General features: G+C 37.1%; 53 protein-coding genes, 1 pseudogene and 1 riboswitch (1 of these 55 running past the window's edge). Of the genes and pseudogenes, 36 read left to right on the top strand and 18 right to left on the bottom strand.

Annotated features, from left to right (window positions below; translation table 11 throughout):
* The 17 genes from MN204_RS18920 to MN204_RS18835 form a co-directional block, all read left to right on the top strand.
* Positions 1-221 carry the 3' portion of a hypothetical protein gene (locus tag MN204_RS18920; protein WP_249872652.1) on the top strand. The gene continues 160 nt to the left of window position 1, outside the view, so only the last 221 of its 381 coding nucleotides appear in the window; its start codon lies beyond the left edge, outside the window; its stop codon occupies positions 219-221.
* 534 nt (positions 222-755) lie between these two features.
* The gene (locus tag MN204_RS18915; RefSeq protein WP_249872651.1) at positions 756-1,193 is read left to right on the top strand and encodes a hypothetical protein; all 438 of its coding nucleotides are present in this window, start codon (positions 756-758) and stop codon (positions 1,191-1,193) included.
* Between the two features lie 159 nt (positions 1,194-1,352).
* Positions 1,353-2,180 (top strand): dihydrodipicolinate synthase family protein, encoded by an 828-nt coding sequence (locus tag MN204_RS18910; RefSeq protein WP_249872650.1) that lies wholly within the window; start codon positions 1,353-1,355, stop codon positions 2,178-2,180.
* A 113-nt stretch (positions 2,181-2,293) separates the two neighbouring features.
* A complete protein-coding gene (locus MN204_RS18905) occupies positions 2,294-2,518 on the top strand; it encodes an isochorismatase family protein (protein WP_368858684.1) in 225 nt (74 codons plus the stop codon).
* A 130-nt stretch (positions 2,519-2,648) separates the two neighbouring features.
* On the top strand, positions 2,649-3,161 hold the full coding sequence (locus MN204_RS18900; RefSeq protein ID WP_249872649.1) for an AAA family ATPase: 513 nt from the start codon (positions 2,649-2,651) through the stop codon (positions 3,159-3,161).
* A 55-nt stretch (positions 3,162-3,216) separates the two neighbouring features.
* On the top strand, positions 3,217-3,729 hold the full coding sequence (locus MN204_RS18895) for a GNAT family N-acetyltransferase (RefSeq protein ID WP_249872648.1): 513 nt from the start codon (positions 3,217-3,219) through the stop codon (positions 3,727-3,729).
* A 103-nt stretch (positions 3,730-3,832) separates the two neighbouring features.
* Positions 3,833-4,369 (top strand): ClbS/DfsB family four-helix bundle protein, encoded by a 537-nt coding sequence (locus MN204_RS18890; protein WP_249872683.1) that lies wholly within the window; start codon positions 3,833-3,835, stop codon positions 4,367-4,369.
* Between the two features lie 38 nt (positions 4,370-4,407).
* A complete protein-coding gene (locus MN204_RS18885) occupies positions 4,408-4,947 on the top strand; it encodes a GNAT family N-acetyltransferase (RefSeq protein WP_249872647.1) in 540 nt (179 codons plus the stop codon).
* Positions 4,948-5,085: 138 nt separating this feature from the next.
* Complete coding sequence (locus MN204_RS18880) at positions 5,086-5,793, top strand: hypothetical protein (protein ID WP_249872646.1); 708 nt, start codon at positions 5,086-5,088, stop codon at positions 5,791-5,793.
* Positions 5,794-5,822: 29 nt separating this feature from the next.
* Positions 5,823-6,368, top strand: a complete 546-nt coding sequence (locus MN204_RS18875; RefSeq protein ID WP_249872682.1) for a helicase — start codon at positions 5,823-5,825, stop codon at positions 6,366-6,368.
* 101 nt (positions 6,369-6,469) lie between these two features.
* Positions 6,470-7,291, top strand: a complete 822-nt coding sequence (locus MN204_RS18870; RefSeq protein ID WP_249872645.1) for a TIM barrel protein — start codon at positions 6,470-6,472, stop codon at positions 7,289-7,291.
* 153 nt (positions 7,292-7,444) lie between these two features.
* Positions 7,445-7,903, top strand: a complete 459-nt coding sequence (locus MN204_RS18865; RefSeq protein WP_249872644.1) for a DinB family protein — start codon at positions 7,445-7,447, stop codon at positions 7,901-7,903.
* A 223-nt stretch (positions 7,904-8,126) separates the two neighbouring features.
* Positions 8,127-8,540, top strand: a complete 414-nt coding sequence (locus tag MN204_RS18860; RefSeq protein WP_249872643.1) for an HIT family protein — start codon at positions 8,127-8,129, stop codon at positions 8,538-8,540.
* A 156-nt stretch (positions 8,541-8,696) separates the two neighbouring features.
* On the top strand, positions 8,697-9,158 hold the full coding sequence (locus MN204_RS18855; protein WP_249872642.1) for an NUDIX hydrolase: 462 nt from the start codon (positions 8,697-8,699) through the stop codon (positions 9,156-9,158).
* Positions 9,159-9,270: 112 nt separating this feature from the next.
* Entirely contained in the window at positions 9,271-9,822 is a 552-nt protein-coding gene (locus MN204_RS18850; protein ID WP_249872641.1) for a GNAT family N-acetyltransferase, read from the top strand.
* Positions 9,823-10,683: 861 nt separating this feature from the next.
* Complete coding sequence (locus MN204_RS21370; protein ID WP_306798787.1) at positions 10,684-11,679, top strand: TAXI family TRAP transporter solute-binding subunit; 996 nt, start codon at positions 10,684-10,686, stop codon at positions 11,677-11,679.
* Positions 11,680-11,914: 235 nt separating this feature from the next.
* Positions 11,915-13,873, top strand: coding sequence for a TRAP transporter permease (locus tag MN204_RS18835; protein ID WP_249872640.1), 1,959 nt, complete (start codon positions 11,915-11,917; stop codon positions 13,871-13,873).
* 540 nt (positions 13,874-14,413) lie between these two features.
* Here MN204_RS18835 and srtD read toward each other — a convergent pair.
* From srtD to MN204_RS18820, 3 genes are all read right to left on the bottom strand, one after another.
* On the bottom strand, positions 14,414-15,058 hold the full coding sequence (gene srtD, locus MN204_RS18830; protein WP_249872639.1) for a class D sortase, LPxTATN-specific: 645 nt from the start codon (positions 15,056-15,058) through the stop codon (positions 14,414-14,416).
* A 4-nt stretch (positions 15,059-15,062) separates the two neighbouring features.
* Positions 15,063-16,244: a processed acidic surface protein gene (locus MN204_RS18825; RefSeq protein ID WP_249872638.1), complete on the bottom strand. Its 1,182-nt coding sequence runs from the start codon at positions 16,242-16,244 to the stop codon at positions 15,063-15,065.
* Positions 16,245-16,655: 411 nt separating this feature from the next.
* Positions 16,656-17,825, bottom strand: coding sequence for a DUF4317 domain-containing protein (locus tag MN204_RS18820; RefSeq protein WP_249872637.1), 1,170 nt, complete (start codon positions 17,823-17,825; stop codon positions 16,656-16,658).
* Positions 17,826-18,196: 371 nt separating this feature from the next.
* Here MN204_RS18820 and MN204_RS18815 point away from each other — a divergent pair, with 371 nt between their 5' ends.
* Entirely contained in the window at positions 18,197-19,189 is a 993-nt protein-coding gene (locus tag MN204_RS18815) for an N-acetylmuramoyl-L-alanine amidase (RefSeq protein WP_249872636.1), read from the top strand.
* 427 nt (positions 19,190-19,616) lie between these two features.
* Here MN204_RS18815 and MN204_RS18810 read toward each other — a convergent pair whose 3' ends face one another.
* The 4 genes from MN204_RS18810 to MN204_RS18795 form a co-directional block, all read right to left on the bottom strand.
* Positions 19,617-20,873: a TraB/GumN family protein gene (locus tag MN204_RS18810; protein WP_249872635.1), complete on the bottom strand. Its 1,257-nt coding sequence runs from the start codon at positions 20,871-20,873 to the stop codon at positions 19,617-19,619.
* A 171-nt stretch (positions 20,874-21,044) separates the two neighbouring features.
* Positions 21,045-21,677: a response regulator transcription factor gene (locus tag MN204_RS18805; protein ID WP_249872634.1), complete on the bottom strand. Its 633-nt coding sequence runs from the start codon at positions 21,675-21,677 to the stop codon at positions 21,045-21,047.
* A 399-nt stretch (positions 21,678-22,076) separates the two neighbouring features.
* Entirely contained in the window at positions 22,077-22,781 is a 705-nt protein-coding gene (locus tag MN204_RS18800) for a nucleotidyltransferase domain-containing protein (protein WP_249872633.1), read from the bottom strand.
* A gap of 228 nt (positions 22,782-23,009) precedes the next feature.
* Positions 23,010-23,393 (bottom strand): SLAP domain-containing protein, encoded by a 384-nt coding sequence (locus tag MN204_RS18795; protein WP_249872632.1) that lies wholly within the window; start codon positions 23,391-23,393, stop codon positions 23,010-23,012.
* A 322-nt stretch (positions 23,394-23,715) separates the two neighbouring features.
* Between MN204_RS18795 and MN204_RS18790 the strand changes: the two genes are divergently transcribed.
* Positions 23,716-23,931 (top strand): DUF2187 family protein, encoded by a 216-nt coding sequence (locus MN204_RS18790; RefSeq protein ID WP_249872631.1) that lies wholly within the window; start codon positions 23,716-23,718, stop codon positions 23,929-23,931.
* Between the two features lie 462 nt (positions 23,932-24,393).
* On the opposite strand, the gene MN204_RS18785 is transcribed toward MN204_RS18790, so the two are convergent.
* The 3 genes from MN204_RS18785 to MN204_RS18775 are packed head-to-tail and all read right to left on the bottom strand — an operon-like array spanning position 24,394 to position 27,952.
* Positions 24,394-26,256 (bottom strand): PTS fructose transporter subunit IIABC, encoded by a 1,863-nt coding sequence (locus MN204_RS18785; RefSeq protein WP_249872630.1) that lies wholly within the window; start codon positions 26,254-26,256, stop codon positions 24,394-24,396.
* Positions 26,257-26,294: 38 nt separating this feature from the next.
* Positions 26,295-27,206, bottom strand: coding sequence for a 1-phosphofructokinase (pfkB, locus tag MN204_RS18780; RefSeq protein WP_249872629.1), 912 nt, complete (start codon positions 27,204-27,206; stop codon positions 26,295-26,297).
* A gap of 2 nt (positions 27,207-27,208) precedes the next feature.
* Entirely contained in the window at positions 27,209-27,952 is a 744-nt protein-coding gene (locus MN204_RS18775) for a DeoR/GlpR family DNA-binding transcription regulator (protein ID WP_249872628.1), read from the bottom strand.
* A gap of 503 nt (positions 27,953-28,455) precedes the next feature.
* On the opposite strand from MN204_RS18775, the gene MN204_RS18770 reads away from it, so the two are divergent.
* Entirely contained in the window at positions 28,456-29,484 is a 1,029-nt protein-coding gene (locus MN204_RS18770) for a PTS sugar transporter subunit IIC (protein WP_249872627.1), read from the top strand.
* 77 nt (positions 29,485-29,561) lie between these two features.
* Here the strand turns inward: MN204_RS18770 and MN204_RS18765 are convergent, their stop codons facing one another.
* Positions 29,562-31,475, bottom strand: a complete 1,914-nt coding sequence (locus MN204_RS18765; RefSeq protein WP_249872626.1) for a vWA domain-containing protein — start codon at positions 31,473-31,475, stop codon at positions 29,562-29,564.
* 15 nt (positions 31,476-31,490) lie between these two features.
* The gene (locus tag MN204_RS18760; RefSeq protein WP_249872625.1) at positions 31,491-32,363 is read right to left on the bottom strand and encodes an AAA family ATPase; all 873 of its coding nucleotides are present in this window, start codon (positions 32,361-32,363) and stop codon (positions 31,491-31,493) included.
* 925 nt (positions 32,364-33,288) lie between these two features.
* Between MN204_RS18760 and MN204_RS18755 the strand changes: the two genes are divergently transcribed.
* Complete coding sequence (locus MN204_RS18755) at positions 33,289-34,128, top strand: alpha/beta fold hydrolase (protein ID WP_249872624.1); 840 nt, start codon at positions 33,289-33,291, stop codon at positions 34,126-34,128.
* An 84-nt stretch (positions 34,129-34,212) separates the two neighbouring features.
* Here MN204_RS18755 and MN204_RS18750 read toward each other — a convergent pair whose 3' ends face one another.
* Positions 34,213-35,898 (bottom strand): methyl-accepting chemotaxis protein, encoded by a 1,686-nt coding sequence (locus tag MN204_RS18750; RefSeq protein WP_249872623.1) that lies wholly within the window; start codon positions 35,896-35,898, stop codon positions 34,213-34,215.
* Positions 35,899-36,112: 214 nt separating this feature from the next.
* Here MN204_RS18750 and MN204_RS18745 point away from each other — a divergent pair, with 214 nt between their 5' ends.
* The 3 genes from MN204_RS18745 (at position 36,113) to MN204_RS18735 (ending at position 37,681) form a co-directional block, all read left to right on the top strand.
* Positions 36,113-36,391, top strand: a complete 279-nt coding sequence (locus tag MN204_RS18745) for a GNAT family N-acetyltransferase (RefSeq protein WP_249872622.1) — start codon at positions 36,113-36,115, stop codon at positions 36,389-36,391.
* Positions 36,392-36,432: 41 nt separating this feature from the next.
* Positions 36,433-36,663: an excisionase family DNA-binding protein gene (locus tag MN204_RS18740; RefSeq protein ID WP_249872621.1), complete on the top strand. Its 231-nt coding sequence runs from the start codon at positions 36,433-36,435 to the stop codon at positions 36,661-36,663.
* A gap of 109 nt (positions 36,664-36,772) precedes the next feature.
* Entirely contained in the window at positions 36,773-37,681 is a 909-nt protein-coding gene (locus MN204_RS18735) for an RluA family pseudouridine synthase (protein WP_249872620.1), read from the top strand.
* 61 nt (positions 37,682-37,742) lie between these two features.
* Here the strand turns inward: MN204_RS18735 and MN204_RS18730 are convergent, their stop codons facing one another.
* Entirely contained in the window at positions 37,743-38,732 is a 990-nt protein-coding gene (locus MN204_RS18730) for a DmpA family aminopeptidase (RefSeq protein WP_249872619.1), read from the bottom strand.
* Positions 38,733-38,974: 242 nt separating this feature from the next.
* On the opposite strand from MN204_RS18730, the gene MN204_RS18725 reads away from it, so the two are divergent.
* The 6 genes and pseudogenes from MN204_RS18725 to MN204_RS18700 all read left to right on the top strand — a co-directional run bounded on the left by MN204_RS18725 (position 38,975) and on the right by MN204_RS18700 (position 45,198).
* Positions 38,975-39,472 (top strand): peroxiredoxin family protein, encoded by a 498-nt coding sequence (locus MN204_RS18725; RefSeq protein ID WP_249872618.1) that lies wholly within the window; start codon positions 38,975-38,977, stop codon positions 39,470-39,472.
* Positions 39,473-39,583: 111 nt separating this feature from the next.
* A riboswitch (FMN riboswitch) is annotated at positions 39,584-39,731 on the top strand.
* Between the two features lie 172 nt (positions 39,732-39,903).
* On the top strand, positions 39,904-40,554 hold the full coding sequence (ribE, locus tag MN204_RS18720; protein ID WP_249872617.1) for a riboflavin synthase: 651 nt from the start codon (positions 39,904-39,906) through the stop codon (positions 40,552-40,554).
* A gap of 13 nt (positions 40,555-40,567) precedes the next feature.
* Positions 40,568-41,179 (top strand): annotated as a pseudogene (ribB, locus tag MN204_RS18715) (3,4-dihydroxy-2-butanone-4-phosphate synthase); the annotation flags it as partial.
* 22 nt (positions 41,180-41,201) lie between these two features.
* Positions 41,202-41,672: a 6,7-dimethyl-8-ribityllumazine synthase gene (gene ribH / locus MN204_RS18710; protein ID WP_249872681.1), complete on the top strand. Its 471-nt coding sequence runs from the start codon at positions 41,202-41,204 to the stop codon at positions 41,670-41,672.
* Positions 41,673-42,205: 533 nt separating this feature from the next.
* Positions 42,206-44,086, top strand: a complete 1,881-nt coding sequence (locus MN204_RS18705; RefSeq protein ID WP_249872616.1) for an ABC-F family ATP-binding cassette domain-containing protein — start codon at positions 42,206-42,208, stop codon at positions 44,084-44,086.
* Positions 44,087-44,529: 443 nt separating this feature from the next.
* A complete protein-coding gene (locus tag MN204_RS18700) occupies positions 44,530-45,198 on the top strand; it encodes a hypothetical protein (protein ID WP_249872615.1) in 669 nt (222 codons plus the stop codon).
* Between the two features lie 130 nt (positions 45,199-45,328).
* Here MN204_RS18700 and MN204_RS18695 read toward each other — a convergent pair whose 3' ends face one another.
* Complete coding sequence (locus tag MN204_RS18695; RefSeq protein ID WP_249872614.1) at positions 45,329-46,672, bottom strand: CoA-disulfide reductase; 1,344 nt, start codon at positions 46,670-46,672, stop codon at positions 45,329-45,331.
* Positions 46,673-46,763: 91 nt separating this feature from the next.
* Entirely contained in the window at positions 46,764-48,107 is a 1,344-nt protein-coding gene (locus MN204_RS18690; protein WP_249872613.1) for a sodium-dependent transporter, read from the bottom strand.
* A 449-nt stretch (positions 48,108-48,556) separates the two neighbouring features.
* On the opposite strand from MN204_RS18690, the gene MN204_RS18685 reads away from it, so the two are divergent.
* From MN204_RS18685 to MN204_RS18675, 3 genes are read left to right on the top strand one after another with little or no spacing between them, the layout of a single operon-like run.
* The gene (locus tag MN204_RS18685) at positions 48,557-50,056 is read left to right on the top strand and encodes an aldehyde dehydrogenase family protein (RefSeq protein WP_249872612.1); all 1,500 of its coding nucleotides are present in this window, start codon (positions 48,557-48,559) and stop codon (positions 50,054-50,056) included.
* A 27-nt stretch (positions 50,057-50,083) separates the two neighbouring features.
* A complete protein-coding gene (locus tag MN204_RS18680) occupies positions 50,084-51,271 on the top strand; it encodes a saccharopine dehydrogenase family protein (RefSeq protein WP_368858683.1) in 1,188 nt (395 codons plus the stop codon).
* A 42-nt stretch (positions 51,272-51,313) separates the two neighbouring features.
* Entirely contained in the window at positions 51,314-51,646 is a 333-nt protein-coding gene (locus MN204_RS18675) for a DUF3870 domain-containing protein (protein ID WP_249872610.1), read from the top strand.
* Positions 51,647-52,183: 537 nt separating this feature from the next.
* Here the strand turns inward: MN204_RS18675 and MN204_RS18670 are convergent.
* Entirely contained in the window at positions 52,184-52,954 is a 771-nt protein-coding gene (locus MN204_RS18670; protein WP_249872609.1) for an SDR family NAD(P)-dependent oxidoreductase, read from the bottom strand.
* Between the two features lie 903 nt (positions 52,955-53,857).
* On the bottom strand, positions 53,858-54,601 hold the full coding sequence (locus tag MN204_RS18665; RefSeq protein ID WP_249872608.1) for an SDR family NAD(P)-dependent oxidoreductase: 744 nt from the start codon (positions 54,599-54,601) through the stop codon (positions 53,858-53,860).
* 163 nt (positions 54,602-54,764) lie between these two features.
* Between MN204_RS18665 and MN204_RS18660 the strand changes: the two genes are divergently transcribed.
* The 3 genes from MN204_RS18660 (at position 54,765) to MN204_RS18650 (ending at position 57,472) form a co-directional block, all read left to right on the top strand.
* Complete coding sequence (locus tag MN204_RS18660) at positions 54,765-55,574, top strand: SDR family NAD(P)-dependent oxidoreductase (RefSeq protein WP_249872607.1); 810 nt, start codon at positions 54,765-54,767, stop codon at positions 55,572-55,574.
* An 89-nt stretch (positions 55,575-55,663) separates the two neighbouring features.
* On the top strand, positions 55,664-56,266 hold the full coding sequence (locus MN204_RS18655; RefSeq protein ID WP_249872606.1) for a TetR/AcrR family transcriptional regulator: 603 nt from the start codon (positions 55,664-55,666) through the stop codon (positions 56,264-56,266).
* A 987-nt stretch (positions 56,267-57,253) separates the two neighbouring features.
* Positions 57,254-57,472 (top strand): hypothetical protein, encoded by a 219-nt coding sequence (locus tag MN204_RS18650; RefSeq protein WP_249872605.1) that lies wholly within the window; start codon positions 57,254-57,256, stop codon positions 57,470-57,472.
* The last annotated feature ends 199 nt before the right edge of the window (positions 57,473-57,671 follow it).

Raw genomic sequence — 57,671 nt, 5'->3', positions numbered from 1 at the left:
AAAAACTAATCTTAGATGGTTACGAAGACAATTTTACAGAAGAAGACTTCAACTATATTCAAGCTAACTCAGCAAATATAGTAGGACAATTTACTCTTTTTGATTACAATAGTAAGTCTTATGTAATTATGACTTCTCCAGGAACAGAAAGGTTAAAGATTCTAGCAGTAGAAGAATTACCAGATGATATCAGGGAATTCTTTTCAGTACTAGCAAAATAAGCCTTTTCTAAAAAAAATCGTCCCTTATTGCACTATAGGGTTCGATTCGAAAAGAGGGGGAACGCCATTTTTGTAGAACTTAGACAAATAGGTACAGGGCTGTTGGGTTTAAAGTAATCATACAGAGTAGCAACAATAAATCATGTAGGGAGAGAATTTGAATGAGAACCCTCTTAGAATTACTCCGTATAGTAATTCTTTTAGGGTGCATTAGGTTGGTTAGTTACAGGAAATATTTATAGAATCAATGAAGCAACTGAATCTTACTCTTGGCTTGGTGCAATTGCTAATTTTAATTCTTGAAATAAGTTGCAATTCTCAGGATGGTATAAAGGAGAAGGAAGAGTGAAATTGCCAAAGGCTGTAACAGTGACACTAATTTTAAGCTCTATATTGTTAATCACTTACCCATTTGTATTAGGTCCTTTGTTAAGCTAAACGGGTGCTTTACTTAAATAAGGAAATGCACCTGCTCAATTATCGTAGGAGAAAGGTTTACTAGATTGATCTTAATCTTACGAGGAGGTGCTTTCAATGTTGTATAATATAATTCCGCAAAGGCTAACATTTTTTATTGGTTTCTCAATAGTAATAATTTGGAACACTTTAAAGGATTACTTTGGGCTGTCTTCTTTTCTGTTTTTATTTGTTGTTCTTCTATGGGTTGTTGTACTGGCTTCTATTCGTCTTAAATTTAAAATTAACGATGACCATTTAGTATATCAAATAGTATTATTCAATAAATCCATTATCAAGAAGGAAATTTATCCTAACCAAATAAATCAACTGAAATTTATACGAGTCGGTTGGGCTAAAAAAGCTGCAATTATAAAAGTAAATAAAGGAGTCAACATTAGATTATCTGTGCTTGAACCTCCAAAAGCGTATGAACATTTAATCGGGTTTGCAGAGGAATACGATATTACAATATTAAAAACAAAGGACTATTTAATTTTGGAAAGGATGAAATAAAAAGGTTATTCAACTAAATGATGCAAGAGTTAAACAAGGCAATCATTAAAAACGATTGCCTTTTATTTGAATTATATGCTTGAATATTGTGTTAATATTATATGGAGTTATTGAACTAAGGGCGGTTTAAGTACATAAAAAAGGAAAGGGGATAATATAATGCTAGAAGAAAAATTACATATTGCCGTGCCAACAGCATTTTTTGACGATGAATCACTTAATATTCAAGGGACAATAAGCCATATAAGAAACCTGTATAAACAAGGCGTAAAATCTGTTCTTGTCTCTGGAACTACTGGAGAGCAGCACAGTCTAAATCTTCAAGAGAAAATTGAAATAATAAACGGTTTAGAACTGGAAGAAGAACTCATTAGTAATATGGAAATAATATTTGGTGTGTCTTCAATTAGACAGAAAGAAGCGGAGGAACTAGCTAAAAAGATTCGTAATACAAGATTATCTGGCATTATGCTGGGGTATCCACCTTATGTTATTCCGACACAAGAAGAAGTATTAGTTTACTCAAAAAGAATAATACATCTTAGTAATAAGCCAACTATCTTATATAACAATCCAAAAAGAACCGGATTTGATTTATCAGTAAAAAGTATTATTCAGTTAAGTAAGATAGACTTAGTGGTTGGTATAAAAGATGCTGGCAATAAAGAAAAAGTTGAAAGAATAAAAAACGGTATGCATAAGAACGATTTATATTTTTATGCTGGTGGAGAAGTAGGGTTAGAAGAAAAAGTATCATATGGATATGATCGTCTCTCTTCCATAGCTGGGAATGTTTCCCCGATGGAAATTAGTCAATGGTTTCAAAAAATGTTTATGAAGCAAAAAATAAGTAAACAAGAAAGCGAAAAAATAGGATATATTATGGAACAAGTTTACCAAGGAAATGCTATTGTGAATGTGAAAAAAATCATTAATGATAAGAGTATTCCGATGGGGATTTGCAGAACTCCAATAGGAAATACTTAGAGAGATAGTGAAATATTTCTAAACTAATTACCAAAATGTTCATCTCATCAAGTAATATGTAAGTTTCGATTTCTGTATATTTTTAATTTTCCTTACCCAATGTTTTTCAACTAATAGGTGCACCTGCTAGTAAACCTTTAGAATATGGCACAATCGGTTGTGAAATTCATCCTGAAATTGCTCCAAACAATCAAGAGGTAATCATTCAAAAAACTACTCCTGATTCATTTATTAATACTACTTTAGATAATGATGAACTGAAAAAACGTGGGATTCTCAAGAAATTACTGCCCAACAAATTATTAACCATCATAACGGAGTACTACGTTGGTTTGTAGATGTTTACCCAAGTAAAGATATTACATTTGATAGCAAATTTTGAAGTTACGTACTTAAACTATTGGGTTCAAAGTTGAAGATTCAATCGGATTAGTAACATCTTTTCTAACTGAGCAAAGGGGCGGGTATATGGAAAGGAAGATTCCTAAAAGAATACATATTATAGGTTCGGTTGGAAGTGGAAAAACAACCTTGGCCAAGATGCTTTCTACTCAGTTACACATTCCCTGTTATGAATTAGATAATGTCGTTTGGGAAAGGTTTAAAACTGGAGATATTAAACGCACTGACGAAAAAAGAGACGAGTATTTGAATACAATCATTAACTCTGATAACTGGATTGTGGAAGGGGTTCATCATAAATGGGTTTTTCCGTGCTTTCAAAATGCTGACGTTATTTTATTTTTAGATACTAGATTGTCAACAAGGCGACTTAGGATAATTAAGAGATTTTTTATGCAGAAAGTAGGTTTAGAAAAAGCAAATTATAAACCAACTTTAAAAATTTTAAACGATCTATATAATTACAATACTGTTTTTGAGTATAAAAGTAAGCCAGAAATTTTTGATATGTTAAGCCCTTATGATAGCAAGCTGATCGTCTTGAAAAGTAACGCTGAAATTATAAACTACTTCAAGTAAATGGGTAAATTTTGAAGAAGGTACAGCATATTAATTCATTGAATTGGTGGTAATTATGATGAATATTGCAATTAAGAAATTACAAGAAGAAGAATTTGAGAAGTTATTTGAATTTGAACTTGAAAACAGAGCTTATTTTGAGGAAATGGTTCCAAGTCGTGGGGATGATTACTATAACCTTGAGACATTTAAACAAAGAAACAAAGCCTTGATGGATGAACAAAATCAAGGGGTATCTTATTTTTATTTAATTAATAATCAAGAAGGCATAATTCTTGGAAGAATGAACTTAGTTGATATCGAAAAGTCACAGGGTCTTGGTCACATCGGTTATAGAGTAGGAAAAGCATATACTGGAAAAGGTATTGCTAACATAGCATTGAATCTATTATTAGAAACTACAACTGTGCTAGGCATAAGACAGATATCAGCGAAAACAACAACAAATAACATAGCATCTCAAAAGGTCTTGGAGAAAAATGGATTTCAGTATATAGCAACAGCTGATGAAGAATTTAAAATGAATGGACAATTATTATCTTTTGTTTATTATGTTTGGGATAAATAAAAAAAGATAGCTTCTTCAACTATTGGATGCAATCCATAAAGAAGGAGGAGCATCTTTTTTGTTGAATTTAAAATAGGGCAGGTTAATGCAGGAAGGAATGATTATAGTGGCAATTAGTGAAAAAGAAATTCTATTACTAGATAGCGAACGAAACTTTAAATTATTGCTTGAAATAATTGATTCTGTACCTAGTAGAAAAAGGAGTATTTCAATTGAGACTCAAGATAGAGATAAGAATTTCCGTGATGTAGTAATGCATCTGTATGAATGGCATGCCATGCTTGAAAGATGGTATAGAGAGGGTATGAACGGGGATACTCCCTTTATTCCAGCACCTGGCTTTAAGTGGAGTACTCTCAAGTCACTTAATATGGGGATTTGGGAAAGCTATCAAGATGTAACATTAAACCAAGCTATGAAAAAATTAAAGTTGAGCCATGAAAGAGTCATGGATCTTATAAAGTCACATACCAACCAAGAAATTATGATAAAAAAATACTACAAGTGGACAAAAACTAGTAACTTATACAGCTATTTTGCAGCAAATACTTCTAAGCATTATATTTGGGCTATAAAAAAATGTGAAGTCATTGCCAAGTCTATAAAAGAAGGAGAAAAGGACAAGTTCAACATAATATAATTCCATTAATGGGTGATAGAATCTGGGGGAGAGGTTTAATGAAGTTTCCTGAATTGAAAACAAGTCGGCTGAAATTAGTTCAAGTAAATGAGGAACATGTCCGAAGCTATTTTGAAATTATGTCAAAATATGAAGTAACCAAGTATTATGGGATGGATAGTTTAAGAAATATGGATGAAGCATTAAAAATGGTAGATTCTTTTCAGAAGACATATGAAAGCAAAAAGGGCATAAGATGGGGAATTGTAATAAAGGATACAGATGATTTTGTTGGTACGTTAGGGTTAAACAACCTTAGCACCTGGAGTAAAAAGGCTGAGATTGGTTATGAATTACATCCTTCTCATTGGAATCAAGGAATTACGACTGAAGCGGTAAAAGAAGTGTTACGTTATTCATTTGAAGATTTAGAGTTATTTAGAATGGGAGCTGTAACATATCCTCAAAATGAGGTGTCTATTCAATTATTAAGTCGATTAGGTTTCTCTAAGGAAGGACTATTAAGAGGGTATCTTTATCAAAATAACCAGTCTCATGATGCCTTGATTTTTTCATTGTTAAGAACAGAATGGACATAAATCTAATGAAGCTAAATGGGCCAATGTTCTAAATTGAATCGTGAAAAATTACACTTAAACTATATGGCAGGATTGTGGAAAAAGAAATTTGACATGGTTAAAAGTACAATTTCTGTTCGGCAGAGGGAAGGAAGTCGCTTGCATCGAAGTATATTATTTTTAGTAATTTTCTTATTTACCATGTCATTTATTTCTGCGTGTGGTAAAAGTGAGGGAGCTCATGAATCGTATCCCTATGGTCATTATGAAGAAGATAAAATGATAGGAACTGTATCGGAAATCAATAAAAGTGAAAGCAGTGTTGTTGTTGACATTTCCGGATGGGAAAAACGTGATAGAAAAGGTCCGGATATGACAGAGGAGGGCTATTCTTATTCAGCTATGATAACCGATAAAACTGTCATTAGACATGAAGAGGAAAAGGAAGCATCTATCGATGAAATAAAAACGGGGCAAAAAGTGTTGGTAAACCCACCAAGAGGGAATGATTTCGAAGGGATTGCAGATGATATTATCCTGTTAGAGATGTCTCACGAAGAAAAATTTTCACGACTTCTATCGCATATAGATGGGTTTAATATTGTCGTCATGTATAAAGATGGGACGTCATTACCAACGGAGATGCAGGAAACGTTATATGAAAATGTAATGAATATATTGGAGGGTACAAAATACAGAGCTTCAGCTGCATGGGGGCCTTATGATGAGAATTATATTGTAGATTATAAAGAAGAATTGGACATCGAACAATTTCCAGCAATGCTAGTGTTTGACAAGAAAGATCTTATTTTTAAAGCTTATAGTGTTGATGAATTCTATGAGTTTTTTAGAAACTTGGGTGAATAAATATTGGAAGGGTTTTGACTGTGAAAAAAATGCGAATATACCCTGATTGCCCAGTAATTACTAGAACAATAGAGGTTGGTGGGCTAACAAAATTACAGCTTATTCAAAAATTGCAACAACACTCTATCTTGATGAATGAGTATGGAGAGAGACTATTATCTGATGAAAAGTTTACTACTTCTGAAACAAAGTACAGTTTGAAGACTGTTGAACTAACCGTTAGCGACCTTGGCTTCCATAATGGGGCTACTATGCCTCAAATTTTTAAACGAGTAAGCGAAACTGATTTAGAATTGTGTCCGCTTGAGCTAGGACCTCACGTAAGACTAGAGTATCTAGATCAGCCTGAAGGTTATACGGGGAATCTTTCACAACAACATCAAGCTCCTTCTGGCTCCATCACAATAGCATCGGAGATAGTAAGTGAAGACGATGATTTTCCGAAAGGCTTTTACCTCAGGAAAATTAACGGCGTGTTGTGGTTACGGGGATACATTGCTGATCATCTGCACGTTTGGAATCCTGGTGATCGCTTAATATTTTGTCAAAAAACGCTTGAAGAGGTGAGAAATTAAGAGAACGTATTATCCATTTTATTTAACTAAACGATGAGTATCTTAATATATAACAACTGTTTTAGTGCTACAATCTTTTTGGAAGGAGAGTAAACTATATTATGGATCATCGTATTGGACTTTCTGGAAGTGTAATTATGTCAGATCCTGAAAAGTTCCCTTTATTATTTAGGAGGAAAAATGTAAATCATATTGAGATTGGCGAGTTTCCAAGCGAAGAATCTTTTCATCATTTCTTAGAGCTATTAAATAAGAATAATGTAACATTTGGTCTACACTCCCCCTTGTACAGAAATCAAAGTAAATATGATTTGTTGGAAAAGATACAATACGAACCTGAAAAGGCTTGGGAACAGTTTGAATCGGAAGTTAAATATATGTCCCAGTTAGAGGCTGCGTATATTTTAGTGCACTTTCCTTATTTTAAAGAAGAAAAAGATGTAGATACTACTGAAATAATTGAAGACGGAATAAAAAGATTACATGTACTACAAGAAAAATATTCTATAACAATTGTATGTGAGCCTAAACTAGGAATTAACAGGTCTGCGTTTGGGATTAGATCTCTTGATAATTTTCCAATTGAAATTTGGGACAAGTATGGAATAAAAATCTGCATTGACATAGGAGATTATTTACTAGCAACTGGCGATAAGGTGATGGATTATATTGAAAAGTGGAAGAAACATATAAAGGTTGTCCATATACACAACGTAGAGTTTCATCATAATAAATACATTTGGGTACCTGTTCATCCGTCACACGAAATAGACAATTCACACTTTAAAGTAAAAGATTTAATCGATAAGCTGTCGACAAGTTCAGGTGTGTTTTTTGTTTTTGAACATACACCACATACAAACCCAACAGAAACATTTGTAGATGAAGGAATGAATTGGGTGAAAGAAATAATAGGAAGTTAACCAGAAATAAGATATAAACCTTTTATTAAGGCTAACTCGTGCTTTCCTTAAATTAGTAATTGTACCCTTGTTCAATCAACGCAGCAGTTTACTTCGTTAAGAAGAGGAATTATGTAAACGCTAACTATTAATTCAATTTTAGGAGTGTTTCCTTTGATAAAGTTCTTTAAGTATAACTGGCAGGTAAGAGATGAATGGTTTGACTGGTGTAACCTACTAACACCTGATGAGTTGTTAAAAGACCGCAGAGGGGGAGTAGGAAATATTTTATATACCCTTTTTCACATTATTGACGTGGAATATAGTTGGATTCGAGGTATTCAAGGGAAAGATGATATAGCATTTCCGTTTGCTGATTATAATACGCTTGAAAAGGTTAAATCGCTATCAGACACATTCCGTAATGAAATTGTTGTTGATTTGAAAACCATTTTAGAGGAATCAAGAGAAGAACTCGTAAATGTCTCTTGGGATGAAGATAAATATACGAAGGATGAAATACTCCACCATATAATTGCTCACGAAATTCATCATATTGGTCAACTTTCTGTTTGGGCAAGAGAATTAGATCTAAGACCTGTTCATACTAATTTTATCAGTAGAAAATTATAATCTGTCTAATCTTATTAAATAGCTAAAAAATTATTGGTTCAAGTTAAATAAGCAAAACGACATGAGAGTCGTTCTCTTTTTTAAACGTTATGTTCTGAATTTTTATAATTAAACTATAGAATATATCGTTAATATTAAATGCATAGACGCTGAAATAAAGCTGCAAGATTGTTGAGGAAGAAAGAAATAATTTACGTTTAGGTATAGGGAGGGAAGTGCAATAGTGTCTTGTATATTTTGTGAGATAGTTGATAAAAAGGCGGATGCTTATACTATATATGAGGATAATTATGTTTGTTGTTTTCTAGATAAATATCCTATTAACAAGGGGCATATTTTGGTTATCCCGAAAAAACATTATCAGGAATTTACTGATGTTGACCAAAATAGTTTGATCCAAGTGATACTTATTTCTCAAAAAATAACTAAAGCTCTAGAAAATATATTAAAAACAGACGGCATTACGATAATGCAAAACAACGGAATATTTAAAGATGTAGATCATTATCATATGCATATTATCCCTCGATATATAAACGACGGATTTTCTTGGGTGGAACCTGACGTTAAGGTATTAGAAGATGATTTTGTTAGTTTAAGTAAAAGTTTAGAACAATTTCTGGCCAGAGGTTATTAAATTCCAAGGAGATAATTGTGTGAGATTCGGCCTTTTATATTATTGAATATATAGGAGGTTGTTCGATAGGTATTATCATTTTAATTATTGGTATATTTAGCAAGGGTACGATGAAACGAGAGAAATCGGGTAATTATATAATCTGGAGGTTGGAATATGGAAGCGATACCTAAACACATTGTTGCTGTATCTGCACTTGTAACAAATGAGGATAGTGAAGTTCTATTAGTAAAAGTTCAATGGAGACAGGATACTTGGGAAATGCCGGGAGGACAAGTAGAAGTAGGAGAAGCACTTGATAAAGCCGTCTCCAGAGAGGTTCTAGAAGAAACAGGGTTGATTATTAAACCAGTTGGCATCACAGGAGTGTATTATAATGCGACGAAACAGATTTTATCAGTTGTTTTTAAAGGGAGATATATTAGTGGAACTATCAAAATTCCACCTGAAGAAATAAGTGAAGCAAGATTTGTAGACATAAATGAAGAAAATATCGACCAATACATAACACGTCCTCATATGAAGTCAAGAACTCTGGATGCTATAAATGCAAAGCATATAACTCCTTATGAAACTTGGGAAGTCAATCCTTATCATCTAGTAGGTAGAATATTCTAATTCGTTAATGGAATACGTTAGTTAAATTAGGGTTTGCACCGTTATTCAATTAACGTAGCGGTGGGGTGTACAGTGCTTTAGCCTATAAAAATATAAAGGGGGGCAAAAGATAATGTATAAAGTAAATATTGATTCAAAAAATCACCTTTCAATTCTAGAACCAAGACACGCAAAGGAATTATATCAAGTAATAGATCGGAGCCGTGAAAATTTAGGGAAGTGGCTTTCTTTTCCAGAGAAAACAAACAAGGTTGAGGATTCAGTAGCATTCATTGAAAAATCTCTAATAAGGCTATCTGAAAACAATGGATATTGGGCTGGTATTTGGCATAATGGCAGTATTGCTGGTTCCATAGGTTTCTTGTATATAGATTGGATTGCAAGAAAGACTGAAATAGGTTACTGGCTAGGAGATAGTTTTACAGGAAAAGGTTTGGTAACAAAAGCAGTAAAACAATTTATTGACCATTCATTTAATGATTTAGACTTGAGGAAAGTTGAAATAAATGTTGCAAGTAAAAATTTAAAGAGCAGGGTAATCCCAGAAAGATTTGGCTTTACTCAGGAAGGCACTATTCGCAATTATGAATACGTAAATGGAGAATATCAAGATAGGGTTATTTATGGTTTATTAAAAGAAGAATGGAAATCGACAGCTATTTAATCAGTTCTTTTATGAAGTAAACTGGAGCTTTAATACCACAATAGTTTTCAGAATTGATTGCTGATAAATAACCTTTGTTAAATGGAGGGGTGAATCTACTACTTCAATTTAACTGGTGCTAAATTTAAAAAACGCAACTGTGGCAGCGACCTTTTTCTTTTTATGCGAAAGGGTGCAAAGAGTTGAATAAGAGTGATAATGAATCGGAATTAAGTTTTGAGGGAATTGTGCTTGGAAAAGGAAAAACTTTTCCTGCTTGCAAGAGCGTCTGCATATACTAAAACAGTTATGATACTTCTACTAAAACCGCCCACATCCTGTGGAAGCCCGCTACGAGGAGATACGCTGCCTCGAACTTCTTAGTCCTTTTTGATCCTCCTTAAAAAATAATCTTTAAGTAATAAATGTTTCAAAACTGAAGTCATTCGAATGACATCGACTCCATTATCCTCCAGTTCTTTCTTCTTTTTTTGGAACTCCCAAAGACAATTCCGATTTATATTTCATTAAATAAAATTGTATTTCATATAATTACAGTAAGTATACGCGCCTACACATTGAATTTAAATAATTAAACTATCCAATTTACAATCAGCAGTGGTGACGGAAAACAATATAACTGAATAGAATATTATATTTTAAAATTCTGATATTTAATTGACTTCTACATACCCTAAATGTATGATTATTTATAATTAGTAATTTTTGAAAATTAAGTCTATTGGTTTAAACACATCGTACCACTATCTACTCAAACATCCATTCCCAGCCAATAAACAGCGGCTCTTTTCTCTATGTAAAGTAATTGCTAATGTTGTATCAACTTAAATATAATATTCAAATGATAAGGGGGCAATTAAAATGAGAAACATGAAAATAGTTGGTTTTGCAGTTTTAGGTTTAATTTTGATCACAGTCCTTTCTGCTTGTAGTGGAGGTGGCAAAAACATTGCAATCGGTCCGCCGGCAAGTGAAACAAATTCTGTTTCAAAATTAATCTTGGAAGCTTATGGTATTGGCGATGATGATTATAATGCATATCAAGAAGGGTTCGGCGATGCGGCCGATGGTGTGCAAGATGGTAATATTGCTATATCTATTGGAATATTGGGACTGCCTGCAGGGAGCATCGAAAGCCTGCATGCTTCAACAGGGGATGTCAAGATGTTAAGCCTTTCCGATGATGCAATTTCCTACATTGAAGAGAATAGTGGCTATTTGCGCTATACCATCTCACAAGATATGTATGACTTCCTGGATTCGGATATAGAAACAGTAACAGCATACGCCATTTTAATGGGGAATACGGATACAATTAGTGAAGAACTAGGATATGAGCTGGCTAAAACCATGGTAGAAAATGCTAATGAAAATACACATGCTCAAGCCGAACATATGACATTGGAAAATGCCCTAAAAGGTTCAGAAGATTTACCGATTCATCCTGGGGCAAAGCGTTATTATGAGGAACAAGGGTTGACTGTTGATAATCCTGTCGCTGAACTAAACATCAATGATATTAAAAATGATTTGATTTTGGGAACCGGCAGTCAAGGCGGTACCTATTATCCGCTTGGTGGCGAGATTGCAACGATTTGGAACAATAATATCGAAGGTTTAAGCGTTACGAATACGGAGACTGGTGCTTCGGTTGAAAACTTAGCTACTATTGGTGATGGCAATATGGATCTCGGAATGACCGTTCATGTGCCTGCCCTTGATGCTGTAAATGGTACGGGTGATTTTGAAGGAAATGAAGTTACAAACGCAGCGTTCATCGGCCATATTTATCCAGAGGTAGTCCAGATCGTTACACGAGAAAATAGTGGTATTGAAAGCTTGGATGATTTGAAATAATTTCGTTGTGCCGGATTGGATTAAGAAAGCTTGGTTGTCACCAAGCTTTCTCGTGGTAGCCTTAGTTGTACGTATGCAGGTTGATAAGTTGATACGTTCCTACCTGCAGAACGATAAAAGAAGGCTCTCCGATGTCAAAAATCGAGAGCCTTTTCCTAAGGTTTTAGCGCATGTATAACGGACAGTAGGAACCAAGCTATTGAATGTATCACTTTTCCGGAAAGGATGTGGTCGGATGAAAGAAAATAAGCATATAGATAGCAATGAAATACTGGAAAAATATGATAGGGAAAGCAATTATCGGACGAAGATAGGAAAATGGGCTTGGGTAGTTACATTTCTAGGAGTTGCTTTAACTATTTTCCATTTATATACGGGTTACTATGGTACACTACCTTCTCAACAACAAGGTGCCATTCATTTAGGTACAGCACTCGGGATTATTTTCCTGCTCTTTCCAGCTAGAAAGGGATGGCAAAAAAGGCAAAAATCAGTTCCATGGTATGATGTCGTATTAGCTTTTACGGCAATGTATGTGACCTATCATAAAATAATATTCTTCGATTCCATTCTTCAAAGCCGAATTTCAGGTTATGGTTCAATAGACATCGTCGTTTCTATTCTCGGTATTCTATTATTATTGGAAGCTACTCGAAGAACAGTTGGATTGCCAATTGTGATTGTAGCAAGCATTGCGATTTTGTATACGATTTACGGCAATCTAATTCCAACCCGAATTCTGTCACACCCTGGTTTTTCTGTAGATCGTGTGGCAACAGATTTATGGTTTAAGGAAAGCGGTGTTTTCGGAACACCTATCCAGATTTCTGCAAAATTTATTTTTCTATTTCTTTTCTTTGGAGTTATTTTAGCAAATACTAATATCGGTAAGTTTTTTAATGATCTAGCCTTTGCATTGACGGGGAGATATACGGGTGGTACTGCTAAGGCAGCAGTTGCGGCCAGTGCATTGCAAGGTATGGTCTCAGGGAGTTCTGTTGGGAATACGGTTGCATCAGGATCTTTTACCATTCCTATGATGAAGAAAGCAGGATTTAAACCTGAGGTTGCTGCTGCAACCGAAGCTTCTGCATCAACGGGGGGACAAGTTATGCCTCCACTAATGGGAGCGGCAGCATTCATTATGATGGAGTATTTAGGTGTATCGTACAGTACGATTATGTTAGCTGCATTAATTCCAGCCATACTGTATTTTACAGGAATCTTCATTGGTACCCACTTTGAAGCAAAAAGGCTGGGGATATTTGGTTTACCAGCTTCTGAACTTCCGAGTTTCCCTAAATTGATGATTAAAAATGGGTATATGCTATTACCGATGTTTATCATTATAGGAACGATTATGGTTGGATATACACCGCAAAGAGCTGCATTGATGGGGATTATAGCTGCTTTCCTCGTGAGTTTAATCCGGAAAGATACACGAATGAATTTCAAACAACTTATCCACATACTGGAGCAAGGTGCTCGTGTTGCCCTTCCAATAATCGCAGCAGTTGGTACTGCCGGAATTATTGCAGGTGTGATCAGTATTACAGGGCTTGGCTCAAAATTTGCTGCAGGTATTATGGCTTTATCAAGTGGATACTTGATTTTTGCATTAATTTTTACAATGATTGCTTGTATTATTCTAGGCATGGGATTACCGACAACAGCCAATTATGTAGTAACAGCAACGGTCGCTGCACCGATTCTTATAAACGAATTTGGAGTTGCGCCAATTGCTGCACATATGTTTGTTTTCTATTTTGGAATCGTAGCTGATATTACACCACCCGTTTGTTTAGCTGCATATGCTGGAGCGGGTATTGCCAGAGCCAATCCATTTAAAACTGGTGTAACAGCAGTAAAACTGGCTATCGCAGCGTTTATCATTCCATATATATTTATTTATAATCCGATTCTAGTGCTTGTAGATGTTACGGTTGTCAATCTAATTATTTCCTTAGTAACAGCTATATTGGGGATGACTGCCGTCAGTAGTTCCGTTATGGGATTCTTCATTAGAAATTCCTACATTTGGGAACGGATGCTATTATTTATAGCAGGGATCATGTTGATTATTCCAAACCTAATCACGAGCTCTGCGGGATTGCTAGTAATGGCAGTGATTTGGTATATCCAAAGACAGAGGAAAGATGATTCAGGAGAATTGAAGGTAGAAGCTAGTATCTGAATTAATATATAGGAGATGTAGAAGAAGCTATGAAACAAAATAAATAGGATGATGCCAATTTCTTTTCTGCGTATGAAAAAATGCCATGTTCGGTCAAAGGTTCTGAAGAAATATGAGAATAACCTTTAAAACCAGCTTTACGATTTCGGGAACTGGGTTTCTGGTCCATGCTGATTTCTGAGCATCAACATTCTCGTAAATCTATTATTCTACATGGTCGGGGTAATAGGACTATTTGACGGAAAAGAATGGATTGCCCAGGCCGGAAAAAAATCGTATATACATTCACATTTGCACTGTTCATGTTTATCTATATACCCATTTCGATTTTAGCCCTGTTTTCAGATGTGGAATGGACACCAATTGCCCATACTGTCGTGAAGTCGATTGATGAAGTTCGGAAAAAGGCTTTTGGATGCTGCTGGTAAGTCTAAGGTTAAACAGAGTATTTAACGCAGTAAATGTGATAAAGCTTTCAAGAAATAAATATGGCTGTCGAGGGTTTCTCGACAGCCTAAGGAGGGATTCATTTTCCTCCTATTATTTAGTGGAAACCAGATCTGCCACCAGTATATAACGTTCAGGAGCATTGCCGATAAAATCAAATGGATAACAGGTGGAGAGGGTTAAGGTTGCCTTTGGCTTTGGAACAATTACAGTCCGGTCATCTGCATCTACAATGCGAACATTCCTAACCTTGTAGGTAAATTCTCCAGCAGCTGTTATCACTACCAGAAGATCTCCTTTTCCAACTTCACCGAGTTTACGGAAAACCGTATCGCGATGTCCGGATAAAATCGAATTATCATTTTCCCCGGGCAAAACACTACCGGCATAATGCCCAACACCTTTTGCTAGCTCGTCTTCATCTGTCCCATGATAAATCGGCAGTTTTGCTTCCAGTTTAGGGATAATTAAGTCACCGATATTTTCGCCCTCTTCAGGCCTTACCGGATAGAGAGGGGCGTCCTGAACTTCTTCAACCTGCTCTCCTTTGCTTTGAATCTCAGCAATATTACTTTCTTCGTAGGCTTCTGCTTCCACCTGTCCCGTTTTGAAAAGCAGATAGCCCTTCAAAAAGGTGTAGGCATTTGAACTGGCAAACCATAATCCAAATACTGTCAGAAGAGTCACCAGTGAAAGCAAAAAAATCGGTTTACCGGCTCCAGGTTTTGATTGTTTCATTGATCTAGCCATTTGTTTTTAAACGGCGGAACAGGAATAGACCAGCCAACAGCAGAGCAAGCCCTATCATCGTGTTTTCTGCATAATTGGAAGCTGTATCAGGAAGTTTCCCGCCTTTAACAGTTTGAACTGTCTGTTCTGATTTTCTGGGTTTTTCCGCTAATTTCTGCTTTGTTACAATAATCTCTTCCGTTTTCTTCAGATCTTTCCCCGTTTCTTGAATCAGCTCGGATCCAAACATATCAGCTGTCAAAAGAATATCTGCGAGAAATTTATTATTCAAGTCATAGATTTCGATTAGTAGATCATAACCATTTGTAGTATACATCGTCAACAGCGATTCTATCGATAAACTGTTTTTCTCTTCACCCTTTACAAGGTAAAATTTGGTTTTTATCTGAAATAGATTCTGCAGTTCATTAAAAATTGCAAGCAGTTCTGCAATTTGTGCAGCTGAGAGCTCTTCCGCTGCATCAAAGTATTCAAATGCAATCATTCTGTCACTAAGCTCAAACAGTTTATCCAGGAAAGTAGGGTCATCGTAATTAAGGGTTTCAAAATGGGAGATGAGGTTCCCGATTTCTTCCTCTGTAAGACCAATCTCGCCAAAAAGAGCATACATCTCATCCATATATACCTCATCCATATAAAGATAGATGGCCCAATCCAAATCCTCGATAAATTGATAGTTTTCAATGGAGTCACCATATTCATTCAGAAAGCTTTCCAAAGCTTCTTTGGATTGAAAGCCATAGAGATCGAGTATCTCTTGTATGGAGTTGTCGTCAATTGGAGTACCGGTCCATCCATTTATATAAAAATCAACATAATCCCGGACCTCTTCAGCGAAGATATACCATTCACTTACAAGAACATCCTGGCCTGCTTCCAAATCCCCGTTTTCTATAAGCAGTTCATTCAGTTCTTTCCGGCTAAGTTCAAATTCATTAAGTACAGGCTGAATTGACTCATCCGTGATAGGGGTTCCCAGTTCATCTATATACCAGAAATCCTCCAATGGCCAATCTTTACTCTTCAAATAATCAATATATGCCTGTTTTTCCCAGTTGATATTTTTTAAAAAGTTTTCAAAATCCGGGTCTTTTGAATCAATTGCAAAAGTAGTAACAGGTAAAAATCCAACAACAACAAAGACAGCCAATAACAGAGAAACAAAACTTTTCATTTCCTACCCCCTCGTTTTTTATAGTATGATTTCAAAATTATTATAATTGTAAAACTCTATTAAATATATAGGTATAATTACCCGAATATATGACTATGACTCATCAAGGAGATATTAACAAAGATTTAGCCTTGATTTTGTGGAATTGGAAGTTGAGCGGTGAGTGAAAAGAAAAGACTCCATACATACCTTGGAAATTAATCTATAATAAAAAATAGGAGTTTTACTAACGTGTGTATTCTCCATAAAAGAAGTCCAAAGAGTTCCTAATTCTGCGGAAATTGTTAATAAACAGGAGATACAAGGGCAGGGCAGAAGAACCTCCAGCAACAACAAAAAAGTTGGTCCACGCCTCAGCGGAGGAACCAACTTAAATAACTTGGAATGAATCAAGAATTCTGGTTTTGGAAACTATTGGAATGTCGCCGTTTCTAGTTGAAATCCTTCAAGGGACACATCTTCATCAATTTCCAATAATAAGCAGCGTTTCCCATTGAATGTAATATATTTTATATTTTTCAGGTCTTTTGGACTAAGGGCTATCGATGCCATTTCTGTATTGATCTTAATCGTTTTTGGAACGAGACTGCTAGCTTTGAATTCATGTTTTTCATCGTCTACGACAGTTTGAAAGGCATTTATCACTTTTTCGGTATCTACGTCTTCAACCCCGCTTACGGTTAAGATTTTTTCAACGTCCCGATAATCCAAAATAGGAGATTCCATTTCTTCTTCATCATCTTCATCATTTTCCTGAACGATTTTACCGATTTCCTCATAGATATTGGAAATGACCTTGGAATCGACCTTATCTCCAATGACATTACTTACAATCAGTTCGAAGCAGTCTTTATCTTCTGCAGCGGTAATAATATCTTCACAATTTAAGACATCTTCAATAAATGAGCCGTCTGGTTGGTTGACTTTACCGGCGCTATAGAGAATATGATTCACATCTGCAGTATTATCGTTAAAGGCAGGAAATAGAAATCCTGTTAAAGGCTGTGTCAAATTAATAATGGGATCAACGTCACTGTTCGCTTTGAATTCTTTTTCAATATAATCAAATACTAAGTTTTTTTTCGGCTGGTTGGTTTTATTGAGGCTGCAAAGAATAAACTTGCTGGAATAGACTTCATCATTTCCGCCTTCTCCAGATTCTAAATCTCGTTTCCTGGTCGCTTTTTGGTAGTGTCCAGAGATAAACGTCACAACCGTATCAAAATCATAAACCGTATTCGCGTACATTTTTTCAACGATTTGCAGCATGTGTTCTTTCCAGTCTTCTGTTGTGTCCGAGCGCAAACCTTCAAAAAGCGTGGCTTGTGTGCTGTCTTCCACATCTTGACTGAATTTCAGATTAAACAATTTGGAATCAAGCTGGCCTGTCAAAACCTTTTTAAAGTTTACCAAAAATAATTCCTGTGACTCCCGATCCAACAGCTGAAACGGTTGGCTGACATGATGGTAAATGTCACCTGATTCTTTTTGAACATATACATTGAAGATTTCCCGAATATTCAGGAGCTCATTATCTAATTTAAATTGCTTTTTAATATTAGCGATGTCTTTTTTATTCATATGTCTCAACTCCCCTTTCCGATTATACCTGTTTAAGAAATAAATTGTAATACTAGATTACCCCGGCTGACTAAAACGAGTAGGATTAGGATGGAAAGCTTCCCTTTATTCCTATCGTTTTTTTTCAAAAAATTGGTCGTAACAAGAACGATTGTTAATACAGAATACGTTTCATACCGACTAACATAAGGAAACGGAAGATTAGTTGAACTGATTTTATAGCAATGTAAAAATTGTATTATGATGGTCGATTCACATTCCATTGTTTAATTATAGGAAAAAGTTCCTGATTATTTTTAAAAAGTAGTAATAAAGACCAGTCCCCTTGCCGATATAAGAAGTGAAAAATTTATCGGCAGGGAAGGGTTAGGATGAAAAAAGCATATTTGGTAATGCTATTACTTTTAATAACACTCCTTATGGCATGTGGCACAAAAGGGATTGCGATATCTCAGGATGAGGCTATGTCCATTGGTTCAGAAGCGGATGAGAATAGTAGAATTACAGAAATAAAACTCAAAGTAGTTCCAATTGTAGGGAACGTACTGACTGAAGATAATGAGACACTGGGAGGAAATGAAAGAGACGCTGCAAAAGAACAAGAGCAACCGGTTGCTGTCGAGAAGAATCAATCTGCGAAACAAGAGATGGAAGAACAAATACATAATGAAGCGGAAAAAGTAAGCCATGCCAGTGAAAAAGAAACTAGCATAAAAAGCGAATCCGTAGATAGCAAAGTAGTAGAGAACGAGATTGATAAAGAGAATAAAGAGGAGGATACTTATCCACAGCAGAAAGTATTAACAGGGATAGCCTCAACAGATGCCCTGCTTCCCGAGGAAAACTCACGGGAAAGAACGACTCCAATTACACACGTGATGATGCATTTTACAAGCAATGTAATTGGAAACCCTCAAAGCCCTTATGAGCTGGAGGATACACGCACTATTTTTATAGATTATGGGGTATCAGCACATTATTTAATAGGTAGAAATGGAGAAATATATAATTTAGTCCCTGAAGACAGGGTAGCCTTTCATGCCGGGAAAGGCGATTTACCGGATTACCCACATTATCAAGATCAATTAAACGACTACTCCATAGGAATTGAAGTAATGGCAATTGGCACGAAAGAAGAAATGCAGACCATGATGTCGGATTCTTTTTATGATTCTATAGATCCCGCACATATCGGTTATACGGATGCACAATACGCATCACTTAAACGATTGTTGGACGACATATTATTGCGTAACCCATCCATAAAAAAAGATAGGAACCATGTAGTGGGGCATGACGAGTATGCACCAGGCAGAAAAACCGATCCAGGTTCATTATTTGATTGGTCAAGAATTGGTTTTTAAAGGACATAGCGGGCAGTTACGCTGTCCGGCCCCAGGCCTAGTCTGCTTATAAAATTAGGTCGTAGCTATCGGCCAGAAGAAAATGCTTGCTGGCAGTTGCTCGGCAGTCCAATAGGGCTTGTCTATCAGCCAGAAGATGTTGCTGGAAATAGCTCGACTGTCCAATACCGGGTGTCTATCGGACAAAAACACCGAGGAAAGTGGTTCAACTGTCCGTTATGGGGCTCCTATCAAAAAGGGCAAGTAGGACAGATACAACGTCCGCTCTGTCCTAGCCCAATTATAAAATGAAGAAACGGTTTCTACACATCTGCTAATCTCATTTAAACTTGTGAATCCTTCTCCCATACGAGCAATACAATTTTAAAGCGCTCCATATATATCTTTGCTACTAGTTCTATCCGGATAAGAATCTTGCCCTCTTGTCCTAATGCACATGTTCTGCTGGATAGCCTTGTTCTTCAAGGATGGAGATGACATGTGGTTCAAGGATGAGGTGCAGGCTGCCGACAATGACGAAATAAGTTTGGCCGCTGTCTTCCTCGAGAAATTCGATGATTGTGTCTGCCATATCGTAGTTACGATTATCATTTAAAGCTTCCATAAACGCCTGATCTTCCTCTGTCGCTTCGGCGTCCTCTGCCATTAATGCAGTTAACAGGTTATCCGCATCCCCTTCTAAATAAAGGGTGAACAACTCCTGCATTTCCTGATCGTATTCCTCAATATCTATTAAAGACTCTTCCAGCATTTTAATTTGATAATCTGGAGATGTGTCAGCAAAAATACCCAGCTGATCTTCGGCAGTTTCCAAAGCTATGATTTCCTTGCCATCTTCAGCTGCTCTGCTTAAAAAATATTCATCGACACCATAAACATAGCCAAGTTGTTCCGTCATAAGCTGTTGGATAGTTGAAGATAGGATCCATGGTTTATAGCTTTTCAATAATTGCATAGGTAAACCTAACTCCTCCAACGTACTATCAAGTTCTGCGTAAAGCTCGTCGCTGATATGATTTTTAATTGTGCTGCCATCATGATAGACACCAATTTCCATTAATATGTTTTGCATTTCAAAAGGGTTCACTTGTGTAATATCAATCTCTGGTACAACAACATCAGATTCTCTGTATGCTTGTTCAATCTTTTCATGTAATGGATAGAAATCCTGGGTTCCCGCGTGGACGGTACCTTGCAAATATACAGTGGTGTTGCCATTTTCAACCTTCCATAAAAAACCACCAGGTCCATCAGGGCTTCCGACAATTTCTGTTTGAGCTTCTTCTGTAAAGACAACAACAATTCCCAGCTCTCTTAATTCCTCTAATACTGCCTGCTGCTCCTCATCATTTTCAATTGGGTTACCAGTTACATTAACTTCCTCCATACTGTCTAATTCTTTTAAGATAGAGAAGTCGGAAATATTATTATCCTGTAGCAATAATATCTCTAAATCGTCGAGCGCTTCCATGCCGTCAAGTTTGTTTATTCCTGACCCAGACAGATTAAGCATCGTGACTTCCGTAAAATCTTTTGAATACAGTTCTCCTTCCGTTTTACCAATCTCTTCCCGGATGGCCATCTCCAAATGTTTATCAGAAAAGGCAATTGTTTCGTCTGATTGGCAGGCACTGAAAATAAAAATCATCGTCATCATTAATAAATTCATCCATCGTCGTGACATAATACAGCAGCTCCTTATTTATGTACAATATTCAAAATCAATTCATAGTATATTATGAATTATTTTTTTCTTATTCACAATAGTGATCATAATATGAAAAAAAAGATGATTGTTTACATTTAAAGTAAGCAATCATCTTCAACAATAGGATCATTTGTAGGTTTGGTTTACCTATAACCATCCATTTTTTACTGCTACTAACATAGCATTTGTTCTATCTTTAACGTTTAATTTTCTTAAGACTGATGTTACATGGTTTTTGACGGTTTTATCTGAAATAGAGAGGTTCGCGGCAATAATTTCATTACTATGGCCTTTGGATATTTCCGCAAGCACATGCCACTCCCTAGGTGTTAGCAACCCTTCAGGTCGATGACGGATTGTATTGTAAAGTCTTAGATATTCTTGGTGAAGCATGATCGTCAATTCAGGATGTACATATGTATAGCCTTTTTCAATAAGATCGATTCCTGAAACAATTTCATTGACATCCATATCGGCATGGAAATATCCATCTATATCCAATCTTAGCAGTGGAGCCAAATGAACTACCTCATCATCAGAAATGATGACACCGATCTTAACTTTCGAATTTGAGTAAAAGGTAATCAGCTTTTCCAAATCGATATTACTTGTGATATCTAAAAGGATAAGGTCATTATCAGCCGTATATTTTTCTTTATATAAAAAACTGATATTGGCAGGACCTAAAAGTGTTATATTGTAATTTGTTTTGTTGATTAGCGAATGATTAAAATTATTCGGTAGTATTTTTTTTCCATTTAAGATTGTTATTGTACTCAATTTACTCATCTCCTATCCCATAATTGAGTTAACAATAGACTTCGGCTGTAAGAAACAGCAAGCATATAATTATTAATGATAATTTTATCTTTAAAAAATACGATTCTCAAGGCTTTACGGCATTTCCCTTCAAATTAACACAATTATGTAATCTAAATATAATATATCTATTATTTCAAAAAGTTAGAAGGGTGAATTAAATGTCATAATGAATTGACCTTTGGATTATTTATGCAGGTAGAAAAGTATAAAATTACTACCTGCATAAGTGAACTTAGGTATTCCCTCAGAAGACTTTGGGGAATATTTTAATTTTCTAATTGATTTGTTATGGATAATCTGTATGCAGTAAAAATAAAAAAAGCAAAACCGTCGGGTGGCTTGCTAAAAAGAGGTATACTATAAGAATTCTTTATATCCTCCAAAAAGCCTTCCTCCTTGAGGCTCCAATACTGTATCAACCAAGGTGCTAAATGGCTTGCTGTCACCTGTTTTCATGAATATATGGAACACGTCTAAAAGTTGATCGGAGAAGGTTTGATCACATTTGCGTAAAGATCGATACATCCATTTACCATGTCCAAGCCAGTGGCCGTTTATTTTCAGTACATATTCAGAGACCAATTCAAAAAGATTAATTGCGGTAAATATCTTTTCTTCCGGACGGATGGAGCTGTCTAAATCATTCAGTAAATCGGTAATGGTGTATCGTAAATAGTTTTCCTTTTCCATATTCATTTTTACAGGGCCGTCCTCCAAGTATTCGTTAGCTTCATTTCGGATATCCACTGCAGATCCATCGTCTTTTAGAATAGTACCTTCCACACACATATGGGGAATCGTTGGTAGTCCTTCTGTGCGACAAATGTCAAAAAAGAACGATAGGGATGTTCTATTGAAAACAAACAGTTCCATGTCCCAATCGAAACAATGAAGACATTGAAGGAAGGGAGAACTCTGTGTATTGTCAATAATAACGATGTCTATATCGGAATGCTCTGTTAGCTCTTCTCGGGCACTGCTCCCGGCTAAGAAAGCAACTTCGCAATCAGGAAAATATTGATCAAGGCATTTTTTTGCAGCCGCTGCTGGAGACATTTTCATCCTGCACGTTCCTCCTGTAAATCATACTAAACCAGACCTATCACATTGTATTCACTACATCAAAAAAAGTGACATGCGGCAGGAAAGAAACAATATCCATTGGGTGCATGACTAAGAATATCCATGATACATATATGGATTACAGGAATCTTATGGAGAGTGGAAATAACGGATTAACTCATGGAATAGTAGTTATATGGCGAAGGAACAGCGTTGTACATGTATATACTATGGATGAATGAATTCCAGCTTTCCATTTTCCAAATTTGCTTTTTTCACGATACTTTCGACTGGAAATATAAAAGCCCAGGGCATACTTATTTCCGGATTTAACGTTAATGCTGGTATCGTAAACGTATGTTGGGCAATAATTTCTTCATTTTCGATATAACATAGCTTCGTGTTGTTAAAGGAAAACACGTCATGACTGAAATTATGAACAAGAACAGTAATTAATAATTCACCTCGGTAATTCCGTGCCTGCCATAATGGAGTAAGTTCGATAATTGGCTCATTTGCTATATTGTGATTTTGAAAAGCTTCTTCAATAATTTGCCGGTCTTTAGCTGGTAAGGCTTTATCCCAGGATGGTTCAAACGCTAGCTTTTGCATGTTTTTCACCTCTACTATAATTCTTCTGCATATCCTTTATACCATGAATTAGCAGAAATGTTTATGATAAGGAATTAAGTAAGACAGGCTAAATCGGTAAATGAACCAATTTAAAGTGGAGAAATTTTCGAAAAGAGTTTAGAGAAGAAAAATTTTCCAACTATAAAAACGGCGCGTGAAGTGTCACTTTATCGGGAGTAGTATGTAAAGTTATGTTAATATTATTAGTGGATGAATTAGTAATCGTTCGTTGTGGAAGATTAATATATAATTTGAAATCATCATCAACGTTATCACAACTAAGTAGCAAGGAGGATTTAAAATGGAAGAAGAAAAAGTAGTAGAAGCGAAGGCGATTACGAAACAAGCAGATGTAGGAGATGCGATTCAGGTAGTTAAGGGTGAACAAAAAGGCAAAAAAGGAACGGTGCTAACTGTAAGGGAGAACTCTGTAATCATTAAAATAGGATCACATCCTGTGACCGGCGAGCCAATAAAGACAGTTGTTCATCATAAAAATTATAAGAAGCAAAAGTAAGTGTTAGAAAACGTGGTTGTCATCAGGCCTTTCTTACTTGCATAAGTCCAACTAAGGCATTTGCCCAAAAACGCTTAGGTTGATTCCAAGTTTTCTAAAATTCTAAACAGCCTTCGTTACGCTTATGCAGATAGAAAAGTACTCTACTTTCCCTAACAGCCAAAAATAAAGGAGCATTTCTGCAAAAATTAATGCAGAGATGCTCCTTTACTTATTGGATAAGTATAAATTTTATTCAGCAGCTCACAGCTCATTGACTTACAAAAACTGCTAGGTCTAGCGAGAACACTAAAGCTATAGCGAGACTTACTTCACATCATAATCTGACTAAGTAGACTTACCAACTGGCTTTGCTAAAGGTATAGTCGCACTTAAACTCCTCTGGTGCAAGTCAACGTCCGAACCAGCTGTGCGGCACAGGCAGTCCATACATCGCAAAACGGGCTCTTAAGCTCTTGTTCATTAAGCGGGCTTTCTCCAAAAACCAAGTATAATTGCGGCAACGACAGTTCCTATTGCGAGTGAAAGGAGGAAGAAGAGTGCATTCTCAGCTAAAGGAATAACAAATATACCACCATGAGGAGCTGGAATTGCGCTGTTCCATAGCTGTGTCAATCCTCCAGCAATTGCTGCGCCGATTACGGATGAACCAATAACTCTTAATGGATCAGCTGCTGCAAATGGAATAGCACCTTCTGTAATAAATGAAAGTCCCATAACATAGTTGGTGGCACCTGATTTGCGTTCATCTTCGTTAAATTTTTCTTTGAAGATTGTAGATGATAATGCGATAGCCAGTGGTGGAACCATACCGCCAGCCATTACAGCTGCCATTAAACTGCCGTCACCAGTGTCTGTGAAAATTCCAATTGAAAAGGCATATGCTGCTTTATTGAATGGGCCCCCCATATCAATTGCCATCATTCCTCCAAGAAGTGCGCCAACAATTACAGCGTTTCTAGTTCCAAGTCCTTGTAAAAAGTCTACCATTACAGTGTTTATACCAGCAAAAATCGGTCCAAATATAAAATACATTAGAATACCTGTTAATAAAAGTCCCAACACAGGATATATAAGAATTGACTTTAAACCGTCCAGTGACCTTGGTAAACCATGTAATAGTCTTTTTAATAGAATAATGATATATCCAGCAAGGAAACCGGCAACCAAACCACCTATAAATCCTGCGTCACTATTAACAGCTATCAAGCCACCAACCATACCAGGCATTAAACCAGGTCTATCTGCAATACTCATTGCAATAAATCCTGCAAAGATAGGTATTAGAAAGTTAAATGCATTACTGCCAAGTTCGTTCAAAAAAGTAAAAGTCTCACTGTCGCTTCCTAATACACTTTCGAACAAGAATGAAATAGCCATTAGAATACCGCCACCAATTACAAAGGGCAGCATATGAGATATACCATTCATTAAGTCTTTATAGATGGTACCTAAGATCGTTTTTGATTTCGGTTTACTACTTGCTCTCTCTTTATATTGCTCTGCATGATAAGTCGGGGCATCCTGATTAATTGCCTTTGTAATTAATTCCTCTGTTTTTTTAATACCTTCACTTACTGGTCTGTTCAGAAGTTTCTTCCCATTAAATCGATGCAATTCAACTTTCTTACTGGCTGCAACTATAACTGCATCAGCTCTTTTAATTTCATCTGCAGTTAATTCATTTTTTACTCCATCAGACCCATTTGTTTCCACGCGAATGTCTACATTCATTTCAACGGCTTTCTTTTTTAAAGCGTCCTCTGCCATATAGGTATGAGCAATGCCGGTAGGACAGGCAGTTACAGCAACGATAAAGGGTCTTTTTGATGAAGAATTCTCTGATGTTTCAACAGTTATTTCTTCTGGATTTTCCCTCGTTTTATTAAAAAGTACATGAACGTCCTCATGAGTTTCCGCTTGCTTTAGTTGATTAACGAAATCCGCATCGATTAACATTTTTGACAATGCTGCCAACGTTTGCAGATGTGTATCATTAGCTGCTTCGGGGACTGCTATCATGAAAAACAAATATGCAGGCTGACCATCCAGTGAATCATAGTTAATACCCTTATTGCTTTTTGCAAAAAGTACTGTTGGTTTTTTGACTGCTTTCGATTTAGCATGTGGCATAGCAATTCCATCGCCAAGACCTGTCGATGATTGAGATTCCCTATTTAGAATGGCTTCCTTGAATATTTCTTTATTATTAATAATATGATTTTTATAAAGGCTGCCTATCATTTCATCAATTGCCTGCTCTTTTTCAGTAGATTGCATGTCCATAATCATAATATCCTTTAAAAGTAAATCAGTAATTTTCATATCTATCAGTCCTTTTTTGTATTTTCAGACTTTAAAATTTAGAGACGGGAAACTTTTACTTCTGGAATTAACGATAAGATTAGCTCCTTATTGGCCAAGTCGTTTGAAAAAGCGGTAGCACTGCCCGATGCTATTCCCATCTTAAAAGCTTCCAGAGGATCGAAACTATGTGAAAATTCCCCTATAAATCCAGCAATCATGGAGTCGCCAGCACCCACAGAGTTTTTCACAGTACCTTTTGGACTTGTTCCTTTATAGATTCCATCCTTAGTAACAAGTAAAGCTCCATCACCTGCGAGAGAGACAATGACATGTTTAGCGCCCGCTTCAAGTAGTTTTTTTCCGTAATGAATAATATCTCTCTGATTTTTAAGTTTAACTTCAAATAGTTGTTCCAGTTCATGCAGATTTGGTTTTACAAGTAAAGGTCCATATGGTAAGGCAGATTTTAATGCTTCGCCAGTTGTATCGATTACGAATTGGGCTTTGTTTGCTTTTACTATTTCAATGATTTTCGTATAAAAATTACCCGGTAAAAATGGTGGTTTGCTACCAGATAGGATAACGGTATCATTACTTGTGGTGGTTTTAATTTGGTTCAGTAGTAGCTCTGCTTCTTCTTTTTTAATGTTAGGACCAAGTCCATTAATTTCTGTCTCGTAATCTGATTTAATTTTGAGATTAATTCGCGTTTCTCCCTCTATACGAATGAAGTCAGACTTAACACTATCTTTTTCCAGCCACTTTGAGATGAACTCTCCTGTAAATCCACCTAAAAATCCAAGAGCTATTGAATCTATATTAAGCTCTGCTAATATACGGGAAACATTAATTCCTTTTCCACCAGGTAGTTTTAGATCGCTCTCCATATAATTTAGCTCACCAATTTTTAGATTCTTAATAGGGATTACGTAATCAATGGAAGGATTAAGAGTAATCGTAAAAATCATTGTTAAGCCTCCAGTATTGTTGTTTTTTCCTGATAGTATTTCAGGTTTTTTAGTGGGGAGTCAGTAATAATTTTAACTTCTTCCAGTCTACAAACTTTTGCGAAGCTGACTTTATCCCATTTACTTTCATCTGCCAAAACATAGGTTACCGCTGAATGCTCATGAGCCAGCTTCTTTAAAGCTGCTTCCTCCGGGTCGGGAGTTGTGCAACCATAGGAGACATCTATACCATTAATTCCTAAAAATGCTTTTGTAAAGCGGTAATTTTTCAGTTCTTCTATACTGGTCGCACCGATTATTGCCTTCGTTGTATTTTTTACCTTTCCCCCAAGCTGGATAGTATTGATATTTTTATCCGCCAACAGGGAAGCGTGAAGTATTCCATTTGTTACCACAGTAATATAATCAGCCTTTATATTACTGATCATAGCCATGGTTGTCGTCCCGGCATCCATATATATGACATCATTGTTGATTATGAGAGAAGCAGCATATTTACCAATTGAATTTTTCCCCTGAATGTTTTTGATCGTTTTCTCGTTGTAGGACATTTCTTTATCCAGTTGATAGTTTTTCTTGGCTCCACCATGAATCCTTACGAGTGCACCCGATTTCTCCAGTTGTGCAAGGTCTCTTCGGATTGTAGACTCAGAGCAATTAAGCGACACCATAAGTTCATTTGCTTTCACTATACCGCTTTCATTTAGCTGTTCTAAAATGAAAGAATATCGTTCTTCCGTTATCATTTTATCCCTCCTATAATAGTAATAATACCACCAAAAACAACCAATAACAATCAAAAACATTCATAAGATCGGTAGAAAAGAGCTATTGAGAATCAAAATTCCATCTTAAGTGACATTTTAAACAATGGGTTAATGCTTATGAGCGGCTCGACTATCATTTTTTGACACTCCATTTTATGAATTCCATTTTGATAACGCTTTAATTTATCAGAATAAAAAATTTATTGACTCTAATTATAAATAGGTTTATTATAATAACAATTTACAATTAAGAGAGGGGCATTCACCATGAAGTCGAAAGAGCAATCATCTATATTAACTATTAACTTATTATTATGCTGATAGGACTGAAACGCCATGAAAATGGAATCTGTTTGAGTCCACTTTATTGTTTATTAAATAAGGCGCTCAGACGTTAATAATTTGCAGGAGTGCCCATCCGTATCGGAAGGGTTTTTTTATTGCCCAAAAAAAGAAATAGGAAAATTAGGGGGAAACCGAGAATGAAACAGTCAACGAAACAATATATTATTGATCGTACGTATAAAGCCTCGCAAGGACTTGCGAATGCAGTATTAGTAACACTAGGAATCGGCCTTCTAATTGAGACGTTCGGGACATTTACAGGTTGGGAAGGTTTTCTTACGGTAGGTAAGGCAGCACAATTAATGCTTGCACCTGCTATTGGAGCTGGTATTGCTTATCAGCTTGGTGGGAATACATTGATTATTTTCAGTGCAATGGCTTCGAGTACTGTGGGGGCGAATGCATTGACAATGAATGCTGATGGTGCATGGGTGTTGACGACAGGTCAGCCGATTAGTGCGGTTTTCGCTGCAGTAATTGCAATATGGGTAGGAAAGCGTGTGGCTGGAAAAACAAAACTGGACATGCTTTCGATTCCATTTTCAGCAACATTTGCTGGAGGGGTTTCCGGTGTCGGACTGGCAGCTGTGACCACGCCTTTATTGGAACAATTGAGTATGTATATTGCAAATTCAGTTGATGGTTCACCTTTTGTTGGATCGATTGTTATTGCACTTGTGTGGAGCATTTTCCTTATGTCGCCTGCATCTTCTGCGGCAATTGCGATTGCCTTGCAGCTTGATCCGGTATCAAGTGCTGCAGCATTAATTGGTTGTACGGCACAATTTGCAGGTTGGACTGCTATGTCATTGAAACAAAATGATGCAGGTGCAAATATTGCCCAATCATTCCTTACACCGAAAGTTCAAGTTCCAAATCTCGTTAAGAATCCGCGTCTGGTGGCAGGTCCATTTCTTTCATCCATCATTTGTGCGCCAATTGCTATCCTAATCTTTGATTTCCAAGTACCCTATGAATTAGCAGGGCTTGGTCTAAATTCCTTTATTGCGCCTATTAATATTCTGGCAAATCAAGGACCTGGTGTTATGTTAATGTATCTTGTAGTCGGTGTTATTGCCCCGGCAATTATTTCTGTAGTCGTCTATCAAGCGTTGAAACTAAAAGGTTGGGCAAAAACAGGGGATTTGCATATGGAAATCCAATAACGAGTATTATTCAAAAAGGTACAGCATCCGATGCTGTACCTTTTCTAATGTCACAGAACTAAAATTTACGATTTTTTCTAAATTGCTTTTAGGAGCAGTTTTTTCAACAGCGGTGTAAATTGCTCCGGAAGTTCCGAAACAGTTGGAACCATAACTCGTTCTTTACCGTATATATTTTTCATCGTATCATCTTCTCTTTCACCGATTTCCCCATCTGCCAAAAACATTCCAATCACATCGATTTTCTTTTTTCGGGCCTCAGACACTGCCAGATGTGTATCGACAATCCCATTTTGGTCGTATCCGGATGCTGCCGGTTCACCGTCAGAAAATACGAGCAGAAACTTATTCTTCTCACGTCTTGCTTCGAGTTCTTTCGTAACAACACGAATACTAAAACCGTCCCGATTGTCCTCCTGGGGCTCGAGTTGCATGATTTTGGCGCCATTATCTTGATAGAGGGAGTCTGTATAGGAATGGATAACATGAAAATAATTCGGTTGATAGTTTCCTTTCACCTCGTTGGCGTCCTCCCAGAAACCGATGATCGAGTGGGGGATATTCAAATCTTTTAGGACTTCATGAAATAAAACAATTCCTCTTTTCGTTTCTTCCATTTTACCTTTCATGGAAGCAGAGCAATCGACAAGCAACGTAAATACAGCATCGAATTCCTTTGATTCGTGATTTTTCTTATAAAAGATTCTCGGATTTTCTTCAAGAAAGAGAGGAAGCAACTTCTTCGATAAACGTCCGACAGCTAGATCTTTTCTTGGTGTATTTTTCTTATGCTCGATCGTTTTTTTGATTGTATTTGCAAGCTTTCGTTTATAGGCTTCAATAGATTTAACAAATTCCTGATAGTGGTTCATATCGGCGTTAGAAGGAGTTTCCGCCATTTTAACAAGATGGACTGCATCTTTATTTTCTTCCCCATAAATACTCTCATTCCCTTGCATGGCAGGACTTTCTTCTTGTTTATCCAGAGCTTCCATTTTGGAATAATCCTTCTCCTTGCTTTCACCCGAAGCTCCTTGTATGGAAGCCATTGCCTGGTCCGCATCTTCCGTTTCTCTTGCTCCGCCACCCATCATACTTGTTTTTGTCCCTTGCTCAAGTTCGAATTGCAGGAAGTTTTGCTTGCGGTCGCCATTTTTATTTTCCCGATGCCAAGTGGAGAATTCCTGATCAAAGTATTCACTTTTCTCCTCATCCATTTCTTCCTGGTCATTATTAACTAATTCATCGGTCCGTGTCAGTTCATCAAATAGCGTGTTTTTGGTGTAATTCTCAATATGACCGATTGGAAAAATAAAATATCGATTGACAGAATCGTGATAATTCAAGTTAATTCGGAATGTAATTTGTTCAGCTATGCTTGAGATATCCTCAGTACTTTTTGCCTCAAATACGGAATAAATAAGTGGCTTCAATTGGTCAAGTTGGCGAAGTTGGTTCGTATTCGCCCGCGGGAAAACCGGATCAGGATTATCCGATTGTATTAGTAAATAGATCAGGCAAAATAATTCATCTGTAGGTAACCCTCTCGTGATCGTTGCGGATAATTGGTTTTCAAAGTAATGCTTTAAATGATTTCTGCGGACATTGAACCATTTTTTAGTGCCAGGACGCTCTATTTTTATAATTTCCTCCAGTCTTATATCCTCCAAAAGTGCGAATAATTGACTCGAAAAATTAGGAAGGTTGATTTCACTCATATTTTTCAAATATGCCTTCATAGATGGCACATCGGAATAATGCAACGTTCCGATTGTGCGTAAGATGACATCTGTTTTCAGCCCTGCTTCCTTTACATCCGTACTTAATTTATCCCAGAATCGGCTGCCGGTCACTTTGTTGTCGGACAGATCAATAAATGATCCGTAATTATGTTCAAAATCCAAATCAGGATTGCCGGATAGAACGGTAGCCAAGTCCTGTAATTGCATAAAAAGGTTTGTATCTACTTTTGAGTCATGGAAACGATACATCCAGCATGCTCCTATCTAAAATAAAGTTTCTGTCAAATTCATTACAAATTCTTTTTCCCGTTCTTCTTCCAGCTTATCGATGATAGAGCGGAGAATTGCACGTCTTGGTGGGATGATCGTGCTCAAATCACAAGCATCAAGCAGCGCACGGATGGATGCGGCGTCTTCGGATAGTTTACCTTGATGGACAGCAGTAATAAGATCACCCGACAATGTTACAAAAAGATTAATCATACGATCATCAGTCAAATCTGTACTTGTTTGAATCAACTGTTTCAATTGTTCTCCCTCAATATAAGGCACCTCGATGACGATAAAGCGGTTTTTTAAAGCCTCATTCAGTGGGACTGTTCCGATATAGCCTTCATTAATGGCAGCAATCACTCCAAAACCATCTTTTGCAGTAATGATTTCATTTGTAAATGGATTCGTGATCGTTCTGCGATAGTCAAGCACACCATTGATCAATGGTAACGTTTCCGGCTTAGCCATATTTATCTCATCAATATATAGGAAGTTTCCATCATTCATCGCGTTGATTACAGGACCTGGGATAAATTCGATTACTTGTTTTTCATCCTCATATGCTAATGTTTTAAAGCCAAGTAAGCTCTCAGCATCCAGGTCAACCGAACAGTTGACACTGAACATCGGCTGGTTGAATAAATAAGACAATGTCTCTGCGAACTTCGTCTTACCAGCCCCGGTTGGACCTTTTAGTAAAATATTCTTTCCCATACTTAAAGCCGAAATGGCATCCGTGAGTAAGTCCATTTCAGGAGGAACGTAGCCAGCTTGTCTGATTAATTCCTGGAATGTATCTTTCTTATTTCGTTTGGAATTTAAAAGTTCATTTATATTTGTGGGTAAATTATAGTTATGGATCATTGTAAAACTCCTTTCGTAACTATTGTAGTCCTGATTTGTTATAAAAACAAAAGTCCAATACTAAGAAGTAACTTAATAACGTTGGATTTGATATAAGCTGTGATGCGGGATAAGTATCTTCGGCTATCGCTCTGGGAAATACACTGCGCTTTTCGCGGGCGGCTGGTGAGCCAACTTGCGCTAAAGCGCTGCGCTGTCTCACCGATGCCTTTTCTCCCGCAGAAGTCTCCGTGTATTTCCCAGAGCTGGTTAGAAGATTGCTTCCAATTATTTCACATGCAATAGCGCTAAATAGCTAATTACGAAAAAAAATTGTGTCTTTTTTTATAAAATTATGGGTTTATAGGAAAGTTAAATCATTGATAGTTATTGAAAAACTCCCATACCAGCAACCCGTATACACGGAGACTCCAACGGGAGGAAAGGCATAGGTGAGACACTGAAATGCGTCAGCATGAAGGGGCTCACCAGCCGCCCGTGGAAAGCGAAGTGTATACGGGCTGCGGTTGCATGAAAAACTATTTCCATTACAAGTGTGCTTTACATTTAACATTGAAGTTACGTCTTTATATCAACTGCGATGAAAGCCTAACAGTTAATTAAAGTCAACATAAGCAGTGATTCACCCTCTTCATTCTACCAATACTTATCTGTCAATTTCACCATGCAAAAGTTGAGCTATTGATAAAAGTGATGTTTCATACTTTATCCAAATGCCAGCCTGTAGAAGAACCAGGATAAAGATGAGAAATGTAAAAAAAAATTAATAAAGTGGTTACATATTGAAGAGAGCAGGGTAGATGAAAATAGTGACTGCTATTTTCTAAATAAGAAATTTAACTAGGAAGCCATAATCTCCCTCACATGTTTCCCTGGTTAAAGGAAATAATAGGGGATAGTTGACATGAAATCATGAGGTGACATAATGAATCAAAGCAACTATTCAAGAACAATGCTTCTTTTAGGGAATGTAAAAATATATTGTGAATATATTCTGAACGGGAAACCTCCACTTGTACTTGTTCACGGATTTGTATCCTCCACCTACACATTCAACCGTCTTATCCCATTACTGGCAAAGCATTTTTCAATTATTGCTTTAGACTTGCCTGGCTTTGGGAGGAGCGAAAAATCAATGTCTTTTGTGTATAGTTACGAAAATTATGCCAAAATAGTAGCTGAATGCATTGATTATTTCAGGCTTAAGAATGTTTGTATTATCGGCCATTCCATGGGGGGACAAATTGCTTTATATACTGCAAGATTAATACCTGAACAGATAAACAGACTGATCTTGCTGAGCAGTTCCGGATATTTAAAAAGTGCTAACCGCTTAATGATTTTATGCTCCTATCTGCCATTATTTAATATAGCCGTTAAACGAAGAGTGACCAGAAGGGATGTTAGAGAAAGCCTGCAAAATGTCTTTTACAATCAAGCATTAATTACGGATGATCATATAAGGGAATTTGAAGGTCCGCTCAAGGAAGAAAATTTTTATAAATCACTCGTAAGATTGCTGCGGCATCGGGAAGGTGATTTAAATGCTAATCAACTGAAAGAAGTCAAAACACCAGCATTACTAATTTGGGGTGAAGAAGACAAAGTTGTTCCAGTAGGGGTAGGTAAACGTTTAGAAGCAGACCTGCCAAATGCGAAGTTAATTACTTTTGAAAAAACTGGTCATTTAGTAACAGAAGAGAGAACGAAAGAGATTTATGAACAAATTCTTATTCATACTGATTTAAGAGGTCTCAGTGGATAAAAGGATCTTACAAAATTTAACCATGTCAAAAAGCCGCATGATTTATCAAGCGGCTTTTTGAAGGTAACGAAAACAAAAAAACGGTCAATTCACGGTGAATTGCTTTGTAATCTGAGATAAAGAGTTTGATATATTCATAAGCTTTAAACCAATTTCATGTGTGTTTTCCGTTTGTTTATATTGATGTTCGCTGCTTGCGAGCATTTCTTCCGCACTTGCCAACGTTTCTTGTGAGATAGATGCAAAGTCTTCTGCCGATAGTTCCAATTTAGGGAGTTCCTTTTTAAGCTCCTCCAGTTCTTCCTTCGTATGCTGAAGCTTTCTTGTCGTTTCCTCAATTTCCTTCATCAAATCATCAAAAGAGGATTTTGAATCATTCGCTATCGTTAAATTGGTAATTGTTTTTTTCTGCATTTGTTTAAATTCTTTTGTAGCATCATGTGTAATCTCTTCCATATTAGAGATGGCATTGGTTATTTCATAAGCTGCAGTGGAGGACTGTTCAGCCAACTTTCCAACTTCATTTGCAACAACGGAAAACCCTTTGCCGGCATCACCTGCACGAGCAGCTTCAATCGAGGCATTAAGGGACAATAATTTTGTTTGCTCTGCTATGCCCTGAATCAATCCAACCAGTTTTGAAATAGATAGGGAGTAATCATTTACTTGCTGAATTGTTTCCGTTAAATCACGGAAATCTTTTTCATATGTTTGAAGAGTCGTAATTAATTTTGATATATTTTTTTCGCCATTTACTGCGGACGTATTCATGCTCTCCGCGTTTGCGAACACATTATCCATATTTTGCATCATGATTTCCGTTTTGTTTTTCATTGCCATGGAACTGGATACACTGTTTTCTGAACTACTGGCAGTTTGTTCTGCTCCTTGTTTAACGATATCGATTGATTCTGTAAGGTCGTGGCTTGATTGAAGCGCACTATTGGAAGAATTCTTCAAATCTTCGCCTGTATGGTTCAGTTCAACTGTCGTATTCTTCAGTTCATGAAGCATCGTTCTCATTTGATCAATCATCGCGTCGTAGCTTTTATGCAATGAAACAAATTCCGGCAATGTCGTCTTCGGCTCAGGTGCTTGTATAAGATTACCTTTTCGAACTTCGCGCATCGTATTGCGAAGCACGGTAAGTGGATTCGTTAGCGTCCGTACGAAAAGCGTCAGCAAAATAGTAGTGATCAGGATACTCGCTATAATAATTGTAATGATGTAAGATCCCATACTTGTAACAGGTGTCATAAATGAACTATTTGGTACAAGCAACACGTAAATGCCACCAATCTCGTCCATTTGCTGGAAGGAAATCGTGTATTGTTCACCATCAATCATTCTGCTGAATTGTCCATTTTGTTCTTCTGTAATGTCGGTAATCAATCGATCTGAAATAGCTGGCAAGGAATCTGCACTTACCGTAAAAGGAGCAGCTTCATTATCGACAATATAGAAAAAATGAGATTCAATTCCATCTTCATCAAGCTGATATTGCTGTGTCCGGACATTCACATTGAGCTGCTGCATAAAATAGGACTCATCACTTACATAGAGAAAATGAAGGTTTTCAGCTATGTAGCCCATTAATTGTGTCTCTCTTGTTAGTCTGTCTTCAATGGTGTTCAATGTTATATTTTTTGCTTGTATATATGTAACTGCACCTACGGTAACGATTGAAATCACGAGTAAAGATACAAATAGTATCAACAATCGCATACGTAGGCTTGCTTTTGAAAGTAAATTACTGAAAAATAGTTTCATAATTGAAAGTTTCTCCTTTAATATGTAGTAGTCCATTTGTACCGATCCTTACTAATTATAACAGGAGAATATTAAGACAATGTTAAGTTTTTCCACTTTAAAAGATGCTAGTGGAGACTTTTGGTAATGCTAAATTAGCTAAGTTTCATTTCAATCATCATTTAAATAGAGTATAATATTATGGAAGATTCTCAATTTATTTAGGAGGAATAGTATGGCTACTATCAACAAAGGTGAAAATAAATTCTATGTAGGAGACAACATTAGGAATCCATTGGCAGAAATAACTTTTGTGGAGTCTGGGGAGGAAAGGCTAGTCATAGATCATACCTACGTATCGAATGACCTTCGTGGCCAAGGTATAGCTGGACAGTTAGTTGAAAATGTAGTTCTATATGCTAGAGAACAAGGAAAGAAAATCCTGCCTCTATGTCCATATGCTAAAGATAAAATTGAAAAAAACGAAGAATATCACGATGTTTTAAGCAAATAATGGGTTTTTGTGTTAAAAAATAGGAAAGGTGCTGAAGGTTGATGTACTTGTCTATTCAGGAAACCGCAGAATATTTATCGATGGAAGAAACAAAAGTATCAGCTTTAATACTGCAGGGTCGTATTCGCGCTATCCATGATGGGGAACAGTACCTTATAAATAAAGCACAATTTACCACGCACTTCGAACAGGTTGAAAAATATCGCCACATGATTGAAGAATACCTAAATGAGCCGATACCTGAAGATGTCGATGTGAAGGATGAAGACTAATATAGACTTAAATTTGCATTTCAAATAAATTCCATCTAATGTTAGGATATGAGCTGGATATGTAAATCCGGCTAATCTTAACATTTTTTTATTTAAGGAGCTAGCTAACATGGTTAAGAAAAACTCAAATTATAGAAGAGAAGCAAAGTCACTAAAGTATGTCGTAGAGGAACCTCTAGAACTGTTAACCTTTTTGCTTAATGTCATGTCTAATAGAAGCAGAAATTCGGTCAAATCCATCTTAGCAAGAGGTCAAGTAACGATTGATGATCATATTGAAACAAAATATAATTACATGTTGCGACCTGGTCAGACAGTCACCATTTTAAAAAATAAAGCTGCTATTAAACAAGATGTGCTAATTGGGATGTCCATTATCCATGAAGATGATGACATCATCGTGATCAATAAAGAAGCTGGTTTATTATCGATTGCAACAGAGAAGGAAAAGAACCAGACAGCACTTCACCAATTGATGGATTATGTTAAAAAGGAAAATCCTGAAAATAGAGTTTTCGTCGTTCATCGATTGGATAAGGATACATCTGGCGTCATGATGTTTGCCAAAAGTGAACAGGTTAAACGGAAAATGCAGGACAATTGGAAAGAGATTGTAAAAGAACGTACGTATGTTGCATTGGTTGAAGGGAAGGTTACAAAAGAAAAAGGCTATATTTCTTCATGGCTGAGAGAAAGCAAGACACATTTAATGTATTCTAGCCAAACTCCAAATGATGGCTTGCACGCCATAACACATTACCAATTGATTCAGGCCAATGAAGAATTCTCTTTATTGGAAGTTCAGCTAGAAACAGGACGCAAAAATCAAATTCGCGTGCATATGCAGGATCTTGGCCACCCGGTTGTTGGGGACAAAAAATATGGATCCAAGCAGCACAAAGCGATTGGGCGACTTGGTTTGCATGCAAAAGTACTGTCATTTAACCATCCGACGACAAATGAGCTATTGTTGTTTCAAACAGATGTACCACAGTCTTTTTTGGCTAAATCAAGTTAAATATAAGAAAAAGGTGAGGCGCTTTTTGTGCCTCACCTTTATTTTTATATTAACGGGAAGTTCACTTAAATGGAGCTTTCTCCAGGACTCGCCCTTTTCTGCCTTCTGTTGTTTCGGCATGTTTTAATGAACTGATAATCGCTTCTTCTGTTGATTCAACGACTGCCTGGAATAGCTGATTCATAATCGGGTGGTCATCACGTATAAATGTTACTGACTCAAAAACAGAATTAGCTTTGTGATGATGTTTGTTAGCTGTTGAGAAAGCGATTGCTATATCACCACTGCCATGATCTATATTGCTTCCGGTTCGTGCCAGCCCAGCAGCACAACGTTTTGCAAGTCGGTTTAGCTGCCGATCATAAAGTGGTGCATCGGTAGCGATAATCATCATGATAGAGCCATCGGGCGTGTCCTGATTTTTTCTTTTCCAGTCGGCAAATAATGCATCATCACTTTTACCGAAATTACTTACAACGAGGCAGCCAACTGTATATTCCTCCTGATCAGAAGAAACAATACGGGATGCCGTTCCAATTCCACCTTTATAACCGAAACACTGCATTCCTTTTCCAGCCCCAACCGCGCCTTCTTCTGCAGGGTGGTTCGTCGCATTTTTAATAGCCTCAACAGCATGGTCAGGTGTGATTGCCTGAATCCGTATACTATTTAAAAAACTATCATTGCATTCACCAACAATAATATTAATCGTTCCAGTTGTATCACCAATCTCTTCATTTTGTTCCAGCATATACGTTAATGCACCCTGCTTAACCGAGCCAACACTGAACGTATTGGTTAACATGATAGGTGATTCCAGTAGGCCAAGTTCTTCAATTTGCACAAGTCCGGCAGTTTTTCCGAAGCCATTGATAACCGAACATCCGACATGGAGCTTCTGCCTGAATAAATTGCCTGAATGCGGAAGAATAGCGGTTACACCAGTACATACCGTATTTTCCTCATCAATTTTCTCATGTAAGGTAACATGCCCTACTTTTACTTCATTAACATCCGTAATACAATTGTTTTCACCTTTTTGCAATATCATATTGTTTCTCCTTTGACCTGAAGATGGATTGGATTTGCAGCTTATCGTATCATTCCCTGTTTTCCTTGCCAATTCATTTTAGAAGTAATATTTCCTGTATTCGTGTGTGATTTGATGTTTCCTTATTATTGGGCTTTTTAACATCCTCTATTATAGCAAATCCCATATTTTTGGACTATTTTTGAATGTAACGGAGCAACTATGGGAAACTATACGTACTATTTATTTGAGGAGACTGACGAATGAAAAAATTACTGATGATCGCACTATTTACTGGCATACTTCTTTGTGCCGCTGGAACAATTTCAGCAGAAACGACCGGTACAGAGATTGGAAATAAAGCACCTGACTTTGAATTGATGACGATGGCTGGTGAAACCGTTAAGCTATCTGATTTCGAAGGGCAACGAATCATGCTGAACTTTTGGGCAACCTGGTGTCCACCGTGTAGGGAAGAAATGCCTGATATGCAGAAATTTTATGAGGACAAAGAAGCCATCGTACTGGCAATAAATTTAACGGATATGGAAAGAAATAAAAATCAGGTCACACAATTTGTAGGCGAGAATGGCTTAACTTTTCCGATTTTGATGGATGAACTAGGGAAAGTCTCGACACTGTACAGGATAAGTCCGATTCCTACGACATATATGATCGATTCAAAAGGAATCATACGTCATAAAGCTTATGGTGCGATGAATTATGAACGAATGATTGCCGACTATGAGAAGATGGATTAAGAGAAAGTATACAAGAATAGGTGTTGTTAATTTTTGGTTTTACTTCAATTTCGAGACGATATGATTGTATATCCTAATTGTCAGTGTTATACTAAAAAAAGTTTAATACGTATATTCCTTCGGGGTCGGGTGAAATTCCCAATCGGCGGTAATGAAGCACTTGCTTCTAAGTCCGTGACCCGTGCGGTTTTCGAACCAAGCGGTGGATCTGGTGCAAATCCAGAACCGACAGTTAAAGTCTGGATGAGAGAAGGGATTTTAGGAACGCAGTCCAATAGTAGCGGAGTCTTTTTGCATATTTTTATGATATGCCAAGATTACCAGTGACTATTTTATGCTAAATAAAATTCTAACCTTAAGCCCCTGAAGCTATTTTCAGGGGCTTTTTTAATATCCGAAATGTAAAACGTATTTTAGAAAGGATGACATACATGTTTACAGGAATTATTGAGGAAATGGGCACTGTGGAAAAAATGCAGAACGTTTCCGAACAGGCCGTTCAACTGACGATAGGCTCCAAAAAAATAATTGAAGATATGAACATAGGGGATAGCATTTCCGTTAATGGCATTTGTTTAACCGTAACAAGTTTTTCCAATAATAGCTTTAATGTTGATGCTATGCCGGAAACAATTAAATCGACCTCTTTGAAAATGCTGAAACCAGGTTCAAAAGTAAATCTGGAGCGGGCAATGGCTGCAAATGGAAGATTTGGAGGTCATTTTGTTTCAGGTCATGTGGATGGTACAGGAACTATTATCGACAAGCATAAACAGGAAAACGCAATTTATTATGATATACAAATTCCAGAAGCTTTAGCGAAATACTTACTCCACAAAGGATCGATAACAGTGGATGGTACAAGTTTGACACTGTTCGGCGTAAATAAAAATGTATTTACCATTTCTCTAATTCCCCACACCGTATCAGAAACGGTACTCGGAGGAAAAGATAAGGGTGACATTGTAAATATCGAATGTGACATGCTTGCCAAACATGTTCAGCATATGCTTCGTGGCCAAGGAATGAAGCAAGAAGAAGGAATTGACCAAGATTTTCTAAAAAAGAATGGTTTCATGTAAAGGAGGAAGGAAAATGATTCATGCAATAGAGCTTGCTATAGAAGACCTAAAAGCAGGAAAGCCAATTATCGTAGTTGACGATGAAAATAGAGAAAATGAAGGAGATTTCATTTCTTTATCCGAAAAAACGACACCTGAGGTCATTAATTTTATGATTACACATGGCAAAGGTTTAGTGTGTACGCCAATTCAAGCGGATCTTGCTGAAAAAATCGGCCTTCCGATGATGGTCGATAAAAGCACAGACCCTTTAGGAACCGCATTTACGGTTTCGATTGATCATATAGATACAACTACTGGAATTAGTGCGGAAGAAAGATCAAAAACAATTCAGGCTCTAACAGATCCAAACATAACTAAAACAGATTTTAAGCGACCTGGACACGTATTTCCACTTGTTGCAAAAGATGGTGGTGTCTTGACTCGCCCCGGCCATACCGAAGCGGCTGTGGATTTGGCAATCTTAAGTGGCAGCTTTCCGTCCGGTGTGATTTGTGAAATTATTAAGGAAGATGGCACAATGGCACGGCTTCCTGACTTAGAAGAAATGGCAGAAAAATTTGATCTCAAGTTAATTACGATTGCAGATTTAATTACCTATATAAAAAAACAGAAAAACTTAATTCATAACTAGGGAGATGAACCAAATGGGAAAAACGTATGTGGGAAATGTTGTAGGAACAGATTTGAAAATAGGAATAGTAGTTGCGAGATTTAACGAATTCATTACAGGGAAATTGCTGGACGGTGCATTAGATACGTTGAAGAGACATGGTGTGAATGAAGAAAACATTGATACTGCATGGGTACCGGGTGCATTTGAACTGCCATTGATTGCACATAAAATGGCAAATAACGATACGTACGATGCTGTTATTACATTAGGAACGGTAATTAGAGGGTCTACACCCCATTTTGACTTTGTTTGCAATGAGGCAGCAAAAGGTGTTTCCAATGCATCCTTGCAAACAGGTAAACCAGTCATTTTTGGTGTCTTAACAACAGAAACAATCGAACAGGCAATCGAACGTGCCGGAACAAAGGCAGGGAATAAAGGCGCAGATGCAGCTGTTACTGCCATTGAGATGGCAAACATGGTAAGGGAACTGGAGAATTAAGGATAGATAAGTCGGGTAGGCAAACGTGCTTACCCGACTTTTTAAATGGGTAAGAAGTATAAAATCTGGCAGCAATTAATTCTTACACCTAAACAGCGACGTCCAGCTCCAGCACCCAGGGACTAGCGAGACTTCCTTCACCTCCGTACGATAAGTCAACATCGGTTCCCTCCGGTCGCCGTGTTTCCTTTATCTCCTACGGCTCAGTCCAGTCCGTACGTCCCTTAACGGGCGCTTGCGCTTTTGATAATGGAAAAATAGATGGTGGTAGGATAAACTGTAAGGTAGGAGATTTTCAAGAACGGAGGAGATTAAAATTAAGTTATTGGTAGGACAACTGGTTATAGTAATTATGGTATGGTTAGGAATGGCCTCTTTCTTTTCAGAAATGAATGAACCAAGCAAGATCATTTTTTATCTAGTTACTTCCTGGTTGCTATTTCTAATCGTTATCATTGTTAAGACGCTTATAAAGAATCGGACGGGTAATAAGAATTAGTCGCTAATAATAAAGTGCGAGGAAGGTTTTATTTATGCTTACAATTGAAAATTTACATAAATCCTATGGCGAAAAGATTCTTTTTAATGACATTACCGTTACCATTGCGAACCGGGAAAGAATCGGGCTGATCGGTGTTAATGGAACAGGGAAATCAAGTTTTCTAAAAGTCATAGCTGGATTGGAATCACCTGAAAAAGGTACGATTAAACATGCAAAAGATTATCAGATTGAGTATTTGGCACAGGAACCTGTTTTACATCCAGATTTAACTGTCATCGAGCAAATTTATTATGGGGAAGCGGCAATTATGAAGCTGATGCGTTCTTACGAAGAAGCCCTATTGAAGCTGCAAGAGGATGCGGAAAATAGTGACTATCAAGCCCAGCTCATGCAACTGCAGCAGAAAATGGATGAGGAGGAAGCGTGGGAAGCAAGTACTGCCGCTAAGACCGTGTTGACCAAACTGGGTATTACGGACTTTAGCAGGAAGATTACGGAACTCTCTGGTGGACAGCAGAAAAGGGTAGCCATTGCCAAAGCGCTCATACAGCCTGCAGATTTATTGATTTTGGATGAGCCGACAAACCATCTTGACAATGAGACGGTCGAATGGTTGGAAAAATACTTGCAATCCTATAAAGGATCATTGCTATTAGTAACGCATGACAGATATTTTCTAAACCGGGTTACAAACCGAATTTATGAACTGGACAAAGGTAATCTGTATACGTATGAAGGCAATTATGAAGTCTTTCTGGAGAAAAAAGCAGAAAGGGAAGCATTGGAAATTAGTAGCGAACAAAAGCACAACAATACGCTAAAACGCGAATTGGCTTGGCTCAGACGTGGCGCCAAAGCAAGATCAACAAAGCAAAAGGCACGAATTGAACGCGTTGAAGACATGAAGCAGGAAACGTTTGATACAAAGAAAAGTCATCTTGAGTTTCAAGTAGGATCAAGCCGGTTGGGAAAGAAAGTCATCGAACTTAAACATATTAGCAAATCCTATGAGGGAAAAGTTCTTTTACATGATTTCAGCCATTTAATAATACCTGGGGAGCGTCTTGGAATCATCGGTCCAAATGGTTCCGGAAAAACAACATTACTGAATATAATGGCAAACCGGATTAAGCCTGATGCGGGTGAAATAGAAATAGGAGAAACCGTGAAAATCGGCTATTACACGCAAGGTGATGGAGAACTGGATGGAACCATGCGCATCATTGACTATATAAAAGAAGTGGCAGAAGTCATCCATACAAAAGACAATCAGGTGATTACTGCTGAACAAATGCTGGAGCGTTTTTTGTTTTCACGTGCTGATCAGTGGACGTATATTCGAAAACTTTCCGGTGGAGAGAAAAGAAGACTCTATTTGCTGAAAGTGCTCATGACGGAACCGAATGTACTCTTCCTCGATGAGCCTACAAATGATTTGGATACACAAACATTGAGTGTTCTGGAAGAATATCTGGATTATTTTCCTGGGGTAGTGATTACAGTCTCCCACGATCGCTACTTTTTAGACCGGGTTACAGAGCGTTTGCTTGTCTTCAATGGAAAAGGAAACACGAATCTTTTCCATGGCAATTACAGTGCGTATATGGAGCAACGGCAACAACAAGTCAGCCTAGAGCCAAAACCCGAGAAAGATAGTGTAAGACCAAAGAAACAAAAGAAAAAACTTTCTTATAATGATCAACGTGAATGGGAAACCATTGAAGAACAGATTACGGATTTGGAAGCGAGAGTAGAAGAACTCAAGCAAGGAATAATAGATGCTGGCAGTGACTCGGAACAAGTGCAAAAGCTTTTTGAAAAACAGCAGGAAACCGAGGCGGAGCTTGAAATGAAGATGGAACGCTGGGAAGAGCTTTCACTTCTTGTCGAGGAAACAGAAAACAATAATTAAAAATCTGAATGGACCTAAACTAAAGGCTCAGTGTTTTTAATTAGTTTTAGAGCATCATATCATCTGCTCAATCAGGAAAAAAGGCTGTTATAAGCGATTATAACAGCCTTCTCCCCATTCATTCAGTCCCTCGATTTCGAATACTGGAGCAACAACGCTGCACCATGATCCAATTTTTCGCTTCAAATGGAACTTCATCATCCTGCTGAAAATACGACAGCGAAAATCTATTTTAACCACGCAAGGTTATACTAACCGAAATAGTCATTTTTCGGACAGTTCATGTATGATACATTTCTATGTTTAAAAGACTGCAAACTAAGGGAATATAATTGTGGACTCTATTTAATTTTTTGCAAGTAAGTAAGCAGTTAAGTTACTTTTTTACTTTATTCTTAAAATAGTTATAATGAACACAAGGAGTCATATGAGGAGGAAACAAAATGAAGCTATATCAAGTAAGAAAAGGACAATTTGTATTTTACGAAAATGAACTTCACAAAGTGTATTCGGTAAAACATATGTTCAAGAAATCAGTCCATATGTATCGTTTGAAGGATATGAAACAAGTACTGACGAAAGCCAGTGATATCGAGCACTATAAGCCGAAACATAATGATACATTTATTTTCTACGGCAAGCGCTATACGATTGACCAGTATGCAAAGCCACAACCAGGTGATTATATTCTGATCGTTAAACCTGCACCTGATTTTCTCGACCATTACTCCTTGAACGAGATCGAAAAAGTGGAAAGTGTAGAAGACGGAAATGTGATAACGACACGGGATAATGGTGTCAAACATAATGAATACGTTGTAATGGTGCCTGGGCGACAGGATGCGAGTCAGGAAATAGCATATTATGATAAAAATCTTGTACCTGAAGAACAGCAGCTGCAGGATGAATCCATTAGCTATCTCGCTGAAAATGATGATGCGCTCAAACCCGCTGTTGGGGATATTTATATGGACGTACAGAATAATACGAAAGCAATGATTGTTGCGATGACAGATGATGAAATCGTGTTTGGCCATGGAGTGCGTATTCATGTGGCAGAATTGTTGAATGAGACTAAATACGAACTGATTTATCAATTCGAAGCTGATTGATATGCTCATATTTAATAGAGACATCCCGGTCCTCGATGGCTGGGATGTCTCTATTTGTTATACGTAGCAGTATAAATGTAGTTAGGGCAACTATTGATGAACAAAAAAAGCCATGTCCAGTCCAAGCGGTTTAGTTCGCAAGCATTTCCTGTGCTTTATATCCAATGACATTAATTGGATCTTTGGAGCTGGAATAGGCTGGTGAATAGCCAAGCTCCAGTTCAGGAAGGTCATGAACCGTCAATTTTCCTTTAATAGCGGTAGCAAGGACTGCCATGCGCTTATCAACACCATCAAATCCAACAACATTCGCACCATACAGTAAACCGGTATCTCCATTAAAGAATAGTTTAATCCATAACTTCTCCGATCCTGGATAATATGCAGCATGTGAATAGGTTGCTAGAAATGTATGCTTAAATATTCTTCCTTCCTCTTTTAGGGTTGCACTATTATGACCGGTAGTGGCCACGGTCAAATCAAAAACCTTCAGGATAGCAGAACCGAGATTCCCTTTATATGGTACAGGATTGCCATTTAAATGACTGGAAATAATATATGCTTGTCTGTGCGCTGGCCATGCCAGTGCGATTTTTTTCGGTGAACCTGTCAGGAAATCTCGAACTTCAACAGCATCTCCCAAAGCGTAGATATCCGAGTCACTTGTTTGCATATACGCATTCACTGCGATTGCCCCAGAGTTTCCAAGTTCCAAGGATGCTTCTGTAGCCAGCTTCGTGTTTGGTTTAATACCGATTGCCAATATCGTCATATCGGTATGTATTTTCTTTCCGCTGTTTAATACTAACGTTTTCCCATCTTTCTCAAACGCCTCTAATCCATCATTTACTATTACGTCGATATGTTTATCTTTCAAATAATCCTCGATGATCTCCGCCATATCCGCATCTAAATTTTTGAGTAACTGCGGGGAACGGTCGATAATCGTGCAATGTAATCCTAATGCATGCAGATTTTCAAGCATTTCCAAACCGATAAAGCCGCCTCCAATGATTGTCGTCTTTTTGGGTTTGAAGTTGCTAATAAACTCATTGATACGGTCCATATCCTCGATGGTCCGCAATGTGAAGGTTCGGCTATTAGCAATTCCTTCCGCATTCGGAACAATAGGAGTTGCCCCGGGAGATACGATCAATTTGTCGTAGGATGCTTCATAGTTCGTTCCGTTCACTTCGTATTGAATGGTTTTATGTTCCCTGTTGATGGAGGTGACTTCCGTGTTTGTATGGACATGAACCTGATACTTTTCAGCGAATTTTTCCACTGGATATAATAGGGTGTCCCGTTTTTCTACAGTACCTCCGATATGATAAGGCATCCCGCAATTAGCAAAGGAAATATACCCGCATTTTTCAAACAGCAAAATCTCTGAATCTTTATCGGTTCTGCGTATTTGGGCAGCAACGGTAGCTCCACCACCAACACCACCGACAATAATAATTTTCTGAGGCATTCCATTCTCTCCTTTAGGTAAGTTTTACGTGCCTTTCAGCGTTCAACGATCCAATTGATTTTACAATGAAATGGTGTATAGCTAGTTATTTTTATAATACCCCTAATGAGCTGAGAAAAACGATAATTATCGTGACTGGGACGACCCAACGTATCAACTGATACCACACCTGATACAAACTGTGAGGCAGATGGTGGCCATAGGAAAATTCCTGTTTGACCAAAGTCTTATCCATTCTAAATCCGATAAACAAAGCTATGAACAAACATCCGGCTGGAAGCATAATGTTGCTTACCAAAAAGTCGCTCGCATCAAAAACAGTCAGGCCACCTAGTTTAAAGTCAGAAAGCAGGTTGGAAGACAATGCAGCAGGAATACCTGCTATAAAAACAATCAATCCCGCAATGAACGAAACTTTTTTACGTGATCTTTTCGTATTCTCCGTAAATGCGGACGTAATGATTTCGAGCATGCTGAATGAAGATGTTAAAACTGCAAATAGAAACAACAGTAAAAATAAACTTAGGAAAACCTCACCGAATGGCATCTGGGCAAAAGCCTCAGGAAGTACGATGAAAAGTAGTCCAGGACCTTCCGCCGGTTCCAGTCCAAAAGCAAATACGACCGGAAAAATGGCGAGACCAGCGAGCAAGGATACGAAAATATTCATTATCCCGACAGATCCAGCAGCTGCTGGCAGGCTGACGTCTTTTTTTAGATAGGAGCTGTAAGTAACCATAACAGAAATACCGACCGCTAATGAAAAGAATGCCTGTCCAAGTGCATACAACACGTTTTCACCTGTCAGCTTGGAGAAATCAGGCTGAAGGAAGAAACGGATGCCTTCCATTGCTCCTTCGAATGTAACGGAACGAATAACAATCACAATAAAGAATACAAATAGTAAGGGCATTAAAAGTTTACTCGATTTCTCGATACCATCTTTAATCCCAAATGAAACGACAATCATATTGATGAGCACGAATAATGCCAGTCCAAAAATAGTTAGAAGGGGATTTCCGGTAATTGTCGCAAATAGCTCAGGATAGTTTGCATTGTCTTGAATAACCAATCCTGGTATGGAAAGCGCACTGTAAATTAAAACCCATCCACCTACTACACTGTAAAATGACATAAGTATAAAAGCACCGACAACACCCCAAATTCCGATAAAAGACCACGGAGACTTTGGTGCAAGTGTCTTGTAAGCACTGACAGCTTCCTTCTGTGCACCTCTCCCAATAATAAATTCTGCAATCAATAAGGGGAGGCCGATAATAATCGTAAATGCAATGAACAGGAGGAAAAATGCGCCTCCACCATTCATTCCTGTCATATAAGGAAATTTCCATATAGCTCCAAGGCCAATCGCTGCCCCTGCGGATGATAATATAAAGCCGAGTTTAGTCGACCATTGATCTTTCTTCTTTTCCATAGCTGTCGAAATCCTTTCTGTCCAGATAAATATCTAATCAGTATAACATATACTAGTTATGCTTTAAATTTAGGATAACTAAAACAAATTCTAACCATCTGGAAGTAGGGTGCATCTCCCGGTTTGTCTCGGAGATCTGGTATATCAAATCTAGAGCCTTTTCGTTCATTTTCATTTTTTATTATCGCACTTCTGTGTAGCGCTGGTCTTGCGCTACATGAATGACTTGTTTGAACTTATTTTAATGGGCGAAAGTTAAGTGGTAAATAGTAAAATACAACGTTTCTGAATTAAATTCAGTATTTTAAAAACAGTTGTACAATTCGTTTGTACTCATTTATACTTAAGATGATGGGATTTCTTTATTGGTAAGACAATGCAATACTCCCATTTAACTAGTCTCAACAGTCGGGGGAAGAAACTTCATTTACTTAGAAGGAGGTAAAATTATGACAGCGCTATCATTAGATGTTCGAAAACTTAGAAACTTTATTAATGGGGAATGGGTAGAGGTAAATAACTCGCAGACTGTAACCAATCCGGCGACAGGGGAAGAAATCGTCCAAGTACCTTTATCCGAAGCAGAAAGTGTAGATGCTGCAGTACAGGCAGCAAAGAAAGCACAGAAAGAATGGGCGCTTGTTCCCGCGCCACAACGGGCAGAAGTATTATATCGCGTCGGTTATATAATGAAAGAGCGAAAAGAAAGATTGTCTCAATTGCTTACGATGGAAAATGGCAAGGTGATTGAAGAGGCACGTGGTGAGGTTCAGGAAGGAATCGATATGGCGTTTTATATGGCTGGTGAGGGACGGCGTTTATTCGGCCAGACTACTCCAGCCGAATTGAAGGATAAATTCGCAATGAGTCAACGTTGCCCTGTCGGAGTTGTCGGGATTATTACGCCGTGGAACTTTCCAATTGCGATTGCTACCTGGAAGTCATTCCCAGCAATTGTTTCAGGAAATGCGGTTATTTGGAAGCCTGCAACGGAAACGCCGATCATGGCTTATGAGCTTGCCAAAATCTTTGAAGAGGCTGGACTCCCTAAAGGAATTCTCAATGTAGTATTTGGTTCAGGTTCAGTTGTCGGAGAAGCAATGGTCCATCATGAAGATATTCGCGTTATTTCGTTTACAGGGTCAAATGATACAGGACGAAATATTGCCAGCGAATGTGGGAAGCAATTGAAGAAGGTATCACTGGAAATGGGTGGGAAAAATGCAGTTATCGTAATGGATGATGCTGATTTGGACCTTGCTGTAGAAGGAATTCTATGGAGTGCTTTCGGAACAAGCGGCCAACGCTGTACTGCCTGCAGTCGCGTTATCGTTCATGAAAAAGTAAAGCAGCCCCTTGAGGAAAGATTGCTGGCTGCCATGGATAAGCTGACAATAGGTAATGGGCTGGATGAATCGATTAAGGTTGGGCCAATCATTAATCAATCCGGAATCGATAAAATTAAAAGCTACATGGAGATAGGAAGGGAAGAGGGAGCAACATTACTAGCCGGCGGATATGAACTTAAGGAAGGGTCCCACGAAAAAGGGTACTATTTTGCGCCAACATTATTTACCGATGCCAGTGCCGGAATGAGAATTGCACAGGAAGAAATCTTTGGACCTGTTGTTTCCATCATACCTGTTAAAAGCTTTGAAGAAGCAATCGAAGTAAATAATGGTGTGACATTCGGTCTGTCTAGTTCCATATTCACGAATGATGTTAATCGTGTGTTCAGGGCACAACGAGATCTTGATACAGGAATCGTATATGTAAATGCAGGAACTACCGGAGCGGAAATTCATCTGCCATTTGGAGGCACGAAAGGGACCGGAAATGGCCATAGAGACTCAGGTGTTCAAGCGTTGGATGTGTTTACGGAGTGGAAAGCAATTTATGTGGATTATAGCGGGAAATTGCAACGGGCACAAATCGATGTAGAATCATAAGCTATTCATAGAATTATATATTAAAAACTGCAGGGAGTGAACCATATGAGAATAGGAGTACTTGGTTCCGGATTAATGGGAAAAGAAACAGCACGTGATTTGGCAGCAAGTGAAGACGTTACCTATGTAGGGCTTGCGGATATCGATATCAACCGTGCAAAATCAGTCTGTGATCAACTTCAATCACCCAAGATAAAAGCATACGAGGTGAATGCATCAGACGAAAAAGAACTTGCTGCGTATATGAGACACTTCGATGTCATTATTAATGCTCTGTTTTATTCATTTAACGAGATTGTAGCGAAAACAGCTATAGAAGTTGGAGTCTGTTCCGTAGATCTCGGAGGGCATATCGGCCATATGACCGATAAAGTACTTGCGTTGGATGAGGAAGCAAGAGCTGCAGGTGTTACCCTAATACCTGACCTCGGTGTCGCACCAGGGATGATTAATATTTTATCTGGGTATGGTGCAAGTAAGCTCGATCAAGTCAAATCAATTAAACTGTTTGTTGGCGGTATTCCAGTCAAGCCAGAGCAGCCAATAGAATATAATCACGTATTTTCTATGGAAGGGGTCTTTGATCACTATACAGATCCATCATTAATAATTAGGAATGGCATCAGGCAGGAAATTCCTTCGCTTAGTGAGGTCGAAAAGATTCACTTTGAAAAATTCGGTCCACTCGAAGCATTCCATACATCAGGGGGAACTTCCACGCTTCCTCTTTCTTTTCCGGATGTGGAAACACTGGAATATAAAACGATCCGTTATCCGGGGCATGCAGAAAAATTTAAGTTACTCGTCGATTTAAATCTGACAAGAAATGATTATCATGTCAATGTGGATGGTAGATTGGTCAGGCCTCGGGATGTTTTGTTGAAAGTCCTGGATCCGATAGTTGAACTTGGAGATAAGGATGATGCCGTACTATTGCGGGTGATAGTATCTGGAGAAAAAGAAGGAACAAGTGTCTCTTATGAATATGAAATGACAACCTATAAAGATAGAGAGACAAATGTAACTGCAATGGCAAGGGCGACCGCAAATACAATCTCGGTAGTTGCCCAGATGATTGCAAGCGGAACACTTTCAAAAAAAGGTGTTTACCCACCCGAACGTATAGTACCTGGTGAACAGTATATAAAGGAAATGAGTAAACGGGGCGTACAAATCATCGAGTCCGAACGCATCGAAAAGCCTGCATCTGTTTAAGTAAATGAAGTAATATCTGATGATGAAAGTGGTGGGATAACAGTGAATACAATTTTTATTGCAGGACACGCAAGGCTGCCATCAGGAATGGCTGCAAAAAGCATCTATGAAACGCTGACAATTACTGCTGAAATCGATAAAAAATATGCCGTCATTGTTGCAGCGAATTGCACACTCGCAACAGATCATGGCAAGGAATTCGTCCACCAATTGCTGCGGGGACATAGTTTGCAGGATGGGATAACAAAGCCGATTGAAGAAGTGAAGCAGCATTATTTGGGAAAAGCAGGAAATGCACTTGCTTCAGCATTAAACGATTTGTATAAACAATACGAAAACTATAAACGTAATCAAGAAACCCACCCTTATGAATAGTAATGGGCTTACTTCAGAGGTGCAAACAAGACATTCACAAGCAATATCGCAGTCGTATTCACTGCGATATTTTTATTTTTATATAAATATTTGTCGCTGTTTGATTTCCAATTCGCATAGGAAATCACACTCGTTTTCATATAGACAGAAATAAACATTTCCGTCTTGTGACTTTTCTGTGATTTAACAGGTGAATTACGATGAGAAACAAAGGCATTTGGATATTTATGTTAAGTTGATAATAGAGTAATACAGAGATTGTGAAATTTTCACTTAAACTAACGGGGCAGGTTACTTGAGGAAGGTTAAATACTTTTTGTCAATTTTATAGAAGTAAAATGAGGTAGGCTTATTTAGTTGGATTAAAATGCAGGATAATTTAAGGGATGGTTATAGAAATGAATTTGAAAATTTAAGCGAGTGAAAAACTCTTATAGAGAAATATCGGGCAACTTCCAACAGAAAAAGTAAGAACATGAGGGCTATCATGTCCTTACTTTTTATTTGTTTATTGATAGATATCTGCATTCCTTTGATTTAGGATCTGCTAACCCAACCTCCGTCAACAACTAACTCTAACCCTGTGACATACTTTGATTCATCGGATGCTAAATATAGATAGGCATTAGCAATATCCATCGCCTCTCCAGCATATGGCTTTAAAGCTGCTCTTCCTTCATAAATGGCACCCATTTCTTCTTGGCTATGAATGCCAGCTGCTTCTACCATTCCGGTATAAATTGCACCAGGGTGTACGGAATTGACCCGGATATTATGTTCTCCAAAGTTTTGGGCAGCGTGTTTTGTTAATGAACGGACAGCCCCTTTGGATGCACTGTAAGCCGCTCCATTACCGTCACCAAATCCCCCAACAATAGCAGCAATAGATGAAGTATTGACGATGGAACCCCCACCATTTTTTTGCATATGAGGGATTACTTCTTTCATTCCTAGCCATACGCCAGTAGTATTGATTGCTAAAACTTTATTCCAATCATCTAATTCAGCTTCCAGAATACCTTTTGCTATATGAATACCTGCATTATTTACAAGAACATCAACTTTACCATGCTTTTCAATAGTTTTTTCGACTACTTCTTTCCAGGACTCCTGCTTGGATACATCTAGTTTAAGGGCAATTGCGTCTCCACCGTTGTTTACGATTTCCTGAACCCTTTCTTCCAACACATCAACGACATCTGTTGCAACTACTTTTGCTCCTTCTTTTGCAAACAATTGAGCACCAGCTAGTCCCATACCACTTGCTGCACCCGTAATGATTACCACTTTATTATCTAATCTACCCATATCTTATCATCTCTCCCTCATATATTTAATTAATATATATATATATTTAATTCATATATATTTAATTACAACTAAATTATAACGCTTGTAAAATAGTTTGTCCATTAATATGTTTTGTAGATTGGACTGAATGCGATACAAAAAAGAAGGAACATATAAAAAAGTGTTCCCTAATGAACTTAAACAAAACCAGCTTTTAATTAGTGAAACAGTTTTAAAGTTAATTTTTTCGTATATGGATTAATCGTTTGAAGGAGGTAATAAATATAAGATAGGGATTGAAGTTAAAGCATTTGGAGAAGTAGAAGGTATAGAGCATGCTTTTAAGGGGGTGAGCTAATGGGTGGGGTATATAAACTTCCTTCAACAATAGGTGAAGTTGAAGCACTATTATCTACGCTATTTGATGAAGTAGAAGATAGTAATAAAAAAATCCAAAGCAATGTGAAGAAAAAATAACAGTTCGTGCAAAAAGGAAAATGGTGAAATAGTATATTTAGATTAGAAGGATTGTTGCACTATCTGGTGCTATTCTTGATTCAGGCATTCGGTAAGATTTTTTAATATTTTTGGAGATGAGTTTATGAATATTATTGCTTATCAAGATAAGATAGGTACTTCTAAGTTTGAACCTTTATTTATTTAAATGATGTACTTACTTAGTTTTAAAAAGTCTAAATGGCTAAAGAAACAAATTATACAAATTAATAAAGACATTGATACGGTAAAAATAGAAAAATGTTTTAGTTGGAGATTGTGAAAAATGGTAATTAAAGTATCGAGGGGCAAAAGGAGATTTTAACGCCAACGGTGGGATGCGGGTTGGAGGGGCGTTAGCAACTGGGAAATCCCTTAAGGATTTCCCAGTATTAATGTAATAAATTATATCAAATCTTATCGTTATTAGAGAGCTGTCCATCCACCATCAATTACCAGTTCAGCACCTGTCATGAATTTTGATTCATCGCTTGCTAAGAATAAAACACCATATGCTATATCGTTTGGTTCTCCCATATATGGAAGTTGTGTGTGCGTTTTGTAATACGGCATTGCAGCTTCCATTGTAGACGCAGTCATTGGTGTTTCAATAATTCCTGGGTGTACAGAATTGACACGAATTTTATCTTTTGCATATTCTACTGCAGCTGATTTTGATAAAGCACGCAAGGCACCTTTAGCAGCAGTGTATGGACTTGATCCTGCCATTCCAACAATACCACCGATAGAAGAGACATTAATAATTGATCCACTTCCAGTCTTTTGCATTTCTGGAATGCAATATTTCATACCCAATATGCAACCATTTAAATTAACGTCCATCACAGAATTCCATTCGTCCATTTCCATATCTGCCATTGTTTTATTTACCGCTACCCCTGCATTGTTTACTAAAATATCTAATTTACCATAAAGTTCAATTGTTTTATTGACTATTGTCTTCCATTCTTTTTCTGAAGTTACGTCTTGTTTAATTGCAACAGCTTCACCACCGTCAGCAACTATATCTGTAACAATTGAGCTTAAATTTTCTTCATCTACATCTGTGGCTACGACTTTTGCACCTTCTTTAGCAAATAGTTTTGCTTTTGCTGCTCCCATACCGTTTGCTGCTCCTGTAATAATTGCTACTTTACCATTTAGTCTCATATTATAACCCCTCACTAAATATTATACACTGTGTAAAGTACTAAAACCCCATTTTATATTGATTCATTTAACATATAAATAAATATAAACAAAATGCTTTACACAGTGTTAAATTTATTATAACATATTTGTAAGGGTTTACAACAAATTAGGAGGGTTTGATATGGGAAGATTAGACAATAAAGTTGCAATTATAACGGGAGCTGCCTCAGGTATGGGTGAAGCTACAGCAAAAGCATTTGCACAAGAAGGGGCAAAGGTAATTGTAGCTGATATTAATATGGAAGGTGCAGAACGAGTAGTTAAAGAAATTTCTAGTGCAGGTGGAACAGCGGTTGCTCAGTTTGTAGATATTGGTGAACCTGAAAAAATTGAAGAAATGGTTCTAAGAGCAAAAGATGAGTTTGGTAAACTGGATATATTGCATAATAATGCAGCACGTTTGGATTTTCAAAATGATGTAGATGTTGCTGGTATGGATATCTTTGAGTGGGATGAAACCATGCGATATAATTTGAGGTCGGTTATGTTAGGATCAAAATATGCAATTCCTTTAATGATAGAAAGTGGTGGAGGTTCTATTATAAATACTTCATCCATGGGTGGACTTGTGGGAGAAATGGGGAAAACAGCATACGCTGCTGCAAAAGCTGGAATTATCGCCTTGACCAAAGCTACTGCAATACAATATGGTAAGCAAAATATTCGTTGTAACGCTATAGCTCCAGGGATGGTATTAAACGAAACAATTGTAGAAAATGCACCAGAATCTTTAAAGAAATTAATTGATATCTATATAGAGCATAAAGCTACACCAAGAATTGGGAATCCTATGGATATCGCATACTTGGCACTTTACTTAGCAAGTGATGAATCAGAATATATTACTGGTCAGGTAATTAATGCTGATGGTGGGATTTTAGCTCATAATCCTACAGTAGTAGATGTGAAAAAGGCTAATCTTAATTGGTAAATAAAAACTATATTTGGGTCAACACATTAAAGTGTTGACCCTTTTATGTTATATTTAAGTTTAAACTGACAAAGGAAGGGGCGAGATTCATGGTCAGTTCTGGAAAACGGCAGTTCAAAACAAAGTCAAGTATCTATAATGCAACATTAAAATTATTAAAGGATTTCGATTCAGAAATTACTGTTAAAAGTATTTGTGAAAAAGCAGGAATAACCAGACCAACATTTTACCGATATTATAAAGATACTACTCATTTATTGAACAGCATGTCCGAAGAGAGCCTTAACGAATTGAATAAAGCATTGGTAATAGACAAAAAAACACCTTTAAAAGAAATGAAGTATAATGAATTACCAATAAATATGATTAAGCTTTTTGAACACATATTAGAAAATAAAACCTTCTATGAAGTGTTTTTGTTGAATAAAAAAAATCAATATTTTACTGATCAAATGCTTCTTATTCTAAAAGAGTATATTAAACGAGGAATCGAATATGGAGCTTCAGACGATGACATATTAGTACCAATTCCTCTATTGTTAAATTATTCAACTGGAGCATATTTCAATAGCATTGTCTGGTGGATGCAAAATGACTACCCTTACTCACCGAAAGAAATGACTGCAATTTTACTTAGACTTTCAATTAAAGGACCGTATAGAAAGGAATTAGCAAGTTTTATAAAGGATTAACTCTATATCAAAGTTGCTTACAATAGAGTTAGTTTTTCAGTTTCTATTATCTTAATTCTCGTCAATTCCTTCCTGTACATGAACTTTGACTTGGTAATAATCATTCACATGCCATAAATGTATAATAATGAGAGAATGAGCTTAAGAGGTTAGTTTTAATAAAATCTTTTTCCAAATTAATCATTTTTTTCTAAAATCAGTATTTTTGGATAATAAAATTTGGGTAAAGTTTGAAAAAGTGGGAAATCCTTTGAGAATGAGGGTTTCCCATTTCGTTTAGGAAAATTTTATTCTCATGATTAATATAGTTTTTTCAAATTCTTTGAAAAAAAGTTTGAAAAAAGCGGGGGCAAGGAAAAACTTTATTATTTTTCGGACGGTCGAATGCGGGTTGGAATGGTGGGATTTAGCAGATATTTATTATGGTTGTACAATAAGAGAAAAGAAACGAAGGTTGGTTTGTAATATTTCATACCTAATGTTGAATAGTGAGGTAAGAGAAAAGAGGGATTCCAGTATCCCTATAACTTTATTGGACCTTCATTTAGAGGTGTTATGAACTATAGGTGAAAAAATGTTGTACCTTTTAAAGTTATCTTGATTTTTTAATTATTTCGTTCTTGCCTATTAGTACCATTTCTTATGTAAACGATTAGGATGATGTTCAATAGCTATCTGGTAAACTTCCTAACAATAAAAAAGCATGGATAAGGCATTTGGGTAGGAAAGGACTAAAAGTAAATATAGTAGACAAAAAAAGACTGAGGAATTAATTTGAAATAAGTTTGATTAATTGGAGTTTATTAGTAAAATTAGTGTTGAATCATAAGTGTTGTGAAAGATTGTACTTAAACGAACTGGTGCCATCCTGGAAGAAGGAGAAGCACCCTTTTTGTCGAATTTATGATAGGGGCAGATTAGTTCAATAAGAAACTAAAAAAGGGTTCTTTACTGTATTATTAAAGAAAATAAAGAAAGGAGAATTACATGAAAAGCTTTAGTGAAGCCGACATTGAAAAATACTTAAAATATACTGATGAGAATGTAATCCCACTTGAAGAAGTATTGGGTAATTGTTTTACATGTGGTTCACTTCTTAGTGAAGTAGAGTTGCCTGAAGGTCCAGAAAAAAAAGTTGTTTGCTTAAAAGACCGAGATTATTTTGTAGAAGGGTATGAAGAATTGCAAGAACTTGGAGAAATTTGAGTAACAATCATAAAAAAAATTATAAAAACAAACCTCTAAATAAATTAGAGGTTTGTGAATAAATGTACTTAAGCTAAACGGGTGCAAGAGTTAAACAAATGAGGCTGGGACATAACTAGCCAAAATGAATAAAAATGGTTCCGTTCATCGGTTTTTGGATGATCGGAACCATTTTTATTTGAATTATTTTCATCATCTA

The organism is Oceanobacillus saliphilus (assembly GCF_023522835.1).
Taxonomy (GTDB): domain Bacteria; phylum Bacillota; class Bacilli; order Bacillales; family Amphibacillaceae; genus Oceanobacillus; species Oceanobacillus saliphilus.
This window is presented reverse-complemented; position numbering and strand designations above follow the sequence as displayed.

Excerpts from the sequence above, each read along its gene's own strand:
- MN204_RS18915 (WP_249872651.1), top strand. The coding sequence starts at position 756 with ATGTTGTATAATATAATTCCGCAAAGGCTAACATTTTTTATTGGTTTC.
- MN204_RS18910 (WP_249872650.1), top strand. The coding sequence starts at position 1,353 with ATGCTAGAAGAAAAATTACATATTGCCGTGCCAACAGCATTTTTTGAC.
- MN204_RS18900 (WP_249872649.1), top strand. The coding sequence starts at position 2,649 with ATGGAAAGGAAGATTCCTAAAAGAATACATATTATAGGTTCGGTTGGA.
- MN204_RS18895 (WP_249872648.1), top strand. The coding sequence starts at position 3,217 with ATGATGAATATTGCAATTAAGAAATTACAAGAAGAAGAATTTGAGAAG.
- MN204_RS18885 (WP_249872647.1), top strand. The coding sequence starts at position 4,408 with ATGAAGTTTCCTGAATTGAAAACAAGTCGGCTGAAATTAGTTCAAGTA.
- MN204_RS18875 (WP_249872682.1), top strand. The coding sequence starts at position 5,823 with ATGCGAATATACCCTGATTGCCCAGTAATTACTAGAACAATAGAGGTT.
- MN204_RS18870 (WP_249872645.1), top strand. The coding sequence starts at position 6,470 with ATGGATCATCGTATTGGACTTTCTGGAAGTGTAATTATGTCAGATCCT.
- MN204_RS18855 (WP_249872642.1), top strand. The coding sequence starts at position 8,697 with ATGGAAGCGATACCTAAACACATTGTTGCTGTATCTGCACTTGTAACA.
- MN204_RS18850 (WP_249872641.1), top strand. The coding sequence starts at position 9,271 with ATGTATAAAGTAAATATTGATTCAAAAAATCACCTTTCAATTCTAGAA.
- MN204_RS21370 (WP_306798787.1), top strand. The coding sequence starts at position 10,684 with ATGAGAAACATGAAAATAGTTGGTTTTGCAGTTTTAGGTTTAATTTTG.
- MN204_RS18835 (WP_249872640.1), top strand. The coding sequence starts at position 11,915 with ATGAAAGAAAATAAGCATATAGATAGCAATGAAATACTGGAAAAATAT.
- srtD (WP_249872639.1), bottom strand. The coding sequence starts at position 15,058 with ATGAAACAATCAAAACCTGGAGCCGGTAAACCGATTTTTTTGCTTTCA.
- MN204_RS18825 (WP_249872638.1), bottom strand. The coding sequence starts at position 16,244 with ATGAAAAGTTTTGTTTCTCTGTTATTGGCTGTCTTTGTTGTTGTTGGA.
- MN204_RS18820 (WP_249872637.1), bottom strand. The coding sequence starts at position 17,825 with ATGAATAAAAAAGACATCGCTAATATTAAAAAGCAATTTAAATTAGAT.
- MN204_RS18815 (WP_249872636.1), top strand. The coding sequence starts at position 18,197 with ATGAAAAAAGCATATTTGGTAATGCTATTACTTTTAATAACACTCCTT.
- MN204_RS18810 (WP_249872635.1), bottom strand. The coding sequence starts at position 20,873 with ATGTCACGACGATGGATGAATTTATTAATGATGACGATGATTTTTATT.
- MN204_RS18800 (WP_249872633.1), bottom strand. The coding sequence starts at position 22,781 with ATGAAAATGTCTCCAGCAGCGGCTGCAAAAAAATGCCTTGATCAATAT.
- MN204_RS18795 (WP_249872632.1), bottom strand. The coding sequence starts at position 23,393 with ATGCAAAAGCTAGCGTTTGAACCATCCTGGGATAAAGCCTTACCAGCT.
- MN204_RS18790 (WP_249872631.1), top strand. The coding sequence starts at position 23,716 with ATGGAAGAAGAAAAAGTAGTAGAAGCGAAGGCGATTACGAAACAAGCA.
- MN204_RS18785 (WP_249872630.1), bottom strand. The coding sequence starts at position 26,256 with ATGAAAATTACTGATTTACTTTTAAAGGATATTATGATTATGGACATG.
- pfkB (WP_249872629.1), bottom strand. The coding sequence starts at position 27,206 with ATGATTTTTACGATTACTCTTAATCCTTCCATTGATTACGTAATCCCT.
- MN204_RS18775 (WP_249872628.1), bottom strand. The coding sequence starts at position 27,952 with ATGATAACGGAAGAACGATATTCTTTCATTTTAGAACAGCTAAATGAA.
- MN204_RS18770 (WP_249872627.1), top strand. The coding sequence starts at position 28,456 with ATGAAACAGTCAACGAAACAATATATTATTGATCGTACGTATAAAGCC.
- MN204_RS18765 (WP_249872626.1), bottom strand. The coding sequence starts at position 31,475 with ATGTATCGTTTCCATGACTCAAAAGTAGATACAAACCTTTTTATGCAA.
- MN204_RS18760 (WP_249872625.1), bottom strand. The coding sequence starts at position 32,363 with ATGATCCATAACTATAATTTACCCACAAATATAAATGAACTTTTAAAT.
- MN204_RS18755 (WP_249872624.1), top strand. The coding sequence starts at position 33,289 with ATGAATCAAAGCAACTATTCAAGAACAATGCTTCTTTTAGGGAATGTA.
- MN204_RS18750 (WP_249872623.1), bottom strand. The coding sequence starts at position 35,898 with ATGAAACTATTTTTCAGTAATTTACTTTCAAAAGCAAGCCTACGTATG.
- MN204_RS18745 (WP_249872622.1), top strand. The coding sequence starts at position 36,113 with ATGGCTACTATCAACAAAGGTGAAAATAAATTCTATGTAGGAGACAAC.
- MN204_RS18740 (WP_249872621.1), top strand. The coding sequence starts at position 36,433 with ATGTACTTGTCTATTCAGGAAACCGCAGAATATTTATCGATGGAAGAA.
- MN204_RS18735 (WP_249872620.1), top strand. The coding sequence starts at position 36,773 with ATGGTTAAGAAAAACTCAAATTATAGAAGAGAAGCAAAGTCACTAAAG.
- MN204_RS18730 (WP_249872619.1), bottom strand. The coding sequence starts at position 38,732 with ATGATATTGCAAAAAGGTGAAAACAATTGTATTACGGATGTTAATGAA.
- MN204_RS18725 (WP_249872618.1), top strand. The coding sequence starts at position 38,975 with ATGAAAAAATTACTGATGATCGCACTATTTACTGGCATACTTCTTTGT.
- ribE (WP_249872617.1), top strand. The coding sequence starts at position 39,904 with ATGTTTACAGGAATTATTGAGGAAATGGGCACTGTGGAAAAAATGCAG.
- ribH (WP_249872681.1), top strand. The coding sequence starts at position 41,202 with ATGGGAAAAACGTATGTGGGAAATGTTGTAGGAACAGATTTGAAAATA.
- MN204_RS18705 (WP_249872616.1), top strand. The coding sequence starts at position 42,206 with ATGCTTACAATTGAAAATTTACATAAATCCTATGGCGAAAAGATTCTT.
- MN204_RS18700 (WP_249872615.1), top strand. The coding sequence starts at position 44,530 with ATGAAGCTATATCAAGTAAGAAAAGGACAATTTGTATTTTACGAAAAT.
- MN204_RS18695 (WP_249872614.1), bottom strand. The coding sequence starts at position 46,672 with ATGCCTCAGAAAATTATTATTGTCGGTGGTGTTGGTGGTGGAGCTACC.
- MN204_RS18690 (WP_249872613.1), bottom strand. The coding sequence starts at position 48,107 with ATGGAAAAGAAGAAAGATCAATGGTCGACTAAACTCGGCTTTATATTA.
- MN204_RS18685 (WP_249872612.1), top strand. The coding sequence starts at position 48,557 with ATGACAGCGCTATCATTAGATGTTCGAAAACTTAGAAACTTTATTAAT.
- MN204_RS18670 (WP_249872609.1), bottom strand. The coding sequence starts at position 52,954 with ATGGGTAGATTAGATAATAAAGTGGTAATCATTACGGGTGCAGCAAGT.
- MN204_RS18665 (WP_249872608.1), bottom strand. The coding sequence starts at position 54,601 with ATGAGACTAAATGGTAAAGTAGCAATTATTACAGGAGCAGCAAACGGT.
- MN204_RS18660 (WP_249872607.1), top strand. The coding sequence starts at position 54,765 with ATGGGAAGATTAGACAATAAAGTTGCAATTATAACGGGAGCTGCCTCA.
- MN204_RS18655 (WP_249872606.1), top strand. The coding sequence starts at position 55,664 with ATGGTCAGTTCTGGAAAACGGCAGTTCAAAACAAAGTCAAGTATCTAT.
- MN204_RS18650 (WP_249872605.1), top strand. The coding sequence starts at position 57,254 with ATGAAAAGCTTTAGTGAAGCCGACATTGAAAAATACTTAAAATATACT.